General features: G+C 60.2%; 45 protein-coding genes and 2 pseudogenes (1 of these 47 only partly in view). 2 read left to right on the top strand and 45 right to left on the bottom strand.

The genetic code is table 11. The annotated features are described in order from the left end of the window. A pseudogene (locus AC4IHP_RS04750) lies at nt 1-2,119 on the bottom strand (hypothetical protein); the annotation flags it as partial. A gap of 324 nt (nt 2,120-2,443) precedes the next feature. On the opposite strand from AC4IHP_RS04750, the pseudogene AC4IHP_RS04745 reads away from it, so the two are divergent. Continuing rightward, nucleotides 2,444-2,530 (top strand): annotated as a pseudogene (locus AC4IHP_RS04745) (DUF6124 family protein); the annotation flags it as partial. Nucleotides 2,531-2,589: 59 nt separating this feature from the next. Here the strand turns inward: AC4IHP_RS04745 and AC4IHP_RS04740 are convergent. The 43 genes from AC4IHP_RS04740 to rfbF all read right to left on the bottom strand — a co-directional run bounded on the left by AC4IHP_RS04740 (nt 2,590) and on the right by rfbF (nt 44,712). Continuing rightward, nucleotides 2,590-3,258 (bottom strand): hypothetical protein, encoded by a 669-nt coding sequence (locus tag AC4IHP_RS04740; RefSeq protein ID WP_490830987.1) that lies wholly within the window; start codon nt 3,256-3,258, stop codon nt 2,590-2,592. Between the two features lie 114 nt (nt 3,259-3,372). Beyond that, complete coding sequence (flhB, locus tag AC4IHP_RS04735) at nt 3,373-4,512, bottom strand: flagellar biosynthesis protein FlhB (protein ID WP_016771065.1); 1,140 nt, start codon at nt 4,510-4,512, stop codon at nt 3,373-3,375. Nucleotides 4,513-4,515: 3 nt separating this feature from the next. Next, entirely contained in the window at nt 4,516-5,301 is a 786-nt protein-coding gene (fliR, locus tag AC4IHP_RS04730) for a flagellar biosynthetic protein FliR (RefSeq protein ID WP_460117489.1), read from the bottom strand. A gap of 3 nt (nt 5,302-5,304) precedes the next feature. Further along, nucleotides 5,305-5,574, bottom strand: a complete 270-nt coding sequence (gene fliQ / locus AC4IHP_RS04725; RefSeq protein ID WP_016771067.1) for a flagellar biosynthesis protein FliQ — start codon at nt 5,572-5,574, stop codon at nt 5,305-5,307. Continuing rightward, a complete protein-coding gene (fliP, locus tag AC4IHP_RS04720; protein WP_460117487.1) occupies nt 5,571-6,329 on the bottom strand; it encodes a flagellar type III secretion system pore protein FliP in 759 nt (252 codons plus the stop codon). The genes fliQ and fliP overlap by 4 nt, the downstream gene beginning before the upstream one ends. Beyond that, nucleotides 6,329-6,781 (bottom strand): flagellar biosynthetic protein FliO, encoded by a 453-nt coding sequence (gene fliO / locus AC4IHP_RS04715; RefSeq protein WP_024012109.1) that lies wholly within the window; start codon nt 6,779-6,781, stop codon nt 6,329-6,331. Before fliO ends, fliP begins: the two co-directional genes overlap by 1 nt. Further along, nucleotides 6,782-7,240: a flagellar motor switch protein FliN gene (gene fliN, locus AC4IHP_RS04710; protein WP_016771070.1), complete on the bottom strand. Its 459-nt coding sequence runs from the start codon at nt 7,238-7,240 to the stop codon at nt 6,782-6,784. A gap of 55 nt (nt 7,241-7,295) precedes the next feature. Further along, nucleotides 7,296-8,264, bottom strand: a complete 969-nt coding sequence (fliM, locus tag AC4IHP_RS04705) for a flagellar motor switch protein FliM (protein WP_003222890.1) — start codon at nt 8,262-8,264, stop codon at nt 7,296-7,298. A gap of 9 nt (nt 8,265-8,273) precedes the next feature. After that, nucleotides 8,274-8,777, bottom strand: coding sequence for a flagellar basal body-associated protein FliL (fliL, locus tag AC4IHP_RS04700; protein ID WP_016771071.1), 504 nt, complete (start codon nt 8,775-8,777; stop codon nt 8,274-8,276). A gap of 212 nt (nt 8,778-8,989) precedes the next feature. Further along, on the bottom strand, nt 8,990-10,357 hold the full coding sequence (locus AC4IHP_RS04695; RefSeq protein WP_490830986.1) for a flagellar hook-length control protein FliK: 1,368 nt from the start codon (nt 10,355-10,357) through the stop codon (nt 8,990-8,992). A gap of 104 nt (nt 10,358-10,461) precedes the next feature. Next, nucleotides 10,462-10,809 carry an Hpt domain-containing protein gene (locus AC4IHP_RS04690; RefSeq protein WP_460117483.1) on the bottom strand — a complete coding sequence of 116 codons (348 nt, stop codon included), beginning with the start codon at nt 10,807-10,809 and terminating at the stop codon, nt 10,462-10,464. 30 nt (nt 10,810-10,839) lie between these two features. Further along, on the bottom strand, nt 10,840-12,543 hold the full coding sequence (locus AC4IHP_RS04685; protein WP_490830985.1) for an ATP-binding SpoIIE family protein phosphatase: 1,704 nt from the start codon (nt 12,541-12,543) through the stop codon (nt 10,840-10,842). Nucleotides 12,544-12,548: 5 nt separating this feature from the next. Next, nucleotides 12,549-12,854, bottom strand: coding sequence for an STAS domain-containing protein (locus AC4IHP_RS04680; protein WP_039761180.1), 306 nt, complete (start codon nt 12,852-12,854; stop codon nt 12,549-12,551). Between the two features lie 190 nt (nt 12,855-13,044). Then, a complete protein-coding gene (gene fliJ, locus AC4IHP_RS04675) occupies nt 13,045-13,494 on the bottom strand; it encodes a flagellar export protein FliJ (RefSeq protein ID WP_016771076.1) in 450 nt (149 codons plus the stop codon). 6 nt (nt 13,495-13,500) lie between these two features. Next, nucleotides 13,501-14,859 carry a flagellar protein export ATPase FliI gene (gene fliI / locus AC4IHP_RS04670; protein ID WP_016771077.1) on the bottom strand — a complete coding sequence of 453 codons (1,359 nt, stop codon included), beginning with the start codon at nt 14,857-14,859 and terminating at the stop codon, nt 13,501-13,503. Next, a complete protein-coding gene (fliH, locus tag AC4IHP_RS04665; protein ID WP_460117478.1) occupies nt 14,849-15,655 on the bottom strand; it encodes a flagellar assembly protein FliH in 807 nt (268 codons plus the stop codon). Before fliH ends, fliI begins: the two co-directional genes overlap by 11 nt. Nucleotides 15,656-15,659: 4 nt before the next feature. After that, nucleotides 15,660-16,679: a flagellar motor switch protein FliG gene (fliG, locus tag AC4IHP_RS04660; RefSeq protein ID WP_016771079.1), complete on the bottom strand. Its 1,020-nt coding sequence runs from the start codon at nt 16,677-16,679 to the stop codon at nt 15,660-15,662. Then, complete coding sequence (gene fliF, locus AC4IHP_RS04655; RefSeq protein ID WP_400500403.1) at nt 16,672-18,459, bottom strand: flagellar basal-body MS-ring/collar protein FliF; 1,788 nt, start codon at nt 18,457-18,459, stop codon at nt 16,672-16,674. The genes fliG and fliF overlap by 8 nt, the downstream gene beginning before the upstream one ends. A 14-nt stretch (nt 18,460-18,473) precedes the next feature. After that, on the bottom strand, nt 18,474-18,803 hold the full coding sequence (gene fliE, locus AC4IHP_RS04650) for a flagellar hook-basal body complex protein FliE (RefSeq protein ID WP_016771081.1): 330 nt from the start codon (nt 18,801-18,803) through the stop codon (nt 18,474-18,476). A gap of 128 nt (nt 18,804-18,931) precedes the next feature. Beyond that, on the bottom strand, nt 18,932-20,314 hold the full coding sequence (locus AC4IHP_RS04645) for a sigma-54-dependent transcriptional regulator (protein ID WP_460117474.1): 1,383 nt from the start codon (nt 20,312-20,314) through the stop codon (nt 18,932-18,934). 5 nt (nt 20,315-20,319) lie between these two features. Next, the gene (locus AC4IHP_RS04640; RefSeq protein WP_490830984.1) at nt 20,320-21,531 is read right to left on the bottom strand and encodes a sensor histidine kinase; all 1,212 of its coding nucleotides are present in this window, start codon (nt 21,529-21,531) and stop codon (nt 20,320-20,322) included. Nucleotides 21,532-21,641: 110 nt separating this feature from the next. Next, nucleotides 21,642-23,117, bottom strand: a complete 1,476-nt coding sequence (locus tag AC4IHP_RS04635) for a sigma-54 dependent transcriptional regulator (protein WP_041479014.1) — start codon at nt 23,115-23,117, stop codon at nt 21,642-21,644. 172 nt (nt 23,118-23,289) lie between these two features. Next, nucleotides 23,290-23,586, bottom strand: coding sequence for a flagellar protein FliT (gene fliT / locus AC4IHP_RS04630; protein ID WP_016771085.1), 297 nt, complete (start codon nt 23,584-23,586; stop codon nt 23,290-23,292). A gap of 11 nt (nt 23,587-23,597) precedes the next feature. Further along, entirely contained in the window at nt 23,598-23,996 is a 399-nt protein-coding gene (gene fliS, locus AC4IHP_RS04625; RefSeq protein ID WP_460117470.1) for a flagellar export chaperone FliS, read from the bottom strand. 129 nt (nt 23,997-24,125) lie between these two features. After that, complete coding sequence (fliD, locus tag AC4IHP_RS04620; RefSeq protein WP_423522146.1) at nt 24,126-25,574, bottom strand: flagellar filament capping protein FliD; 1,449 nt, start codon at nt 25,572-25,574, stop codon at nt 24,126-24,128. 82 nt (nt 25,575-25,656) lie between these two features. After that, a complete protein-coding gene (locus AC4IHP_RS04615; RefSeq protein WP_150742462.1) occupies nt 25,657-26,013 on the bottom strand; it encodes a flagellar protein FlaG in 357 nt (118 codons plus the stop codon). A 72-nt stretch (nt 26,014-26,085) separates the two neighbouring features. After that, a complete protein-coding gene (locus AC4IHP_RS04610; RefSeq protein ID WP_016771090.1) occupies nt 26,086-26,946 on the bottom strand; it encodes a flagellin domain-containing protein in 861 nt (286 codons plus the stop codon). Nucleotides 26,947-27,188: 242 nt separating this feature from the next. After that, a complete protein-coding gene (locus AC4IHP_RS04605; RefSeq protein WP_490830983.1) occupies nt 27,189-27,455 on the bottom strand; it encodes a hypothetical protein in 267 nt (88 codons plus the stop codon). Then, the gene (locus tag AC4IHP_RS04600) at nt 27,452-28,774 is read right to left on the bottom strand and encodes a motility associated factor glycosyltransferase family protein (protein WP_490830982.1); all 1,323 of its coding nucleotides are present in this window, start codon (nt 28,772-28,774) and stop codon (nt 27,452-27,454) included. Before AC4IHP_RS04600 ends, AC4IHP_RS04605 begins: the two co-directional genes overlap by 4 nt. 87 nt (nt 28,775-28,861) lie before the next feature. Then, nucleotides 28,862-29,788, bottom strand: coding sequence for a ketoacyl-ACP synthase III (locus AC4IHP_RS04595; RefSeq protein ID WP_460117464.1), 927 nt, complete (start codon nt 29,786-29,788; stop codon nt 28,862-28,864). Nucleotides 29,789-30,015: 227 nt separating this feature from the next. Then, a complete protein-coding gene (gene pseI / locus AC4IHP_RS04590; RefSeq protein ID WP_490830981.1) occupies nt 30,016-31,068 on the bottom strand; it encodes a pseudaminic acid synthase in 1,053 nt (350 codons plus the stop codon). Then, a complete protein-coding gene (pseG, locus tag AC4IHP_RS04585) occupies nt 31,061-32,566 on the bottom strand; it encodes a UDP-2,4-diacetamido-2,4,6-trideoxy-beta-L-altropyranose hydrolase (RefSeq protein ID WP_490830980.1) in 1,506 nt (501 codons plus the stop codon). The genes pseI and pseG overlap by 8 nt, the downstream gene beginning before the upstream one ends. Next, nucleotides 32,563-33,258: a pseudaminic acid cytidylyltransferase gene (pseF, locus tag AC4IHP_RS04580; protein WP_490830979.1), complete on the bottom strand. Its 696-nt coding sequence runs from the start codon at nt 33,256-33,258 to the stop codon at nt 32,563-32,565. The genes pseG and pseF overlap by 4 nt, the downstream gene beginning before the upstream one ends. Before the next feature lie 6 nt (nt 33,259-33,264). Beyond that, nucleotides 33,265-34,428 carry a UDP-4-amino-4,6-dideoxy-N-acetyl-beta-L-altrosamine transaminase gene (pseC, locus tag AC4IHP_RS04575; RefSeq protein WP_490830978.1) on the bottom strand — a complete coding sequence of 388 codons (1,164 nt, stop codon included), beginning with the start codon at nt 34,426-34,428 and terminating at the stop codon, nt 33,265-33,267. Continuing rightward, a complete protein-coding gene (gene pseB / locus AC4IHP_RS04570; RefSeq protein ID WP_490830977.1) occupies nt 34,425-35,426 on the bottom strand; it encodes a UDP-N-acetylglucosamine 4,6-dehydratase (inverting) in 1,002 nt (333 codons plus the stop codon). The genes pseC and pseB overlap by 4 nt, the downstream gene beginning before the upstream one ends. A 30-nt stretch (nt 35,427-35,456) precedes the next feature. Further along, nucleotides 35,457-38,369 (bottom strand): TIGR00180 family glycosyltransferase, encoded by a 2,913-nt coding sequence (locus AC4IHP_RS04565; protein ID WP_490830976.1) that lies wholly within the window; start codon nt 38,367-38,369, stop codon nt 35,457-35,459. Between the two features lie 55 nt (nt 38,370-38,424). After that, on the bottom strand, nt 38,425-39,162 hold the full coding sequence (locus tag AC4IHP_RS04560) for a cephalosporin hydroxylase family protein (RefSeq protein WP_490830975.1): 738 nt from the start codon (nt 39,160-39,162) through the stop codon (nt 38,425-38,427). A gap of 17 nt (nt 39,163-39,179) precedes the next feature. Beyond that, on the bottom strand, nt 39,180-40,250 hold the full coding sequence (locus tag AC4IHP_RS04555; RefSeq protein ID WP_460117447.1) for a class I SAM-dependent methyltransferase: 1,071 nt from the start codon (nt 40,248-40,250) through the stop codon (nt 39,180-39,182). Beyond that, a complete protein-coding gene (locus AC4IHP_RS04550; RefSeq protein ID WP_490830974.1) occupies nt 40,247-41,098 on the bottom strand; it encodes an NAD-dependent epimerase/dehydratase family protein in 852 nt (283 codons plus the stop codon). The genes AC4IHP_RS04555 and AC4IHP_RS04550 overlap by 4 nt, the downstream gene beginning before the upstream one ends. Further along, nucleotides 41,095-42,321 (bottom strand): methyltransferase domain-containing protein, encoded by a 1,227-nt coding sequence (locus AC4IHP_RS04545; protein WP_490830973.1) that lies wholly within the window; start codon nt 42,319-42,321, stop codon nt 41,095-41,097. Before AC4IHP_RS04545 ends, AC4IHP_RS04550 begins: the two co-directional genes overlap by 4 nt. After that, nucleotides 42,318-42,878 (bottom strand): dTDP-4-dehydrorhamnose 3,5-epimerase family protein, encoded by a 561-nt coding sequence (locus AC4IHP_RS04540; protein WP_460117441.1) that lies wholly within the window; start codon nt 42,876-42,878, stop codon nt 42,318-42,320. Before AC4IHP_RS04540 ends, AC4IHP_RS04545 begins: the two co-directional genes overlap by 4 nt. Next, the gene (gene rfbG / locus AC4IHP_RS04535) at nt 42,875-43,957 is read right to left on the bottom strand and encodes a CDP-glucose 4,6-dehydratase (protein WP_490830972.1); all 1,083 of its coding nucleotides are present in this window, start codon (nt 43,955-43,957) and stop codon (nt 42,875-42,877) included. The genes AC4IHP_RS04540 and rfbG overlap by 4 nt, the downstream gene beginning before the upstream one ends. Then, nucleotides 43,939-44,712, bottom strand: a complete 774-nt coding sequence (gene rfbF / locus AC4IHP_RS04530; RefSeq protein WP_016771105.1) for a glucose-1-phosphate cytidylyltransferase — start codon at nt 44,710-44,712, stop codon at nt 43,939-43,941. The genes rfbG and rfbF overlap by 19 nt, the downstream gene beginning before the upstream one ends. A gap of 301 nt (nt 44,713-45,013) precedes the next feature. On the opposite strand from rfbF, the gene AC4IHP_RS04525 reads away from it, so the two are divergent. Beyond that, nucleotides 45,014-45,373, top strand: a complete 360-nt coding sequence (locus AC4IHP_RS04525) for a hypothetical protein (protein ID WP_490830971.1) — start codon at nt 45,014-45,016, stop codon at nt 45,371-45,373. A 385-nt stretch (nt 45,374-45,758) separates the two neighbouring features. Here AC4IHP_RS04525 and AC4IHP_RS04520 read toward each other — a convergent pair whose 3' ends face one another. After that, a protein-coding gene (locus AC4IHP_RS04520) for a glycosyltransferase (protein ID WP_490830970.1) crosses the window boundary here: on the bottom strand, nt 45,759-48,416 show its 3' portion. 936 nt of this gene lie beyond the right edge of the window; 2,658 of the gene's 3,594 nt are visible here — the last part of the coding sequence; its start codon lies beyond the right edge, outside the window; it ends in the stop codon at nt 45,759-45,761.

Here is a 48,416-nt window from a genome sequence, read left to right as displayed (position 1 = left end):
CCGCCACGGTAAAGGTCCGCGCCGCCGACACCGGATTACTGCCGTACAACGCCTTGACCGTGATGCTGTGAGCGCTGGCGCTCAGTGCCGACAACGGCAACGTCCAGTTACCGCTGGCGTCGACTGTCACAATCGGTGTGATAGGCGTAATGCCGTCATACAACTGCAGTGTCAGATGGGAGCTGGCCGTGCCCTTGACCGTTACACTGTTGTCGAAGGTAATGCCCTTATCGGGAATTAACTCACCCCTGGTATCAGTAACCGAATTGATCACAGGCACTACTATCTCAACGATCAACAGCGCCAGTGTGGCCGAGTATTCATAGCGTTGCGAGGCCGCACGCCACAGCACGTAGCGCACATCAACATATTGCCCGATGTTCGACGTGACATATTCCTTGTCGACCCTGAAACGCACAGGTTTGCCCGCACTGACGGTGGTAATCGGCAGCCAGTCGCTGGTACTGGAGAACGGATTGGGACTGCGCCAGTAATAGGTCAGCACGTCCTTATCAAGCGTCTTCGCCTCGCCGATCAGTAGATGAACGTTGTCGAACACCTTCGACGGATCAAGCACATCCCCCGGCGGTTCAGCCTCCTCGACCACAGGTTTGGGTAGCGTCGCCCGGATCTTCCCGACCTTGGCCAGCAAGCGCTCGGATTCTCTGACGTCGAGAAGACCCGGTGCATCGTTGGCGACCACGTAGTAAAGATCCAGCGTGCCGTTTTCGAGCACAGTGATGTGCTCGGCGTCGACGTATAGCGTGACCAGGCCTTCCCGGGCCTCGTTCTCGCTGACGATATGCGCAACCTCATGCAGATAGCCGTCGCCGTTGGACTGGATGCCGGACCATCTCATGCAGATCAGGTCGCCATTTTTCATGACATAGCGCACATCGACTGTGGCGAAACGTTCGTCCGGTTCGAGGGTATCGCCCAGCAGTTCGCGAATGTTCGGCTCGGGCAGCATGTTGACGTCGCCCTCTACCGTTGCAAACGCGCGCTTGGAGGAGAGCGGGTCGCCGCCGTCCTTTTTATAGAGAATATAGGAGACGTCGGCGCGGCCCAGAACGATAGCCCTGATCAAGTCATAGGGGACCTTGATTTCCAGCACTGAGGGAACGTTGGTGATCTCACGGGATTCGCAGTAGTAGATGGGTTCAGCGTTACGCGCCGGCCGCCCGATGAAGGTCATGTGCACGTTATCGCCGAGACTGAAGTCCTTGCTACTGACATGAATCTGCACGGTGACCGGCTGCTTGTTCAAATCCCTGATAGTGATGACGCCATTGATGGCTTCCTTGATGAACGGCGGTTCCAGGCGCCAGCCGCCGGCGTCGATATCGACATAAGTGCGTTTGGAGTGACGGTCGGCCCAGTTCCACGTTTCGTCATTGATGTCGTATCTGATTTCCCGCTGTAAACCGTCTCCAGCGCGGAGAATGTCTGCCTGTTCAATGAGGATTTCAATCGGTTGTCGGTTTTCGGCTTGCTCCTGCGTGATGAGGTGAGCAGGAAGCAAATGATCGCCAACAAGCAGGCGGACCTTATCGTTGCGGGTGCAAAAAACGTAGTGGGGGATGGTGGCCAACACGCCTTTTTTTGCCCATTCGGCATCGATCACGCCCTGTTCAACCACCTCGGGCGGCAATTGCACGATGTTCAATTCCGAATGGCCGTCCTCTTTATGCGGTTCCTTGTCGAAGTTCCCCGGCTTGTACAGTTTGATCATTATCCGCAAGGACGCCGACGGGGGCTCGGCTTCGGTTTCACCCACTCGGGTCAGCACGTAGTGGCAATCCTCGGCCCACCCGGACTCTGCAGGCGTCGGCAAGTAGAAGAACACCCGCTGATCGACTTCGTCGGCCGTCACGAATCGTTCGAGTACTTTCGCGCCGTTCCACCAGATATCCAGCCTGTCACCCTCGCTCATCACTGGCAGATAAGGATTGATCACGCACAGCAAACCTTCGGGGTCGTCGGTTGCCACCTGGATGTTGATGCCGCCATCGCCGTCTTGTACTGGTTCCAGCAACCCTGGAATCAGCAGCGGGCGCAGGGCCAGTGTGTCGTTGCCTTCCTTGATGGGCGGGAAGCGGAAGTGCTGGTGAGAAGGCATCAGGCGAATCCTCTGCAAGAGCGTTGAGACGTCGTGTAGCGACGTTCAAGGCCGACGAAATAATGAAATTCCGACGGGCCTGCAGATGCGGGGCATTTGGCGTACATGGCGTGCACTCCGGTCGGGTGATGGAGTGATTGAATCTGTGTTGATGTATTTGCACACCTGTCAAACCTGACAGGTATCGATGGGTTTCAGATGAACGGTAGACTTAAGGAATCGAGGCTGAAAAATGGCTAGTGGGCAAACCGCCTTTGAGTCGATCCGTGCGCCACCTTAACGGGGTTCTCTCGCTGGGAACCCATTCCAGGTATGGGAGGAATACGCACGCTGACGGGGATTGCGCTGTTGATCATGCTCGGCGAACTGGCGGTGAATCGGGTGCTGGATAATCTGGAGTTGCGGCAGTAACGCTGCGTCACGCTTATCGATCCCACGCTTCGCGTGGGATCGATAAGCGCAGTACTTGGCTACTGCGCAGTCAGTATCTGCTTGGTCGTGATTTCGCCGAAAGCCAGCTGATTGCGATCGACATACTTCACGCCACGAAGTACCCATTGCCCTTCAACCTCGACGAGGTCTTCATGCATGTACATAAGAACGACCTTGGTCACAGGGGCAGTGATATCAGGAGCGGTGAGGTCACTTTGCAACAGGTTTAACGCCCAATGAAACTGCAATAGAGGTAAATCTGCGATCTTGATCGTTCGACTTTCGTCCACCAGTCGCAAATCCCTGCTTGCAGTGACGCGCAACTTTTCCCCGACCACCTCAAACCCAGGCTTGCTGTAGCGTACCGCCAACTCAACACCGGTGACCCATTGATCCATGTAATAACGTGGCGATGTGAACAGCTCGAACAAGGCCATTTTGTCGCGAATATTCCCCGCACTATCGAACAGATAGTTGTAGGAGTAGTGGTAAGCCAATCCGTCCAGTTCAGGCCTGATGGCATTGACCGGGTTGTTCAGATAACCGGGGATATAGACGTTGGCCATCTGCACGAAGTGGGTGAAGTCGAGATCAAGATCAAAGCTCACCGTATAACGTATGAACCGCTCTTTGGGGTTTTCCTCCAGTTGCCCTGAAACGTAGTCCAGCGTCATTCCTTCGAGTTTTTTATAGATTCGCTCTGCCATGATCTTTGCCTCTGCGCCCAGGGATTATTCCCACGTGCATAGCAACGCGGCTGCAGAGCGGCGTCTAGTGTCAAACTTGACAGGTTCAGAGGTTTTCCAGACAGACGGTAACCGTCAGGAATCGCGCCGCAGATCCGGCGGAATCGGCAAATCATCCTTGAGCGGATCCGGCCGCTTGCCCTTGCCCGCCTGGTGTTGGCGGATCTGATAGACGTAGGCCAATACCTGCGCCACTGCCAGATACAGCCCACCAGGAATTTCCTGCTCAAGCTCGGTTGAGTAATAGATCGAGCGCGCCAGCGCCGGCGATTCAAGCAGCATGACGTTGTTGGCCACTGCGATTTCGCGGATTTTCAGGGCGATGAAGTCGCTGCCCTTGGCCAGCAGCACCGGCGCGCCGCCCTTCTCTGAGTCGTACTTGAGCGCGACGGCGTAGTGGGTCGGGTTGGTGATGACCACGTCGGCTTCGGGAATCGCTGCCATCATGCGGCGCTGGGACATTTCGCGCTGGGTCTGGCGAATGCGTTGCTTGACCTCGGGGCGGCCCTCCTGATCCTTGTGCTCGTCGCGCACTTCCTGCTTGGTCATCTTGAGTTTCTTCATGCTCTCCCAGATCTGCACCGGCACGTCGACCGCGGCGATGATGATCAGACCGCAGGCCAGCCACAGCGTGCTCCAGCCCACCAGCAAAACGCTGTGAATGATCGCCATGTCCAGTGGTTCGTGGGCGATGCGCAGCAAGTCGTCGACATCGGCGGACAACACCAACAGCGCCACGCCCAAGGTAATCAGAAACTTGGCCAGTGCCTTGAGCAGTTCGACCACAGCCTTGAACGAGAACATCCGTTTGAGGCCGGCGGCGGGGTTCATCCGGCTGAATTTGGGCGCCAGGGAGCTTGCGGCGAACAGCCAGCCGCCGAGGGAGATCGGCCCGATGATGGCGGCGAGCAACAGGGTGATCATCACCGGCTGAATCGCCAGCAAGGCGATCAACCCTGACTCCAACAGAAACCGGCCCATGGCGCCCTGGTCCATGACCACTTCGCGGGACAGGGTGAAGTTCAGGCGCATCACGTCCATCATTTCTTGCGCAAGCATGCCGCCGAAAATCAGCAGCGCAGAGGCACCGGCCATCATCACGGCGAGGGTATTGAGCTCTTTGGAACGGGCAATCTCACCCTTCTCACGGGAGTCCTTTTTGCGTTTCTCCGTGGGGTCTTCTGTTTTGTCCTGACCGCTCTCGCTCTCTGCCATGACTCAGCGCGCCCGTGCCAGTTCGCGTAGCAACTGCAAGGCCTCGCTGGCCAGCGGTTGATACTGGTTGAGAATGTCCGCAAGGCCGACCCAGACGATGAACAGGCCGAGCACCAGGGTCAGCGGAAAACCGATCGAGAAGATGTTCAGTTGCGGCGCGGCGCGGGTCATCACGCCGAATGCGATGTTGACCACCAACAGTGCGGTGACGGCCGGCAACACCAGCAGCAGCGCGGCGCCGAGGACCCAGCCGAGTTTGCCGGCCAGTTCCCAGTAATGCTCGACCATCAAACCGCCGCCGACCGGCAGCGTGGTGAAGCTTTCAGTGAGAACTTCGAACACTACCAGATGGCCGTTCATCGACAGGAACAGCAGCGTCACCAGCATGGTGAAGAACTGCCCGATCACCGCCACCGAAACGCCGTTGGTAGGGTCGATCATCGAGGCGAAGCCCATGCCCATCTGGATCGCAACAATCTGCCCGGCAACGGCAAATGCCTGGAAGAACAATTGCAGGGAAAAACCCAGTACGGCGCCGACCAGAATCTGCTCGCCGATCAGCAGCAAGCCGCTGAGATCCAGCGGGCTGACGGCGGGCATCGGCGGCAGCGCCGGGGTGATGACCACGGTGATCGCCACGGCGAAATACAGGCGCACGCGGCGCGGGATCAGGGTGGTGCCGAACACCGGCATGACCATCAGCATCGAGGCGACGCGAAACAGCGGCAACATGAACGACGCCACCCAGGTGCTGATCTGGGTGTCGGTCAGCTGAAGCAGCGATTGCATGGCTTAGCCGATGACCATCGGAATGTTTTTGTACAGCTGGATGATGTATTCCATGAACGTCTGCACGATCCACGGACCGCCGATGATCAGGGTCACCAGCATCACCAGAAGACGCGGCAGGAAGCTCAGGGTCTGTTCGTTGATCTGCGTGGCGGCCTGGAACATCGACACCAGCAGGCCGACCAAAAGGCTCGGCACCACCAGGATGGCGACCATCATGGTGGTCAGCCACAGGGCTTCACGAAAGATATCGACCGCGACTTCCGGCGTCATGGCGAAACACCTCCAAAACTGCTGGCCAGAGTACCGATGATCAGCGCCCAGCCATCGACCAGCACGAACAGCATGATCTTGAACGGCAGCGAGATGATCAGCGGCGAGAGCATCATCATACCCATGGCCATCAGCACGCTCGCCACCACAAGGTCGATGATCAGGAACGGAATGAAGATCATGAAGCCGATCTGGAACGCAGTTTTAAGCTCGGAGGTTACGAACGCCGGCACCAGAATGGTCAGCGGCGCCTGATCCGGGCTGGCAATGTCGGTGCGCTTGGACAGGCGCATGAACAGCTCCAGATCGCTGCTGCGAGTCTGCGCGAGCATGAAGTCCTTGATCGGCACCTGGGCCTTTTCCACCGCTTGCTGGGCGGTGAGGGTTTCGGCCAGATACGGTTGCAGCGCGTCGTTGTTCACCCGGTCGAACACCGGCGCCATGATGAACAGCGTCAGGAACAGCGCCATGCCGGTGAGGATCTGGTTCGACGGCGTCTGTTGCAGGCCGAGGGCCTGACGCAGGATCGAGAAGACGATGATGATCCGCGTGAAGCTGGTCATCAGAATGACCGCCGCCGGAATGAAACTCAGCGCGGTCATGATCAGCAGGATCTGCAGACTGACCGAATATTCCTGCGCGCCGTCGGCATTGGTGCCCAGCGTGATCGCCGGGATCGACAACGGATCGGCGGCCAACGCCAGCGGCGCGGCCAGCAACAGGAGCAGCGTCAAGACGATGCGGAGCGCACCCATTACTTCGTATCCTTTTGGTCCTTGCCGAGAATTTTCAGCAGATGCTGGGCAAATTCCGGCGTCGCTTTTTCGCTGGCAGTTGGGACTTCGACCGGCTCTTTGAGCACATGCAGCGCGGTGATGGTACCGGGGCTGAGGCCGAGCAGAATCTGCTCGTTGCCGACCTGCACCAGCATCAAGCGGTCACGCGGGCCGAGCGCGCGCGAACCGATCAGCTCGATCACCTGGCCCTTGCCCGCCGGCCCCGCCTGCTGCACGCGGCGCAAGAGCCACGCGAGGAAGAAGATCAAGCCCAGCACCAGCAGCAAACCGAACACCAGTTGCGTCAACTGACCGGCCACGCCGCTGTTGACCATCGGCGCGGTGGCGGCAGGCGCAGCGGTGGTTGCGCTCGGCTCGGCAGCCAGCACGCTCAACGGCCATGCCAGCAGCACCCAGAGAAACCTTTTCACTCAGCGCAGCTTCTTGATGCGTTCGCTTGGGCTGATCACGTCGGTCAGGCGGATGCCGAACTTCTCGTTGACCACCACTACTTCGCCGTGAGCGATCAGCGTGCCGTTGACCAGCACGTCGAGCGGTTCACCGGCCAGACGATCGAGCTCGATCACCGAACCCTGGTTGAGTTGCAGCAGGTTGCGGATGTTGATGTCGGTGCTGCCGACTTCCATCGAGATCGACACCGGGATGTCGAGGATCACGTCCAGGTTCGGACCGTCGAGGGTCACCGGATCGTTGTTCTTCGGCACGCTGCCGAACTCTTCCATCGGCAGACGGTTGGAGCTGGAAGTACCGGCGTCGGCGGCCAGCAGTGCATCGATGTCAGCCTGGCCGGCATCACCGGTTTCTTCCAGGGCCGCAGCCCATTCATCGGCCAGTGCCTGGTCGTCCTGCGCGTTCATATCGTCGTTCATCATGTGTCCTCGGCGGGCAACAATTCGGTTAAATACGGGGGTGAAAAGCGCCGCCTCAGCGACGCTCGATCGGCTCGATCACCTGCAACGCGAGGTTGCCTTTGTGCGAGCCCATCTTGACCTTGAAGGCCGGCACGCCGTTGGCGCGCATGATCATGTCTTCCGGCATCTCGACCGGAATCACATCGCCCGGTTGCATGTGCAGGATGTCGCGCAGCTTCAACTGGCGGCGAGCCACGGTGGCACCGATCGGCACGTCGACATCGAGCACGTCCTGGCGCAGCGCGTTGACCCAGCGCTCGTCCTGATCGTCGAGGTCGGACTGGAAACCGGCATCGAGCATTTCCCGCACCGGCTCGATCATCGAGTACGGCATGGTCACGTGCAGATCGCCGCCACCGCCATCGAGTTCGATGTGGAAGGTGGAGACTACAATCGCTTCGCTCGGGCCGACGATGTTGGCCATGGCCGGGTTCACTTCCGAGTTGATGTACTCGAAATTGACTTCCATGATCGCCTGCCAGGCTTCCTTCAGATCGACGAAAGCCTGCTCGAGCACCATGCGCACCACACGCAGTTCGGTCGGGGTGAATTCACGCCCTTCGATCTTGGCGTGACGGCCGTCACCACCGAAGAAGTTGTCCACCAGCTTGAACACCAGTTTGGCGTCGAGGATGAACAGTGCGGTGCCGCGCAGCGGTTTGATCTTGACCAGGTTGAGGCTGGTCGGCACGTACAGCGAGTGCACGTATTCACCGAACTTCATCACCTGCACGCCACCGACAGCCACGTCCGCCGAGCGGCGCAGCATGTTGAACATGCTGATGCGGGTGTAGCGGGCAAAGCGCTCGTTGATCATTTCCAGAGTCGGCATGCGTCCACGGACGATGCGATCCTGGCTGGTCAGGTCGTAGCTTTTGACACTGCCGGGTTCGGCAGCATTATCGGTCTGTACCAGACCATCATCGACGCCATGCAACAGCGCATCGATTTCATCCTGGGACAGCAGATCCTGCACGGCCATGTCGTGTTCCTACTGCAGTACGAAATTAGTGAAAAGCAACTGTTCGATGACCACTTTGCCCAGTTCTTTCTGCGCCACTTCCTGGACGCTGGCGGTGGCCTTCTGGCGCAACATTTCTTGGCCGACCGGGGTCGCCAGTGTGGCGAAATCCTGACCGGAGAAGAGCATCACCAGATTGTTGCGGATAACCGGCATGTGCACTTTGAGCGCGTCCAGATCAGCCTGATTACGCGCCAGCATGGTGATGCTCACCTGCATGTAGCGCTGACGGCCGTTCTGGTTGTAGTTGGCCACGAAGGCCGGCGCCATTGGCTCGAAAATCGCCGCTTGCTTGCCGACCGGCGCTGCTTCTGCGGCCTCGGCAGGCTTGCTTTGCGCGCCGTGCATGAAGAACCAGGTCGCCCCGACGGATGCACCAATAGCCACCAGCAACGCCAGCACGATCACGATGATCAGCTTGAGTTTGCCTTTGGTTGCGGGGTCTTTTACTGCTGCAGCTTCGCTCTTCGCCATGCCAATAATCCGTCACTAATCGGGGGTTTCACAGTTGCACGGCAAGGCAAGAGCAAGTGTTATGCCAGAAGTGTCAGCGCGTCATCTGAACGGCGCCATAAACAAATGTGGGAGCGAGCCTGCTTGCGAAAGCAATGTGTCAGTCAACATATAGGTTGAATGTCACACCGTATTCGCGAGCAGGCTCGCTCCCACATTGGTATTGCGTTGTATCAGGCGTAATAGTCGACCGCGCTGGTGCCGATCACGCTAGTCGTTTGAGCCGCGACTTCCGCCACGCTGGCCGGAGCCAACTCTTCATCTACCGAATCAAGGCGACCACCCGCAGCGCTGGTCCGGCCACTCTGGCCCTGCTGCGCCTGTTCCTGGCCCTGCTGACCCTGCCAGCCACGGTTCTGGTCGGCGACGTTGACGTCGACCTGGCCCATGCCCTGCTGGTTGAACATGTCGCGCAGGCGGTGCATCTGGCTGTCGAGCGCTTCACGCACGCTCGGGTGCGCGCTCATGAAGGTGACCTGGGTCTGCTGATCGGGAACCATGTTCACGCGGATATCCAGACGCCCAAGCTCTGCCGGCTGCAACTGAATGTCGGCGGCTTTGAGGTTGACGCTGGACAGGTACATGACGCGGTTGACCACTTCTTCGGTCCAGCCGCTCTGGTGCATGGCGATCGGCTGATTCACCGGCAGCGCATTCGCGGTTTTTGGCGTTGCGGCCTGCGTGAGTGCCGCCAGACGGTTGGCGAAGTCATCGACACGGGTGTCGCTGGTGGCGGATTTCAAATCTTTCAAACCATCATCGATCAGCCCGCTGAAAGCTTTTTCGCCGCCCTGACTGGTGCTGTCCTTGTCGGCCTGCACGTCGAGCATGCTGGCCATGCCGGCGGCAAAGTTCTGCGCGGCGGTCAATTCACCGTCGGCCTGAGCTTGAGCAGGCGAGGCTTTCGGCTGCGCCTGACTGGCGGCGGAAATATGTCCGCCCTGCTCCATCGCCATGCGCACCGCCGGCATCGAGTCGAGCGGGTCTGCCGACGGATCGAAATCGCTGTCGGTGGCCGCCGGATCTTTGACCATGCCCGGCAAGGCCGCCAATGCAGGCGTTTCGGTTTCCGCCTGGGCTGGCGTTGCGGCTACCGGTGCCTGCACAGCAGGCGCTGCCACCAACGGCTGGACGACTTGCGCCAGAGCCGGATCAAGGGCCGGGTCTACAGGCGCGGCATCGGCCACAGGGGTTTGTACAGTTTCAGAGGTGTCATCGGCAGTGGCTGTCGCGTCATCGCTCGCCGCCGCTTTGTCGGCTGGCAACGCTTTGCCGCTATCGGCAACTGCTGGCTCGGGCGCGGCAGACTGGTCTTTGCCGATATCCTTTTTGCCGCTGCTGTCAGCGACTTTATCGCGTGCCGGTTTGACTGAATTATCGGCGCTTGCGGCAGGCTTGGCCGGCGCCTGATCGGCAAACACTCTGGCGAAGCTGGAAGCCTTGTCCCCGGCGTCTGCGGCCATTGCCGACGATTTGGCAGAGGCGGCTTGCGCCTTGGCCTGGGCGGCGGTCTGAAGAAGAATGTTGGGGGTCGCAGGCATGACACGGTCTCCGCTGCACTGGATCGTAGGTACAGTTGAGCAAGTAGACTGCAAGTGCCGGGCCAGTTTGGCCAGACACTTGCGAAAAGCGCCGGACGGCAGCTTCAGTGGATGTGGGCGTGGTGCTTTTCGCTTTCGTACACCGGGCGTACTTCGGCGAATTCAGCATGGATATCGGCGACTAGCTGAGCGAGCGCTTCCGGACTTTTGTCCTTGGCATTCGACTCAAGGTCCTGGCACAACCCAGCCAGTCGAACCGCGCCCATGTTGCTGGCGCTGCCCTTGAAGCTATGCGCTACATCGGAAAGCACTTTGGCGCTGGTGCTGTCCTGCAACTCGTGCAGGCGACTTTCCGAGTCTGCCAGAAAAGTCTCGAGCAACTCCGGATAACCGTCCTCCATCACCTCGCGCAAGGTGTCGAGAACGTCACGATCTACATGTGGGTCAGTCACTTGCTCACTCCTTGATCAAGAATGGGCGGATTATGCCTCAATCTCCCAGAAAAACTCCACGCTGGCACTACGACCTTGGTCCGACCAACTGGCGTTGCGCCCCAGTTGCCGGATCAGGCTGATGCCGCGTCCCGACAAGCGGACGTTATCCAGCGGCCGCTCCATGACCCGCGCCACATCAAAACCTTCGCCGCTGTCTTCGACCCGGATGACCAGACGCCCGCCCTCGCCCTGCGGTTGCACCTGCAAATGCACGCGCACATAACCATCCTGCAGCGACTCCAGCCGCGCGGCGCGCATTTCATAGTAACGGGCGAACCCCGTCGCATCGCACTTGAGACGCGAGTCGAGCCCCAGCACGCCATGCTCCAGCGCATTGGAATACAACTCGGCGATCACGCTGTACAGCGCCCCGCTCTGCGGACGCAGGCCATGTACCTCGAGCAGCAATTGCAAGAGAAACGGCAACGGATTGAAGCGCCTGAGCGTGGCACCGCGAAACTCGAAACTGGCCGACCAGTCCAGCGGGCACGACTGGCCGCTGTCGGAATACACCGGCGCCGCGCCGTGCGCCTGCGCCGACTCGACAAGGCTGACCTCGACCATGCTCACGTCATCACGGGCCTGCCCGCGAAAATCGCGCAGCGCCTGTTCGATGTCCTCGAACAACCGATCCGGCTCGCGGTTGGCAGCAAAGACCTGCTGCAAGCGCTCGACGCCGAACAACTGATCATTGGCATCGCAGGTATCAATCACCCCGTCCGACAGCAGAAACACCCGGTCATCAACGGCCATCGGATACACATCCGTTCGGTCATCGAAGGCCTGCGCACTGAGAATTCCCAGGGGCAAATGCCGCGCCGGCAAAGGCACGCGCTCGCCGCTGGCCATGCGGTGCAGGTAACCGTCAGGCATGCCGCCGTTCCACACCTCCACCGAGCGGCTCTGAAAACTCAGGCAGAGCAACGTGGCGCAGCAGAACATGTCCACCGGCAGGATGCGCTTGAGCTTGGCGTTCATCTCGCGCAGGGTCTCCGTCAACCCGTAGCCCTTGGCGGTCATGCCGTAGAACACCTCGGCCAGCGGCATCGCCCCCACCGCTGCCGGCAAACCATGCCCGGTGAAATCGCCGAGCATGACGTGCATGTCACCGGCGGGCGTGTACGCCGCGAGCAACAAGTCGCCATTGAACAGCGCGTAAGGCGATTGCAGGTAGCGGATATTCGGCGCACTCAGGCAGCCGGAATGGGCGACCTTGTCGAACACCGCTTTGGCCACACGCTGTTCGTTGAGCAGATAGTCGTGATGCCTGGCGATCAGGTCGCGCTGTTGCAAAACGGTCGCCTGCAGACGCCGCAAGCGATCCATCGCCTTGATTTTGGCGGCAAGGATCACTTGGTTGTACGGCTTCGCCAGAAAATCGTCACCGCCTGCCTCAAGACAACGGGCCAGCGCTTCGCTCTCGCTCAGCGAGGTGAGGAAGATGATCGGCACCAACGCATCACCCGCCAGCGCCTTGATCTGCCGTGCCGCTTCGAAGCCGTCCATCACCGGCATCAGCGCGTCCATCAACACCAGATCGGGTTGCTGCTCCTTGAACGTATGGACCGCCTCGGCACCATTGCCTGCCGTCAGCACCTGATGGCCCTGACGACGAACGATGGTCGACAGCAGCAGCCGGTCGGCGGCGCTGTCTTCGGCGATGAGAATGGTCAGCGGCTCTTGCGCCTGCATGGGCGTCAACTGATATCGAAGAGTTTGTCGAAGTTGGAAATCGCGAGGATTTTCTTCACATCGGAACTGCTGTTGACGACGCGGATATCCGACTCGTCGCCGCCGGCGTGATCACGCAGCAGGAGCAGCATGCCCAGCGCGGAGCTGTCGAGGTAAGTGGCTTCTTTGAGATCGACCACAATGGATTCGGGCTTTTTGTCGAGCCGCTCATAAGACTCGCGAAATTCCTGATGGCGACCGAAATCGAACCGGCCTTTGACCGCGATCGTGAGCTTTTTCTTGTCTGGAGAAACTTCTGTAACAACTGACATTGACTGGCTTCCTTGTCATTGACGAACCTGTACAAGGTTTAGCAGCTGGATAGGGTTGGGGCAAGGCGCAACAGTGGAACAAGTGTGGGAGCGAGCCTGCTCGCGAAGGCATTCTGTCAGTTGACTACAGGATTGACTGACACGGCGCATTCGCGAGCAGGCTCGCTCCCACAGGGTTTGGCGGTGAGGTTTAGAAGGCATCACGCCGTGGCAAACGCTGTGACAGTTCATCGAGCAGCTTCTGCTCGCGCTTGTCTTCAAGGCGTTGCGCCTCGTCGCGATAGCGCTGCACCAGTTTGCGCAAACCCTCGACGCGGGCGAACGCCTGTTGCCACTCTTCACGCGCCTTGTCGAGCTTGTTCTGATGCCAGACCAGGCTCTGCCGTTGCTGGTCGACGGCGGTATCGAGTTGCGCCAGAAAGCCCTGAAACCCCAGCAGCCATTGCCCGGTCACGCCGGTGCTGCCGCGCACGATCCACTGCTGCGAGTAATCCAGGCGAAAGGCATTGAGGTCGGCCAGCTTGCTTTCAGCAACTTTGACCTGGCCCTGAAAGTAGGCGAGGCGCTGCACGGCGGCTTTCTCGGCCTTCTCGGCCATGTCCACCACCGGTGCCAGGCGCGCGGCGCGGCTGACAGCCATGGCCGGTTACCCGCCCGCCGCAGGGGCGAACAGGGTTTCCAGATAGGCCTGGCTTTCACCCAGATTGATTTTGTCGTTGAGGCCCTGGCGCTGATACCTGACCAACTGCGGTTGCAGGGAAATCGCCAGATCGGTCTCGCGATCACCACCGGCCACGTAGGCACCGACGCTGATCAGATCGCGGCTCTGCTGATAACGTGACCACAGCTGCTTGAAGTACTGCGCGCGCTGCATGTGATCCGGCGAAACCACGGCCGGCATGACCCGGCTGATCGACGCTTCGATGTCGATCGCCGGATAGTGACCTTCCTCAGCCAAACGTCGCGACAGCACGATGTGGCCGTCGAGTACGCCGCGCGCCGAGTCGGCAATCGGGTCCTGCTGGTCATCGCCTTCGGAAAGCACGGTGTAGAACGCCGTGATCGAACCGCCACCCTTCTCCGCGTTACCGGCGCGCTCCACCAGTTTCGGCAGTTTGGCGAACACCGATGGCGGATAGCCCTTGGTTGCTGGCGGTTCGCCGATGGCCAGAGCGATTTCCCGCTGGGCCTGGGCGAAACGGGTCAGCGAGTCCATCAGCAGCAGAACGTTCTTGCCCTTGTCGCGGAAATATTCGGCGATGCGCGTGCAATACATCGCCGCGCGCATACGCATCAGCGGCGCATCGTCCGCCGGCGAGGCGACGACAACCGAACGCTTGAGTCCTTCCTCACCGAGGATGTGCTCGATGAATTCCTTAACTTCGCGACCACGCTCACCGATCAGGCCGACGACGATGATGTCGGCCTCGGTGAAGCGGGTCATCATGCCCAACAGCACCGATTTACCGACACCGGTACCGGCGAACAGACCCAGACGCTGGCCACGGCCGACCGTCAGCAAACCGTTGATGCAACGGATGCCGACGTCCAGCGGTACGCTGATCGGATCACGGTTGAGCGGGTTGATTGTCGGGCCGTCCATCGGCACCCAGTCTTCGGCTTTCATGCCGCCCTTGCCGTCCAGCGCGCGGCCGGCGCCGTCAAGAACACGGCCGAGCATGCTCATGCCCATCGGCAGACGGCCGGTATCGGCCAGCGGCACCACGCGGGCGCCCGGAGCAATGCCGGCGACGCTGCCCACCGGCATCAAAAAGACTTTACTGCCGGAAAAGCCCATGACTTCCGCTTCCACCTGGGACGGGTGGTAGCTGTCGTCATTGATCACCATGCAGCGGGTGCCCATCGCGGCGCGCAAGCCTTCGGCTTCGAGGGTCAGACCGACCATGCGCAGCAGCCGACCTTCAAGGATCGGCGCGCCGGCAATCTCGGTGGCCTCGGCGTAGGTGCTCAGGCGCTTGGCGAAACTGGTGCGTTCAAGGCGCATCGCTGGCGTCCGCGCGCGGCTCGTCGGGGGCGACAGCCGCTGGGGTGTCTTCAGGAATGTCCAGACTCAAGTCAGGCGCTGCCGGATGGAGGGCCTGCTCGTGCAACTGGTCGAACAGTTTGGCCATGACCTGAGTCACCCGCGATTCAACGCTGGCGTCGATGCGACTGTGTTCGGTTTCAACCCGGCAGCCGCCCGGCAACAGCGACTCGTCTTCGACGATGCGCCAGGTTTCTTCGTGGCGTTCGCGCAGGGCTTTGACCTGGGCGAAATCCTGCGGATTGACGTACAGGCGCACGTTTTCCACGCCCAGCGGCAGCAGCTTGAGAGCATCGCGCATGACGTGTTCGATCTGCGTCGAATCGATGGCCAGTTCGCGCTTGATCACCTGCTTGGTGATGTGTTGCACGAGGTCGACCAGCGACTTTTCAATCTGTGTGTCTTGCTCGGCGATCGGTTCGAACAGGTTGGCCATCAACAGCTCAAGGCTGGCGACTTTCGCCGCCAGCGCGGTTTCGGCTTCCTGACGGACCTTCAGCGTGGTGCTGTGAAAACCTTCCTTTTCGCCGATGGCGAAGCCCTCGTTGTAAGCCTCCTGACGGATGCTTTCGAGTTCTTCCAGGGTCAGTGGCTGGACTTCTTCCAGCGGCACTTCTTCCATTTCCGGCGGCTCGGGCTCGGGTTCCGGCTCGGGCTCCGGTTTCGGCGGGTCGAAGCTGGGCAGCGCCCAGGATTCGAAGCCGCGAACATCACGGGCGCGGATCAGATCCGTCACAGACTCGTCAGGCTTATCCATGGGCTTAGATCATTTCCTCGCCGCCCTTGCCACCGAGCACGATCTCGCCGGCTTCGGCCATACGGCGGGCAATGGTGAGGATTTCCTTCTGCGCGGTTTCGACGTCGCTGACGCGCACCGGGCCTTTCGCCTCGAGATCGTCGCGCAACAGTTCGGCGGCACGCTTGGACATGTTCTTGAAGATCTTCTCTTTGACGCCTTCGTCCGACCCCTTGAGGGCGAGCACCAGCACGTCCGAAGACACTTCGCGCAACAGCGCCTGAATGCCACGGTCGTCGACGTCGGCGAGGTTGTTGAACACGAACATGAGGTCTTCGATCTGACCGGACAGGTCTTCGTCGACTTCGCGGATCGAGTCCATGAGCTGGCCTTCGATCGAGCTGTCGAGGAAGTTCATGATGTCGGCCGCACGCTTGATACCACCCAGGGTGGTGCGCGAGGCGTTCGAGTTGCCGGAGAACTGCTTCTCGAGAATCTGGTTGAGTTCTTTCAGGGCTGCCGGTTGCACGGTGTTCAACGACGAGACGCGCAGGATGATGTCCAGACGCACTTTGTGGTCGAAGTTGCCGAGCACCTCACCGGCCTGATCCGGGTCGAGGTACGCGACCACGATCGCCTGGATCTGCGGGTGTTCGTAACGGATCACGTCGGCAACAGCACGCGGCTCCATCCATTTCAGGCTGTCGAGGCCACTGGTGTTGCCACCGAGCAGGATGCGGTCGATCAGGCCGTTGGCCTTGTCTTCGCCCAGGGCCTGGGTGAGCATCTTGCGCACATAGTCGTCGGAACCGACGCCGAGGCTGGTCTGATCGCCGACGATGTCGACGAACTCGCTCATCACCTGCTCGACCTGCTCGCGATGGACGTTGCCCATCTGCGCCATGGCCACGCCGACGCGCTGAACCTCTTTAGGGCCCATGTGGCGCAGCACTTGCGCAGCATCGGTCGAACCCAGGGACAGCAGCAGAATCGCGGCTTTGTCGACCTTGGTCAGTTTGACGGTAGCGGCTCGGTTATCACTCATCTGCGTTAATCCACTCTTTCACGACCTGAGCCACGCGACCCGGGTCTTCAGCTACCAGACTCTTGATTGCATTCAGTTGCGCGTCATAACCCTCGCTCGGGCTCGGCAACAGAATGCTCTGCGGACCACCGAGGCTCACGCGGTCGTTGGCCAGTTCGCCGTCCAGGCCGCCCATGCCACCAAGTTCCACGTCGCTGCCCAGACCGGCCAGCTCCTTGCCTTTGCCACCGCCGGTGATGTTGTTGAGCACCGGACGCAGCACACCAAACACCAGTACGAGGATGAACAGCACACCCAGCACTTGTTTGACGATGTCCCAGAACCATGGCTGGGAGTAGAACGGAATATCGGCAATCACTTCGCCGCGTTCGGCGGAGAACGGCATGTTGATCACGCTGACGCTGTCGCCACGGCTGGCGTCGAAACCGACGGCGTCCTGCACCAGACGCGTGAAGCGCGCCAATTCGTCGGCGCTCCACGGCGCGCGGCTGGTTTCGCCGTTGGCCGGGTTGATCTTGACCTGATCGTCGACTACCACCGACACCGACAGGCGATTGAGACGGCCCTGCTGCTGCTTGGTGTGGCTGATCGAACGGTCGAGTTCGAAGTTCTTCGTCGATTGTTGACGCTTGTCGGCCGGGTATGGCGCGAGCATCGGCTGGCCGGTGGCCGGGTCCATGATCTGCTGACCGTTGGCGTCAACCAGTGGCTGACCCGGCTGGATCATCCCGGCCGGTGCGGCGGTGCCACCGGTGGTCTGCGGCGCCGAGGCTGGCGACGGTGGCTGGTTGCTCAGGGCACCCGGCACACCTTGCGGACCATTGCTGGCGGTGCGTTGTTCGTTGACCGACTGCTCGCTGCGCAACGCCGGTTGGTCCGGGTTGAATTGCTCGGCAGTCGATTCGACGGCACTGAAATCGACGTCGGCCGAAACTTCAGCCTTGTAGCGATCGTTGCCCAGTACCGGTTGCAGAATGTTGTGCACGCGCTGGGTGAGCATGCTTTCCATGCGGCGGCTGTAATCGAACTGCTTGCCGGCCATGGTCATTTCCGAGTTCTCCGCCTGATCGGATAGCAGGTTGCCCTTCTGATCGACGACGGTGATCTGCGATTTGCTCAACTCGGGCACCGAAGTCGCCACCAGGTTGATGATCGCCACCACCTGACCCGGCTCCAGCGAACGCCCGCTGTACAGCTCGACCAGTACCGAAGCGCTCGGCTTGCGCTCGTCACGGACGAACACCGAACTCTTCGGAATCGCCAGGTGCACGCGGGCACCCTTGACGTTGTTCAGGCTGGAGATGGTCCGCGCCAGTTCACCTTCGAGGCCACGACGATAACGGGTCGCTTCCATGAACTGGCTGGTGCCCAGACCCTGTTCCTTGTCGAGGATTTCGAAACCGATGTTGCCGTCGCTGGGAGTGACACCAGCGGCAGCGAGTTTCATCCGCGCACGGGACAGGTCGTCGGCCTTGACCAGCAAGGCGCCGGAATTGGGTTCGACGTTGTAAGGAATGTCAGCGGCGGCCAGGGTTTCCATGACCTGCTTGGCGTCCATGCCGGCAAGGCTGCCGTACAGTGGACGATAATCCGGCTGCTGCGACCACAGCACTACGGCAAAGCCAATCGCCACGCTCGCTGCCAGACCGACCAACAGGCCGACCTGACGCAGCATGGTCATCTGGGAAAGGTTTTCCAGAAAGGACAGGCCGAACAGCGGCGGTTTGCCGTCGATCGGGGTGGCCTTGGCCGGAACGTTATCAGCGACTGCTTCTGCCATGACTTATTTCGCCCTTAAACCGGCATCTGCATGATGTCTTGGTAAGCCTGGACCAGCTTGTTGCGCACCTGGGTCAGAGCCTGGAACGACACGCTGGCTTTTTGCGACGCAATCATGACGTCAGTCAGGTCGACACCGCTCTTGCCGATCTCGAACGCGTTGGCCAGTTGAGTCGACGCCTGCTGGGTATCACTGACTTTATTGATCGCCTGACCGAGCATGTCGGAAAAGCTGCTGCCCGCGATTTCAGGGACAGCGGCGGTCGATTTACGCGCAGACATGGCATCCACTTTCATGGCCTGCATGTCCATCATCAACCGATTAAATTCAATACCTTGGCTCATGGTCTACTCTCTTGGGCGGCCCGCAATTTTTTGACACTCACTCGGCGGGTACACAGGTATTAGCAACAAGGGTGCCAGCTCATGGGCACCCTTCTGAGAAAAGCATCTGGGATGTTTTGCAGCATCGGTCAGGTGGCGAACAGATAACCTTCGACATCCATCCCGGCATCGCGCATTTGCGCCAGTTTGTAACGCAGGGTGCGCGGGCTGATGCCGAGTTTTTCGGCGGCCTCCTTGCGGCGGCCACGCTCGGCGCGCAGGGTGTCGATGATCATCTGAAACTCCCGGCGGCGCAGGTCATCACCCAGAGCGCCGGAGGAATCTGCCTCGATTTCCACCTCGCGAATTACCGGCGCTGCGACCGGCAATGGGGCGAATGTCACCGCGCCGGTCAGGCAGAAATCCTGCGGCTGAATCAAGCCGCCCTGCTGCAGAATCAACGCGCGCTGAATGGCGTTGTCCAGCTCACGCACATTGCCCGGCCACGGATATGCGGTCAGGCAGGCCTGCGCTTCGGGCGACAGCTTCGCTGCGGCGTGCTTCATTTTATTGACGTGTTTGGCCAACAGCTTTTCCGCCAGCGGCAGGATATCGGCAGTACGTTCGCGAAGTGGACGCCAGGCCAGTGGGAAAACCGACAAGCGGTAAAAAAGGTCTTCGCGAAAACGCCCCGCCGCCACTTCACCGGCCAGATCGCGGTTGGTCGTGGCGACCACGCGAATATCCAGGCTGATCGGCTTGCGCGCGCCCACGCGCTCCACTTCCCGCTCTTGCAGGACGCGCAGCAACTTGGCTTGCAGGCCCAGAGGCATTTCGGAAATTTCGTCGAGCAGAATGGTGCCGCCATCCGCCTGCTCGAACTTGCCGGCCTGGGAGGCGATGGCGCCGGTGAACGAACCCTTCTCATGGCCGAACAGTGTGGCTTCGAGCATGTTGTCGGGAATCGCCGCGCAGTTGATCGCAATAAAGGGCTGACTGGCGCGCCGCGATTGTTGGTGAATGTAGCGCGCCAGCACTTCTTTACCGGTGCCGGACTCGCCGGAGATCAAAACAGTCGAGTCACTGCGCGCGACACGTGCGGCCAACTCAAGCAACTGCGCACTGGCCGGCTCAACGGCGACGGGGCCTTCCGCTTCGCCGGCGTCTATGCTGCCCAACGCATGCCGCGCGACCAGATCGAGCAATGCCTTGGGCTCGAACGGCTTGACCAGATAATCCGCCGCGCCTTGGCGCATGGCATCGACCGCACGTTCGACCGCGCCGTGGGCAGTCATCAGCAGCACCGGCAACTGCGGTTGGCGCGCGCGCAACAAGCCGAGCAACTGGTGGCCATCCATGCCTGGCATGTTGACGTCGCTGACCACCAGGCTGAAGGCTTGCTGTGCAACCGCCGTCAATGCTTCTTCGGCGCTGCCGACGGCGTGATAGTCGTGGCCGGCGAGCAGCAGCGTATCGGCCAGCGCCTCGCGCAACGAACGGTCATCCTCGACCAGCAACACCTTGATGCCCATGACGTTTATTCAACTCCCTGTGCAGCGGAAAACAGTGGCAGGCTGACCTGCGCGCAGGTGCCGCGCCCGACTCGCGAGCGCAGGGTCAATTCTCCCTGATGCGCACGGGCCACCGCTTTGACCACGGTCAGGCCGAGGCCAGTGCCGGTGACTTTGGTAGTAAAAAAAGGCTCGCCGAGGCGCGCCAAAACTGTCGGCTCAATGCCGCTGCCGCTGTCGCTGACACACAGACGCAGGGTGTTACCTCTGGTGTAGCAATGCACTTTCAGGCGCGCCTCGCCGGCGCTGGCCTGAATGGCGTTTTCAATCAGATTCAGCAGTGCGCCGACCAGCGTATCGCGGTTGCACAGCAGCTCGCCGGCATGGCTGTCGCACTGCCAGCGGATTGGCAGATCCTGCACATGGGTCAGCGCCGCAGCCTGCAGCGATTGCATCAACGCATCGGGGGTGAGGCGGTCGGTCAGCGGCAATTCACCGCGAGCGAACACCAGCATGTCACGCACTTGATGCTCCAGTTCGTGCAGACGCTCTTTCAGGCGTCCGGCAAAACGCTGCTGGGTTTGCACCGGCAATTGCTGTTCAGTCAAATGACTGGCGTAGAGCAATGCGGCGGACAGCGGTGTACGAATCTGATGAGCCAGAGACGCAACCATGCGCCCCAGCGAGGACAAACGCTCATGCCGCGCCAATTGATCTTGCAGGTGACGGGTTTCAGTCAAGTCGTTGAGCAGCACCAACTGCCCCGGCTCGGCGTCCAGCGAGCGGGTGGAGATCGACAAGCGTCGACCGTTCTTCAAGGAAATTTCGTGACCATCGTCTTCACGCGGAGCGAAGCAGCGTGCGATCACATGGCGCCAGAGTTCGCCTTCGAGTGGCGAGCCGAGCAAGTCGATGGCGGCCGGGTTGGCCTCGCGCACCAGACCGTGGCCGTCGATAACGATGACGCCGCCGGGCAATAAATCGAGGAGGTTTTGCAGGCGATTGGCCAGGCGTTCTTTTTCCGCCAATTCCTGCATGCGCTGGGCACTGACCACGGCCAGCTCACCCTTGAGTTCGGTGACTCGCGCTTCGAGCAGGCTGTAGGAGTCGGTCAGCTGGCTCGACATCTGGTTGAACAGCTGGAAGGCCTGCTCAAGTCCCTGACGACTTGCCTGCTCTACGGACGAGGGTTGCCCCACGATATTGGAGGCAGAAGAGATCTGGGCGGCTTGGGGCATTGGGCTCTCTCGCTTGGCTGACCGTCAGTGAAACGGAACGTTGCGAGGGCTATAGCAATACCCGTGCCTAAAAAAAACCGCTTATAAATGAAGCGCTTGAAAAACAGGCGTCAATCATCCGCCTGTTCATCTCCTCCAGCGCGACTCATACCGTACTTGCGCATCTTCTCGACCAGGGTCGTGCGACGGATGCGCAGACGTTCAGCGGCCCGTGCCACGATGCCATTGGCGTCGTCCAGTGCTTGCTGAATCAGGCCTTGCTCCAGACCACCGAGGTAGTCCTTGAGGTCGAGCCCTTCCGGCGGCAGCAACGCGTTGGCGCTGAAGTCAGGCGTATGGCCGTTGATCGCCACACGCTCTTCGAGATCGCTGCGCAGGCTGTCGACCATTTGCTCATCTTCGTCGTCGACGTAGCGGAATTTCTTCGGCAACTCGACCACGCCGATCACCCCGTACGGATGCATGATCGCCATGCGCTCGACCAGGTTGGCCAGCTCGCGGACGTTGCCCGGCCAGCCGTGACGGCACAGCGACATGATTGCCGCCGAGTTGAAACGGATCGAACCGCGCTTCTCGTGCTCCATGCGCGAGATCAGTTCGTTCATCAGCAGCGGGATGTCCTCCACGCGCTCACGCAGCGGCGCCATCTCGATCGGGAACACGTTCAAGCGATAGTAGAGGTCTTCGCGGAACGAGCCGATCTCGATCATGCTTTCAAGATTCTTGTGGGTCGCGGCAATGATGCGCACGTCGACGCTTTGCGTCTTGTTGCTGCCCACGCGCTCAAAGGTGCGCTCTTGCAACACGCGCAGCAGCTTGACCTGCATCGGCAGCGGCATGTCACCAATTTCATCGAGAAACAGCGTGCCGCCGTTGGCCAGTTCGAAGCGCCCGGCACGGCTGGTGATCGCACCGGTAAAGGCGCCCTTCTCATGGCCGAACAGTTCGCTTTCAAGCAGCTCTGCCGGGATCGCCCCGCAGTTGACCGGGACGAACGGCGCGTCGCGGCGCTTGGAGTGGTAATGCAGGTTGCGCGCGACCACTTCCTTGCCGGTGCCGGACTCGCCGAGGATCAGCACGCTGGCGTCGGTGTCGGCCACTTGCTGCATCATCTGCCGGACGTGCTGAATCGCACGGCTGGTGCCGACGAGGCTGCGGAACAGATTGGGTTCGCGATGACGGCCGCGTTCGCGGGCCTGATCGTACATTTCGCGGTAGACCTGGGCGCGGTGCAGCGAATCGAGCAATTTGCTGTAGCTGGGCGGCATTTCCAGGGTCGACAGCACGCGGCGACGCTGGTCTTCAGGCAGGTCAACGGAAGAATTATCGCCCATTAACAAAACCGGAAGGAACTCATCCCAGGTTGCGAGTGTCTTTAGCAAGCCCAAAAGCGCGCCAGGAGCATTGACCGTCCCGATCAGTACGCAAATGACCTCACGACTAGACGACAAAGAGCCGACAGCCTGCTGCCAGTCATGGCTGCCGCAGGGTAAATTTTCTTCGCCAAGAAAATTCAGAATCACCGCCAGGTCGCGGCGGCGGACGCTATCGTCATCGATCAGCAGAATTTTGGTTTCACGCCACATGCAATAGCAACTTCCCTAGTCAACTCAATGCCCGAAAAATGGGGCAAGCGAGACGCTTGCAGGACACCATGTGCCTGTAGACGCCCTAAACCTGATAATAGCCACTAGTTAAGTCAAAAAACCGTGCACAGTCAAATTTATGGCGCACATCTCTGGTTCAACTGACGGTTAATCAACCAAACAGATGGTAAACCTTTGCAGCCTTTTGCGCTTGGGTGATCTGCGACATCTCGTTGGCTATCGCCTGCCGCTCCCCCATTGCCACCTCAAGAAGCTCTTTGTAGACGAATAGCAGCTCCTCGAGGTTGTCGCGCAGTGCCACTTCGTCCAGCGAAGCTTCCGCCATGACGTCTTCCATGCAGGAACGGCAAGCCAGATCCAGCTCGCCGATGGCTTCCCAGTTCCGTTCGGCCAATGCTCCGACCAACGCCTCACGGGTATCGGCTATTCGCTGCAATACAAGACTCATGGTGATCTCCTTCAGAACTGCGGAGCCGGCACGGGCGCGATGGCGTCCCAACCTTCTTTGACCGTTGTCAGCAGGCCGGCGACTTCGTCGAGTACACGGGGATCGCTGCTGATGTTCGCCTCGGCGAGGCGCTTCATCATGTAGATGTACAGGCCATCCAGATCAGCCAGCGCCTCGGCGTTATTCTCAAGATCGAGGCCTTCGCGCAGGCCACTGACAATGCCGATGGCCTTGCTGATCGCCGTGCACTTGCCGGGAATATCGTTGCGCTCGATGGCGCCCTTGGCCTGCGCAATGCGGGCCAGGCCACCTTCCATCAACATTTGCACCAAACGGTGCGGGCTCGCTTCGGACGTCTGCGCATGGGCGCCGACTTTCTGGTACTGCCGAAGGGCTAACATCGGGTTCATGTTCTACCTCATTGCCACGTTGACTCGTATAACCAGTGTATCGCCAACCGGTTCGAAAACTTTAGATCAAAAGACAAAAACCCGGCGCACGCCGATAAAGCGTAGCCGGGTTTTTGTCGTTATTGACCGTTACTTCGCGGACTGCTGAGCGTTCAGCGAGCTGAAGAACGACGTGATGTTGCTCGCCGTTGCCTTCATCTGCCCTACCAGCAAGTCCATGGCGTTGTACTTGGCCGTCAATGTCGACGTCAGGTTGGCAACCCGCAGATCCAGCGCCGCCTGCTGCTTCTGCAAGCCGCTCGTCAGACTCGCCAGGTTGGAGCTGCGCTGATCCAGCAGCCCACCGGTCTTGACGTACGGATCAACCGCCGCAGTCATACGCGCCAACAGACCATTCTTGGCATCGGTGCCGCTGAAGAGCTGCTGAACCTGGCCAGCCATGCCTGGGATTTCCATACGCTTGTTGAACACTGCAGTATCGAGCGTCAGCAAACCGGTTTTACTGTCAGTCAACACACCCATCTGTGAAAGCACGGACAATTGGCCTGCTCCGCCCGCCCCTGGATCTGTCAACTGAGCGCGCACATCCGCCATCAACGAACGCGGCAGAGCGTCACCAGTGAACGCCGCCGAAACGGTCAGATTGCCATCGGCATCCGGCGTTGCCTTGGACAAGGTATCGATGGTTTTCTTCAGGGTGTTATAGGAATCGATGAACGATTGCAGCGATGTCTGGATGCCGGCGGTATTGGTCGCAACCGATACAGTAGCCGGCGTTGGCACGCCGCCCACGACGGGACTCGCAGTGACCAGATTCAGCGTCATGCCGCTGATCGCACCGGTGACGGTGTTGGTCTTGCTGGTAACGGCCAGTCCGTCGATGGTCAGGCTCGCATCCAGGGCCAGCTCACCAACAGCTCCCGACGCACCTGCCGCCGGGCTGGTGCCCATCTTTTGGGTACCGTCGATTTCCAGCCCGGCGATACCGCTGACCTGCAGGTCCATGCCGGCGCCAGTCTTGTTGGAGCTCAATACCAGACGCGATGAACCAGAACTGTCAGTCACGATGTTCGCGGAAATGCCATTGCTGGCCTGTGCGGTGTTGATCGCATCGCGCGTGGACTGCAAGGTGGCATTGGCCGGAATCGCGACATTGTAATCAATGCCATTCTGACTGATTTTCAGAGTACCACTCGGAATGGCACTGGCGGCCCCGCCGGCAAAGGCGGCACTGGCAACTTTCGAGCCGGTGGCCAGGTTTTTCACGACTACGCTGTAAGTACCCGGCACGGCGGTTTTATCCGAAGTGGCACCGACGACAGTTGGCGTATCCGAGGTTGCAGTAAAACCGGCAAACGCCGGGCTTGTTGCCTTGTTCAGATCACCCATCGCTTTCTGATAGGCCGCCAATGCACTTTTCAGCGAACCAACGCCGGAAATCTTCAGGCTGTTGCTTTTGGTCGCGGTATCGATCTGCGTCTGCTTGGCAGACTTGTCGGCGTTGACCAGCGCGGTCACGATCGCGCCGATGTCCAGGCCGGAACCCAGTCCGGAACCCGGTAGAATTGGACTTGCCATGTGCATCTCCCTTCAGATTGTTGCCATTCTTTTGACCGTTACTGGCGTCTGGAGAACGAACAAACACTATTCATGCCATTTATCAGACTTTGGCGTCGAACAATACATGACTTGCATTGGCCAGGCTGTCTGCGAGCTTAAGGGCTTCGGCGGAGGGAATCTGTCGAACGACCTCACCCGTCTCGCTTGCGATCACCTTGACGATGACCTTGCCGGAATGCTCGTCGATCGAGAACTCCAGATTGCGCTTGATCGATTGGACGAACTTCTCGATCTCCTGCACCGCCAGTTTCAACTTGGCGTCGTCCGTATCCTGTCTCTTGGCAGCGACCGGCGCTTCAGTCTTGGCAACTTCAGGCGTTGCTGACGGCTTGTCAGCGACCGGCGTTACTGGCTTGGGAGCCGGATAAGACACGTTAAGCTTTACGCTCATGTCCATGCCCATCACCTCTTAACGTAAAAAAGCGAGAGAGCACGACAAGCGCACTCCCCCGCTCAAACTTGTTCCGGATTACTGAAGCAGCTTCAGTACAGCGGAAGGCAGTTGGTTGGCTTGAGCCAGTACGGAGGTCGAAGCTTGCTGCAGAGTCTGCTGCTTGGTCAGGTTAGCAGTTTCTGCGGCGAAGTCGGTGTCCTGTACACGACCCTGAGCAGCGGTGGTGTTTTCAGTGATGTTCTGCAGGTTGGAGATGGTGCTGGTCAGACGGTTTTGCGAAGCACCCAGGCTGGCACGGGTTGCACCGATGGCAGCGATAGCGGCGTCGATTGCAGTGATCGCGTTGTCGATGTTCTGCGAAGCAGAACCAGCACCAGTACCCGAAGTACCGGTCAGAACTACAGTACCGCTACCTACCGACAGGCTGACGGCGTCGAACTTGGAGCTCAGTACCAGATCGATGTGGTTAGCCGAACCGGTGTTTGCGCCAACTTGCAGAGTCACAGTACCAGCCGAACCGTCCAGCAGGTTTTTGCCGTTCAGGTTGGTAGCAGCCGAGATACGGGTGATTTCGTCAGACATCTGAGCGAATTCAGCGTTGGTAGCGGTCTGGTCAGCAGTGCCGTTGGTACCGTTACGAGCTTTAACAGCCAGTTCACGCATACGCTGCAGGATGTCGGTCGAAGCTTGCAGAGCGCCTTCAGCGGTCTGGGCAACGGAGATACCGTCGTTGGCGTTCTGGATGGCCTGGGTGTTACCGCGGATCTGCGAGGACATACGGTTGGAGATCTGCAGGCCAGCGGCGTCGTCTTTGGCGCTGTTGATTTTCAGGCCGGAAGACAGGCGCTGCATCGAGGTGGACAGAGCGTCGGAAGCGCGGTTCAGGTTTTTCTGAACGTTCAACGATGTGGTGTTGGTGTTTACTGTTAAAGCCATGACGAATTCCTCGTTGGTTGGGTACTGCGGCTTCCGGCCCTGGCAACCGCCGGGTATGGCCTAGAGAACCTTCGTAATAGTTATCGTCGGGATTGCAGGTTGCTTGAGGGCTTTTTGAAAAAATTTTGCCATCACCACGCCACCCCCGATAAAACAAAGACTTAGCAGTACATCCAGTGCGAAAAAATGACGTCATAAAACCGCCTGTAACGCAAAGCCGCGGGCCAGTGCTGCGCAGCGGTTCAGCGCGTGGCACTTTCCAGCAATTCGACCAGTTCGTATTCCATATAGTCAGCCAGGCCCAACCAGTCCTGGCGCTCCTGACAGTCGAGCATTCGCGTGAGCACCTGTGCCCAGTCCTGCTGCACCTTCTCCGAGGCAGACGCCAGGCATAGTTGAGCCTGTTCGAACACATCGACCATCGTCAGCGCCGCTTCAACATCGCGCCCAAGGCGAAACAACGCGGCACACCGGCGACACTGATCCTGACTCTGGTTCAGCGCACTCATTGCACGAACTCCGGATTGAAAGCGGTGCCGGCGATCAACGCGCCGGCGCGGCTGGTGTTGAGAAATTCGACCTGTGGATGCGCGGCGATGTAGCGCTCCAGCACACACAGATAGCCGCGAAAATTAAGCTGAGTGCTGACGCGCTGACCGTGGCCATCGCGCACCCAGTGCCGCGCCTGGGCCAGCGGCGGGCCCAGATCGCCGTCGTCCCAACCCGCGTGGGTCTTGTTCATCGGGAAGGCGAAGTCAGCGCCAAACAGAGTGATTCGACTCGCGCCCATTTTTACCGCGAGATCCACCGCCGGATGGATCACGCTGCCGCCGACGTGCAGCTCACCGCGTGGATACTGCTCTCGCAGGTCGCTGTAGATCGGGCTGGCCGAATAGCCGCCATAACGCTTGCCCTTCCATGCCTTCAATACCTGCGGATCGCTCATCGGCAAGTACACCAGCGCAATGTTCTCGGACGCCTCGCACGGCAGATGCCGAAAACCGATGCGCTGATCGATGCTCACCACCAGATCAGGCTCGATGCCATGTTCGCGCAACGGCCGATAAGCGGTATCAACACAGATGAACAACGGCCGATAAGCGGTATCAACACAGATGAACAACGGCCGCTCAGCAAGCTGACGGATCGCCGCCAGACGTTCGAAATGCTGCTCCAGTGTCGGCCCGGTGGCGATCACGTAGACTTCGCGCCCGGCGCAGCTACCGAACAACTGCGCCACATCGGCATCGCCAAGCAATACCGGCAGAGACTCCTGCAAGCGCTGCCTGATTTCCGGTGACTGCGGATCGAAATCGCGGTTATTGAACGTCAGGTGCACTTCATTGATCAGCCGGTCGCGGACCTTTGCATTGAAGTCATCGGCCAGCAGCATCTCGGCCGGTAAGGCAAAGAATGGCGTGAAGAAGTCCGGGTGATCACCAGCGTAAAACAGCTCCACCCGAGGATCCTGCAGCCACTGGCGCTGATCGAGCAGTTGCAGCACCAGCGCGAACAGCGCGCCGTTGAGAATGTGTACGTACAGTTTTTCCAGGTCTGCGCGCTCAAGCAGCACGCCGGGCAAGTCGCCCAGGCCAGTGCCATATACGTGAAGATGCGGTTTTTCCGGCAGGCTCGCCGCCTGAACCTGCGCCTCATGCAGGCGATCATGGCGGCTGGTGAGCTGAATGCCGTCGACGCTCAGCGTCGAGCCCAGCCCTTGCACGAGTTCGGCCTGCACGGACGCGCTGTCCTCAGCCATCAATCGTTCGAACAGCGCCGGCCAGCGCCGTTGCAACACCTCGGCATTGGCTTGGAAAAACTCGCTCATGGCGCCTCGCACTCCTTCTCGGGCAAAAAAATAGCGTTCAAGGTTAAGCTTGAACGCTATTTTTGTATCAGTGTTTTTTGCTTGGGCTTACGGGCGATAGATGATCGCCGAGCCCCACGACAAACCGACGCCAAAACCGCTCAGCGCGACGCGCTGCCAGTCGGAATCGAGCACGTGTTTTTCCAGCAGCAGCGGAATGCTCGACGACACGGTGTTGCCGGTCTCGACCATGTCCTTGATGAACTTCTCCGGTTCGCCTTCAAAGCGCCGCGCCACGGCGTCGACAATCGCCGCACTGCCCTGGTGAATGCAGAATGCGTCGATGTCATCGGCTTTCAAACCCGAATCATCGAGCAATTCGTGCAAGTGCGCAGGCACTTTCAGCAATGCGAAATTGAACACCTGACGACCGTTCATGAAGAACACGCCGTTGCTGACTTTCAGGTGCGGAGCACCGGAACCGTCGGTGCCGAACTTGGCCTTGCCCAGCGCCCAGGTCGGGTTTTCGCCGATCCACGTTGCCGTGGCGGCATCGCCGAACAGCATGGTGGTGTTGCGGTCTTCCGGATCGACGATTTTCGAGTACGGGTCAGCGGTGATCAGCAGGCCATTCTTCAGGCCGGCGGCTTCCATGAAGCCCTTGATCGCGTAGATGCCGTAGACGTAACCGGAGCAGCCCAACGAGATATCGAACGCTGCGACATTGGTCGGCAGGCCGAGCTTGTCCTGAACGATGGCAGCGGTATGCGGCAGGCCTTCTTCGTCACCGTTTTGAGTGACGACAATCAAGGCATCGATCGATTCACGCTTCAGTTCAGGATTGCTGGCAAACAGCGCATTGGCCGCTTCCACGCACAGATCGGAAGTTTCCTGCTCAGCGTCTTTGCGCGGCAGGAACGCCGAACCGATCTTGCCAAGGATGAATTCTTCATCCTTCTCGAATTTTGCACCTTGTGCGTAATTGTCCACGCCGGCTACAGGAACGTAGCTCGCAATGCTTTTTATGCCAATCATTACGGCTTCCCAATAAAAAACAGCCCAAAACCACCGCTCGCAAGGATTCGAGGGGCGCCGACAAACAGAAAACGGCCGCCACGACGGGCAGCCACGGGAAGCGCAAAGGGCTATCACTGGAACCGCAAAACGGGCCAGGCGCCATCTCCCCGGTCAATACAATACAGTGAAGATGCGCGTTATGACTCGCAGGTCACGCTATTTTGCCGAATCGATGGCAGATTGGCCTATTCGACCAGCGACCAGTCCAGCGGGGTACCGCGCTTGATCGCGGTGCGCGCACGGCGTCCGAGGACGGCTTCGGTGTGCCTGGGCGGCAGACCGAGACCGGGGCGAATGGCGCGCAGATTGTCGCCGGTAAAGGCTTCACCGGCGGCCATGTCAGCGGTGACATACAGCGAGCGGCGATAGACCAGCGACTTGCGCTCGGCCTCGGTGACGCCGTATTGCACCTGCCCCATGGCCTGCCAGGCACGCTCTGTTTCGACGACCAGACTGGCCAGCTCCGCAGGCTCAAGGGAAAAACTCGCGTCGACGCCTCCGGCCGAACGGTCGAGGGTGAAATGCTTCTCCACGACAGTCGCCCCGAGCGCCACCGCCGCCACCGATACGCCGACGCCCATCGAGTGGTCCGACAGCCCGACCTCGCATCCAAACAACTCACGCAGATGCGGGATCGTACGCACATTGCTGTTGAGTGGCGTCGCTGGATAAGTGCTGGTGCACTTGAGCAAGACCAGATCCTTGCACCCGGCCTCGCGTGCGGCACGCACGGTTTCATCCAGTTCGGCGATGCTGGCCATGCCGGTGGAGATGATCAGCGGTTTACCGGTCGCTGCCACTCGACGGATCAACGGCAGATCAGTGTTTTCGAAACTGGCGATTTTGTACGCCGGCACCTCGAGGCTTTCGAGAAAATCCACCGCGCTGTCATCGAACGGTGTCGAGAACGCGAGCATGCCCAGCTCCTTGGCCCGAGCAAAAATCGGCGCGTGCCACTCCCACGGTGTGTGAGCTTTTTCGTAGAGATCGTAGAGCGAGGTGCCGGCCCACAGACTGCCCGGATCCTTGATGAAGAATTCGCCTTCGGCCAAATCCAGGGTCATGGTTTCGGCGGTGTAGGTTTGCAGCTTCAAGGCATGCGCTCCAGCCTTGGCCGCCGCCTCGACGATTTGCAGAGCGACGTCGAGGGACTGGTTATGGTTGCCGCTCATCTCGGCAATGATGAATGGTGGCGCATCGGCACCGATGGTGTGCTGGCCAATCTTGAAACTAGACATGCGAGTGATCCTTCAAAATACGGCTGAACTCACAGGTTTCCTGGATGAATCCGGCGTCGCGAAAAACTTTCAATGAAGACTGATTGGCGGGCATGACCCGCGCAGTGATGCGCGTCAATTGCGGCCAGTGCGCAGCGACAAACGCTTCGCCACGGCTGAGCACTGCCCTGCCCCAGCCCAGGCCAAAACGCCCCTCCAGCAGATAGATCGACACTTCGGCTTCGAACCCGCGCAAATCGTAGCGCAGCACCCCCACCGGGCCGTCGTCCGCCTCGGCAATCAGCAGCAACCGTTGCGGACTACGCAGGGTCGCCGTCAGCCAGTGCAGATGCTGTGCCCAATCGATGACGCCGGTTTCCAGCGACCAGCGCCGTACCGCTTCGGCATTGCGCCCATCGAACAGCAACTGCACATCGTCCTGGGTCGCCGGGCGCAATTTCAGTACCGCACCGGCCAACGCCGCCGCCACGCGTTCGGCACCGCGCCCATCGACCAATTGCCGCGAGCGCTCGGCAAGGCTCTGGCGTAGAAAATGATTGTTCACGACGAAGCCGACCGCATCACGCAATTGCTCGACGCTGACCTGCTCGCGAGCACCCATGAACACATGCGCGCCGGCCGCCGCCATGACTTCGCCGTTGGCCTGCTGATTGTTCGCCACGGCGATGCAGATCGTCGGCAAACCCAGCGCCGCACGCTCCCAACTGGTGCCGCCGCCGGCGCCGATAAACAGGTCCGCTTCAGTCATGCGCTGATGGAAATCGCTGACGAAACTGTGCAGGCGCCAGTTCGGCCGCGTCTCGGCCAACGCCTGCATCTGCGTCCACGCCGGGTTGTCGGCGCCAGCGACGAAATCAACCTGCAATCCAGTGAAATCAGCCAGTGCCAACATCGCGTGGTGAGTTTGCCTCGCCGCGTCAAAACCACCGAAATTCACCAGCACCCGGCGCGCCTGCGGCTTGATCTCGATCGCCTCGCAGTTGAATTCTTCGCGCAGCATGGCGTAGCGCGGGCCAAGCAAAGTACGACAACCTGGCGGCAGCAGCGGCGCGTAGTTTTCACTCAAGCCAGAGAGGTTCTGATTGAGCAGCAGATCGACGCTGTAGCGCCGCGTGGCCAGATCATCCACGGCGGCGATTCGGTGCGCCCAGCGCCGGGCAGCGGTTTGCCAGTGATGATCGAGTCCGTAATGATCGACGATGATCCAGTCGAACGGTGCCTGCCCGTCCAGCAGCAGGCCCAGTGCATCGATGTCGAACTGCCACGGCAACATCGATTCGATGGCCTGCAGCGGGTCTTCATCACGATAGCGCTCGGGCAGCGCGAAGGTCTCGAAGCCTTCGGCATTCAAGGCATCCAGTCGATGCCCTGGCAAACGCCGACAGGCAAACGCGACGTGACCGCCCTGCTGTTTCAGCACCCGCGCCAGGGTCAGGCAACGGGCGATGTGGCCGCTGCCAATGGTTGGCGAGGCGTCGGCGCGGATCAGCACTCTCATTGCAGTTCTCCGCCGGCCTTGAGCGCGGCGTAGAGGTATTCGGCGCGTTGCCAGTCTTCGGGAGTGTCGATGTCCTGGACCAGATGACGCGGCAGAATCACCGGCAGGCTGGCTGGCGAGAACAGCGTCTCGCCACGCAACCACGCTTCGCTGCGGCCCCAGTAGAACTGCCCGGCATCCTGAAACGCTTCGGGCAGATCCTGCGAACGGGTGGTGCGAAATTCGGGGTACAAAGACGTCAACGCGCCCTCTTCGTCGAGGGTCAGTGCGCGCTGTACGGGGAAACCGAAGCCGCACACCGAAAAAGCGAACGACTTGTGCGGATGCTGCATGAGCAAATCCAGCCCCAGGCGCAGATATCGTTTTTGCAATAGCGGCGCGGTGGCATAGACGCAGCAGGCGTAATCGAATGTCGGCAATTGCTGCAAGGCATGCACGATCACCGCAGCGGTGCCGGTGAAATCATCCGCCAGATCGGCCGGTCGCATGAACGGCACCTCGGCGCCATTTGCCCGCGCGACGTCGGCAATTTCATCATCGTCGGTGCTGACGACAACGGCCTCGAAAAGCCCTGACTCCAGCGCCGTGCGAATCGAGCGAACGATCATCGGCACGCCGTCGAACGGTTTGAGATTCTTGCGCGGGACGCGCTTGCTGCCACCACGGGCGGGGATGATCGCGACGCAGCTCACGGTGCCTTACTCCTCAAGCAGCAGCCGACGCAGTTGCTCGACCACCTGATCCTGTTGTGCCTCACTGAGCAAAGGGAACAGCGGCAAGCTGAGCGCCTCGGCGTAATAGCGCTCGGCCTCGGGAAAATCGCCCTCGGCAAAGCCCAGCTCGCGATAGTACGGCTGCAGATGCACCGGAATATAGTGCAGATTCACGCCGATACCGGCGGCGCGCAAACCTTCGAATACCTGGCGATGACTGAGATTGCAACGTTCGGTCTGCAAGCGCACCACGTACAGGTGCCACGCCGATTCCGCTTCCGGCTGCGCACTCGGCAAGGTCAGCGGCAGGTAGGCGAGGAGTTGATCGTAACGGGCGGCCAGTTCCCGGCGACGTGCGACAAACTCGTCGAGCTTACGCAGTTGCGACAGCCCCAGGGCCGCCTGCAGATCGGTGATCCGATAATTGAAACCCAGCTCAACTTGCTGGTAATACCATGGCCCGTGGCTCGGCTCGGTCATGTGTTGCGGATCGCGGGTCATGCCATGGCTGCGCAGGCGTTGCAGACGCTCGGCCAGCGCCGGACGATTGGTCAGGACCATGCCGCCTTCGGCGCTGGTGATGATTTTCACCGGGTGAAAACTGAACACCGTCATCGCCGCAAATTCGCCACAACCGACCGGGCGCCCGGCGTAGCTCGCGCCCACCGCGTGCGAGGCATCTTCGATCACAGTGAAGTGGTAGCGCACCGCCAGATCGGCGATCTTGCGCAGGTCACAGCTCTGCCCGGAAAACGCCACCGCGACGAGAACTTTCGGCAAAGTGCCGTCGCGTTCGGCTTGCTCAAGCTTGGCTTCAAGGGCAAAGGCATCGAGGTTCCAGGTCAATGGGTCGATGTCGACGAAATCAACCTCGGCGCCGCAATAGCGCCCGCAATTGGCCGAGGCCAGAAACGTATTCGGCGAAGTCCACAAGCGATCGCCCGGCCCCAGGTCAGCGGCCAGACAAGCAATGTGCAGCGCCGCCGTGGCATTGCACACCGCCACGGCGAAATCGGCCTGGCAACGCGCGGCCATGGCTTGTTCGAAGCGCTCGATGGTCGGCCCTTGGGTCAGCCAGTCCGATTGCAGGACGTCGACCACTGCGTCGATGTCCGCCTGATCAAGGCTCTGCCGACCGTAAGGGATCATACCGACAGCTTCGCGTGCAGATCGGCGATCTGCCCGACCGAAAGGAAATGCGGGTTGGTGTCCGAGCGATACTCGAAATCTTCGCTCACAGCACGGCCACGCTCGCCGATTTTGTCGACGGCAAAATCGACGTCGACGCTGGTAAAACGAATCGACGGCTGAATCGTGTAGTGATCCTCGAACTCCAGAGTCATGCGCGCATCGTCCAGCGGCACCATCAACTCATGCAGCTTTTCGCCGGGACGGATGCCGACGTTTTTGTGCGGCAAATGCTCGGCCATGCCGCGCGCCAGATCGACGATGCGGATCGACGGAATCTTCGGCACGAACACTTCGCCGCCGTGCATCCGCGCAAAGCTGTCGAGCACGAACTGCACGCCATGATCGAGGGTGATCCAGAACCGCGTCATGCGCTCGTCGGTGATCGGTAACTCTTGCGCGCCGTCAGCGATCAGCTTGCTGAAGAACGGCACCACCGAGCCGCGCGAGCCAGCGACGTTGCCGTAGCGCACCACGGCGAATCGGGTCTGCTGCTCGCCGGCGATGTTGTTGGCGGCGACGAACAATTTGTCCGAGAGCAATTTGGTCGCGCCGTACAGATTGATCGGGCTGGCCGCCTTGTCGGTGGACAGTGCGACGACTTTCTGCACGCCGTTATCGATCGCCGCAGCGATGATGTTTTCCGCGCCGTTGACGTTGGTGCGAATGCATTCGGTCGGGTTGTATTCCGCCGCCGGCACCTGCTTCAACGCCGCAGCATGCACCACGTAATCGATGCCGCGCATGGCCTGACGCAAGCGGTCAGCGTCACGCACATCACCGATGAAATAACGCATGCACGGCGCGTTGAACGTCTGCTGCATCTCGTACTGTTTCAGCTCGTCGCGGGAGAACACCACCACACGCTTGGGCTGGTATTGCTCGAGCAAGCGACGGATGAAGTTGCGCCCGAACGAGCCGGTGCCGCCGGAGATGAAGATCGATTTACCGTTGAACATATTTTGATTATTCCGTCCCTGTCGCCAGGCTTAAGCGAGCAACTGTGCCCAGTCCAGTGAAGCGTTGTCATTGAGCACGAAACCTTTACCGCTCAGGCTCAGGTTCGCGTTGTAAGCCTGATCCTGAGCGAATGCCGCCGGCCATTTTTCGCGCAGGGCCAGCAGCGCGTGCGGGGCGTCAGGCATACCGCCCTGATGGATGACTTGCACCGCCGGAGTCCACACCGTCAGATAACCGGCTTGCCCGGCGCTCAGGCACAGATCGACATCGCTGAAGCCTTCGGCAAATGTGCTTTCGTCCAGACCACCGAGCGCCTCGTACAGTTCTTTGCGGACCATCAGGCACACGCTCGATACCGCCGAGTAGTTTTGTTCCACCGCCAAGCGATGCAAGTAACCGTCTGCATCGTGATTGTCACCAACGAAGGGCGAATCGACACCGCCATTCATGCCCAGGATCAGTCCCGCCTGGCTGATCTTGCGATCACGGTCGATCAGTTTCGGCCCGACCACACCAACCTCTGGGCGCAGAGCATGGTTGAGCAAAGAGTCGAGCCAGTTCGGATTGACCACTTCAGCGTCGGCAGCAAGCAGCACCAGGTACTCGCCCTGCGCCTGACGACTGGCCGCGTTGAACAATCCTGCTTCGCTCAACGTCCGGTCAGTGCGCAGCACCTGCACTCTGGAGTGCTTGTAAGTACCGAGCCAGTCATTGACCTCAGCCGTCTGATCCGCAGCGGTGGCGATCAGCACTTCATAGTGTTGGTAACGGGTACGCAGCAACACACCTTCAAGGCAACGTTGCAGCACCGCCAGATCGCTGCCCGCCGGAATAATGATCGACACCAGCGGACGATCACTATGGTGGTAGTCGATCTGGTAAACCCCGGGAACCGCTGACGTCACTTTGGCCTTGTAGCCGCGATTGCCCAAGTGGCGCAGCAGCGCCAGGCGCTCGTCAGCATTCTCGACCAGCTCTGGCGCCTGGCTGATCAATAGCGGCTCGTCGAGGTGAGCCAAGCTGTTGAGGCCGTGCTCTTCGATAAGAAGCAACAGCACATCGAGCTCCAGTGCCTGACTGAAATCGGCGCGATAGCCGCCGATTTCGACCAGCGCATCGCGCCGCACCAGCCAGTGCCGCGCCATCAGCGTTGGCAGGCTCAGCAACAGATCAAGGTTGAAGCCCGGCCGGAACACGTCGGCCAGGGCACCGTTTTCCTGGCGCTGGATTTCATCGGTGGATACCGCGCGGCACTCGCCGGCGTTCATCAGTTCCAGGCTGGCGCGCAACAGTCCGCTGGCAGTGAACTCATCGCCGGCTTCAGCCAACAGCAGCCAGTCACACGGTGATTGACGAGCGCTTTGATTGAGCTTGTCGATCAGATTGCCCGCGGTCACTCGGACAAAATGCAGGGTGTTCTGTGCCGTGGTCGCGGCGGGGGCTTCGCCGGTGGTGAACACTACAATGCGGAAAGCCTTGCACTGTCCTTCCAGCAAGCTGTCGAGAGACACCTGGAGTTTGTCGATATCGTCGTCCAGATCCAGCAGAAAAATGCCGAACTGCGGCCCGCCGCCATTCACCGCCAGATGTTGGCCGATTGCCTCGAGGTGAGCGCCGGGCGCACGTGCGGCCAGCCAGTTGAGCAGGCGACCGGACTGCATCTTGTCCATGACCGCATGATGGTCATCGACGGTCAGCGCTTCGAGGCGCTCGATCCAGGCCTGCATCGCCTGCGCTTCTTCGGCCTGGCCCATCGAAGTCAGCTGAGCCGCCAGCCGTTTGATCACGGTGCGATTGAACGCATTGAGATCGTGAGCCTGCCACAAACGGTCGAGCACGCTTTCCGGCGTGTCGTTGTTGCGTGCTTGCAGCAAGTGCGCCTGACGGGTCCAGACGCCCTCCAGCCCTTCAAGTTGAATGCGCCCCGCCGGCATGGCGTGCAGCATGAATTCGAACTGTGCCAGGAGGTCGAAGAACGCCTCGTTGTAGAACGGCATTTCGACATACTGCAAAGGCCCGAAGCGGCGATCCGGATACTTGAGCTCCTGATTCCAGGTGGACTGGATGATCAGTTCCGCGGTCAGCGCTCGATTCGATTGCAGGCTGTCGACCATTGCCTCGAAGCTTTGCAGGGCAAGCGCTTTGCCCTGTTCGGCGTCCAGCCCTTTGATCTGGGTTGGCAGCGCGGCAAGGAACTCGGCAAAAGCTTCACGCTCGGCCACCGATTTGGCATCGACGTAGGTCAGCGAGTGATACACCTCGGTGCTGTGCTCGGAGGCACCGTAGTTGATCTCCCGAACCACGTAAGGGATCGGCAGAATCCGTGCTTTGGCACTGGCGAGCAGGAAATAGACATGGCCGATTTCCTGCCACTGGAAGCTGGTGCCGGGTGGCAATGCCGAGTGCCAGGTCTTCATCAGATCAGTACGGGTCACCGCGTAGAACGGCGGGATGTACTGGCTCATGTAATCGATGACCCGCTCCTGAGCCTGTTCGGAGCAATAGTCTTCCTGGACCTTTTTGTCGCGGCGGTAGTAGCTGACGCCACCGGCCAGCGCCAGGTACATCAGGCAATAGCCATGGCACATGCCGTAATCCGGATTGGCCTGCAGGAAACCCACGGATTGGGCCAATGAATCATGCAGGATGAAGTCGTCATCCGCCGCCAGCACCATGTACGGCGTGGTCAGTTGCTCGACACCATAGGCCAGTTTGGCCTGCATGCCCCAATAGGCGAACTGCGGGACATGATGGTAATCGACGGCAGAAAAATCACCTTCCGCCCGTTCCGGCGTGGAGTCCAGCACCATGATCTTGCAGGGCAAGTCGCTGTAATACTTCACAGCCCGACGCAGGAACGCCGGTCGGTTGTGGGTAATCAGCACCACCGTCAACAGCTCATCAAGCGGTAGCGTCAGTTCAGAACTGTACTTGCCTTGCATAACTTCTCTCCACAACCGGCGACTCGCCGAAACAACGCTGGGTAAATATTGCGAATTAACGGACGCGACGCAGGTAGCCGTCCGGCGCCACGGTGATCAGCAGTTTGTTCTGCAATTGCCGGTCGATTTCGAAGTCCTGGTTCTCTTCCAGATACTTCCACACGGCGGTTTTCGGGTTGTCGCCCGGGCCCCATGGACGATCCGGGAAGAAATCGGCCGGCATGTCTTCAACCACGGTGTCCATGACCACGCAATAGCTGTCGACCGACACCAGCGGCGCGTAGAGACGCAGCTCTTCGAGCACGTGATCGTGAGTGTGATTGGAGTCGAGGACCAGAATGACTTTCTTGCCTTTGGCTGCGGTCTGCACCTGAGCGGCAATGGCCGGGTCGATGCTCGAACCTTCGATCATCTTGATGCGCTTGGCCATCGGGTGGCTTTCGATGGCTTCGCGGTTGTGCGGACGAATGTCGAGGTCGATGCCGAGCACTTCGCCGTGGCCTTGCAGCTCGAGCAGCGAAGCGTAGTAGATGATCGAACCGCCGTGGGCGATGCCGCACTCGATGACCAGGTCCGGCTTGACCTGCCAGATGATCTCCTGCATGGCCATCATGTCTTGCGGCAGCTGGATGATCGGGCGGCCCATCCACGAAAAGTGGTAGCTGTATTTGTGCTTGGCCGATTCGTTGAAGAAATCCCGGGCCAGGCCGGTCAGTTTCGGGTCGTCACCCTGCTGGGCGATCTGCTCGCGGCACTCGGCTTCGAAGGCTTGGTTGATGCTGTTGTCGGTCATGTTGGTCATCTCAAGGGTCACTGGAACGAAGCGCTGTCGACGGCGTGATAGACGTAGCGTCCACCGGTCATCCGCTTGATCTCTTCGAGGTAATTGGAATTCATCACAAACAGGTGCGCGCCTTCGGGCAGCGCATCCATGGCCTCTTGCGGCGAGGACACTCGCACGCCGCTCAGCGGCAGATAACGCCCCTGCTTGGCCGGGTTGATATCGATCACGCGATCGACCGCGACGCCAGCGCGTTGCAGGAACAGCGAATAGATCACGCCTTTGGACGAGGCGCCCCAGATCGCCGAACCCTGCGCAGGCGCCGAGCGGATGAGCTGCACAGCGCGGTCGAGGCTGGCGCTGAAATCTTCCGGCAGGGTCAGGCGCGGCACCGGTTGTTCGGGTATCAGGCGCAATGTCGACAGATCAGCGACGATGTACAGATACTGGCCGCCGAACAGATGCCCGGCCTCGTGCACCGTGCCGAACATCCGGCGCAGGTCATCGAGGCGGAAATAATTGACGTGTTCGTAGAACAGGTCGAACCAGGCCTTGTGCTCGAGGATCCAGTCCAGGCACGGCACTTCGATATAGATCTGCCCGCCCTGATTGGCCTCGGCGATCACGGCAAGAAAGCTCACCGGGTCTTCGATGTGCTCCAGCACATGACGCAGCACAATGGCATCTGCCGCCAGGCCGAGGCCGCGCGTGAACGGCGCCTTGATCACCTCGGGGTTTTCGCCTTCATAAGCCGGGTCGATGCCGGTGATCGAATAGCCGAGGCCTTTGAGCAACTCGAGAAAGTAGCCCTTGCCGCAGCCGACTTCGATCAGTTCCTGGCCCTTGAAGTGCCTGGCGATGATGCCTTCGACGTCACTCAAATGCTTCTGGAACTGAGCAGAGTGCGCCTGCTCGTTCTGATAGTCGGCGTCATAACTGAGCTTGTCGGCATCGAACGCGGCGTTGAAAACCAGACCGCTGCGTTCGTCCTGCACCAGCACCATGTCGGCGCTGGCCGAGGCCCGCGCCGATTCGGCATCGGCGAAAGTGCGGTTCTGCAACACCGGCAGGCCGGTGGCCCGGTACAACTCGTGCCTCATGACGACTCTCCCAATAACTGTTGCAAGCGCTCCGTGACGGCCCAGAACGCCATCGGTTCATGGGTCGGATACGGGTAGTGGCCGAGGTTCAGATTCAGCGTTGCGCCGCGTTCGCGCAGCCGTTGCTCGACCAATGAACGCACCGAGACCGGCTGGCCGCTGGCACAATTGACCACGCCATCGAACTCACGCTGGTCAAGGATCGCAGCGAGATGACCTGCGGCGGTTTCGATGGCCAGAAAGTCGCGCAGTTGCTCACCGGCCGACATGTTGAACGACGCCTCGCCGGCATCAATCGCCCGGTCCAGCGCGGCCAACAGGCTGTTGGGATTCTGCCCTTCGCCGTGCAGGTAGAACAAACGCGCCCACTGCAAAGTGAACGGCCGCTCCTGCTGCAGGTTCTGCAGAAACAGGTGCAGCGTGTGCTTGGCCAGACCGTAGGGATTGCTCGGCCTTGGCTCGGTTGCTTCGCTGAGCGGGCCACTCTGCATGCCGTATTCGAAGCAGGTGCCGGTCACCAGCACCTGCTGCACACCCGCCGCGACCGCGCATTTGATAAAGCGGTAATCGGCCATCAGGTTGTGCTCGAAATGAAACAGCGCCCGATAGTTCGGCAGCCCGGGCCAGGCCAGATGCGCGAGTGCGTCGACGCCTTCGGTCAGCGCGACAGCATCCAGATCAGCGGCGTGAATATCCGCCGCGACGAATTCGACGTGGTTGATCCATGGCATGCCCTGCGCCGTTTCTGCGTTGCGCGCCACCGCGCGGACTTCGCAGCCGCGTTCAAGCAATGCAGCAACCAGATGCCGACCGACAAAGCCCGTGGCGCCAGTGACCAGAACTTTCACAGCACTTTCAACTCAGGCACGGCGATGACGAAGCGCCCGCCCCACTGACGCACCTGCGCCAGTTGCTGACTGACTTCGTGCAGCAGGTTCCATGGCAACACCAGCACGTAGTCCGGTCTGTCGATTTCGATCTGCGCCGGCGCCACGATCGGAATGCGGCTGCCCGGCAAGTATTTGCCCTGCTTGTGCGGATTGGCATCGGCCACCCAAGCCAGCAGATCCGCTTTGACCCCGGCGTAATTGAGCAAGGTATTGCCCTTGGCCGCCGCGCCGTAACCGACTACACGCTTGCCGTCGGCCTTGGCCTGCAACAGGAAGCGCAGCAGGTCATGTTTGATGCGTTCGGCAGCCGGTGCGAGGGTCGCGTAATACTCGGCGGTTGTCACCCCGGCAGCGAGTTCGGCCTGCAGTTGTTGCTGCACTGCCGGGAGAACAGCACGACGCTCACCGTCCTTGCGCTGTACGAATACCCGCAGCGAGCCGCCGTGAGTACTCAATTGGCTGACGTCGAACACTTCCAGGCCATTGCGCTCGCACAAGGTCTGCACGGCGGTCAGTGACAGGTAGGAATAGTGTTCGTGATACAGCGTGTCGAACTGCGCGCCGGCCATCAGCGTCAGCAGTTGCGGAAACTCGAAAGTGGCGACACCGGTCGGCTTGAGCAGTGTCGCGAAGCCGGCTAGGAAATCGTTGATGTCCGGCACATGGGCGAGCACGTTGTTGGCCGCCATCAGGTCGGCGCTCCAGCCTTCGCTGCGCAATTGCGTGGCGGTGTCGCGGCCGAAGAACAGTTCACGAATTTCCAGGCCTTTGTCCCGTGCCGCTTGCGCGGTGCTGCGCGTCGGCTCGACACCCAGGCACGGGATCCCGCGCGCGGCGACGTATTGCAGCAGGTAACCATCGTTGGCGGCGACTTCGACTACGCGGCTGTCGGCGGTCAGACCGAAGCGCTCGCTCATCTCGGCGACATAGCGCTCGGCGTGATTCAGCCATGTGCTGGAGAACGAACTGAAATAGGCGTACTCGGCATCGAACAGACTGTCGGCACTGGTGTAATCCTCGGTCTGCACCAGCCAGCATTGCTGGCACACGGCGACTTTCAACGGTACCCATTGCTCGGCCTGTTCCAGTCGATCAGCGTGCACATAAGCGTTGGACGGCGGCGAAGTACCGAGGTCGATCAGCGGCAGGCTCAGCGGTGCGGCGCACCCACGGCAGTTCATAAACGCACTCCAGCAAAGTGTTGATCAAGCGCGGGATGGCTGGAATCACGCGCTGACAAATTATTGACAGGCAACGGCCAGGCAATCGCCAGCCGCGGATCATTCACCGACAAGCCGCCCTCGTGCTCCGGCGCGTAATCGGCGCTGTGCAGATAGAGCAATTCGGCGTCGTCGGTGAGCGTCTGAAAGCCATGAGCGAAACCGGCCGGAATCAACAGGCTACGGCCATCACCCGCCTTCAAGTGCTCGGCGTGCCAGTGCAGAAATGTTTCCGAGTCAGGACGCAGATCCACCGCGACATCCCAGACTTCACCGCGCAGGCAAGTGATCAGTTTGGCTTCCGGTGCGCTGGCATTCTGATAATGCAGGCCACGTACGCTGCCCTTCTCGCGGGTGCAGGAATGGTTGATCTGGCGAATATGAAACGCGCTGCCGAACGCACTCAGGCTGCCCTCGCAGAACAACCGGGCGAAGTGCCCACGCTGATCTTCGAAGCGTTTGTGCTGAACGCAGAACAGTCCGGCCAATGGCAACGCCTTCAGGGAAAACTCGCTCACAGCGCGCCTCGGTACAGATTCAATTGGCCCAGAGTTACGGCGCGCATGTCATCGCCGTTCTGCCACGCCAAGTGCCAATCGAGGGTCTGCGCCAGGCACGCCTGCAACGACCAGCGCGGCTGCCAGCCAAGCACCTGCCGCGCGCGACTGCTGTCCAGACGCAGCAGACCGGCTTCGTGCAATTCACTCGGCTCGATGCGCAAACCACGGGCCTGCGGCCATCGGTTGGCGAGCAGCTCGACCACTTCGCCGACGCTGCACATGTCCGCCTCGCCCGGGCCGAAGTTCCACGCACCGGCGTATTCCGGGCCGTACTCGTAGAGAGCAGCAGCCAATTGCAGATAACCGGCCAGCGGCTCCAGCGCGTGCTGCCACGGGCGCACCGCTTGCGGGTAACGCAGGGTCACCGGCTCGTCGGCAGTCCATGCTTTCAATACGTCGGGAATCAGTCGCTCCGGCGCAAAATCACCACCGCCCAGCACATTGCCGGCGCGTGCGGTCGCCAGGGCCAGACCATGTTCGGCATGTTTGTCCGCCGGGAAGAACGACGCGGCATACGACTGCGCGAGCAATTCGCAGCAGGCCTTGCTGCTGCTGTAAGGATCGTGGCCACCGAGGGCCTCGTCTTCGCGGTACGGCCACAGCCATTCCTTGTTGGCGTAGACCTTGTCGGTGGTGACCAGCACGCAGGCCCGCACGCCGCCGACCTGACGAATCGCCTCGAGCAGGTTCAGCGTACCCATGACATTGCTTGAATAGGTGCCGAGCGGATCGCGATAGCCCTCGCGCACCAATGGCTGCGCCGCCAGATGCAGGACGATTTCAGGCTCGGTCTCCGCGATGATTTCCAGCAAGGCGCCGAGGTCACGGAGATCGCCGCGTTGATCATTGATGCCTTCGTGCACGCGCGCCAGTTCGAACAGGCTCGGCTCGGTGCCCGGATCCAGAGAAAAACCGCTGACTTGCGCACCGAGGCTTTGCAGCCACAGGGTCAGCCAACTGCCTTTGAAACCGGTATGCCCGGTGACGAGAACCCGTTTGCCACGCCAGAAATCCGCACTCAGGCCCATTGCTTCCATGGGGCCTCCCCGCTCTGCCACAGCGCTTCGAGATGGTTCTTGTCGCGCAGGGTGTCCATCGGATGCCAGAAACCTTCATGCTCGAAGGCCTTCAGTTGCTCGTCCTGAGCCAGACGAGCCAACGGCTCGGCTTCCCAAGTGGTGGCGTCATCGCTGATGTACGGCAGCACTTTTGGCGACAGCACGAAGAAACCGCCATTGATCCAGCCACCGTCACCACGGGGTTTTTCAGTGAAACCCAGCACCTGATCACCTTGCCGTTCAAGCGCGCCGTAACGACCTGGCGGCTGCACCGCAGTGACGGTCGCCAGGCGGCCGTGGGCTTTATGATAGTCGACCAGCTCAGCAATATTGATGTCGGAAACGCCGTCGCCATAGGTGAAGCAGAACGCCTCTTCATCCTTGAGATAACGCGCGGCACGCAACAGGCGGCCACCGGTCATGGTTTCCTCGCCGGTGTCGATGAGGGTCACACTCCACGGCTCGCTGTAGTTCTGATGAACGTCCATGCGGTTGTTGCGCATGTCGAAAGTGACGTCGGATGTATGCAGAAAGTAGTTGGCGAAGAAGTCCTTGATCGCGTAGCCCTTGTAGCCCAGGCAGATGACGAAGTCGTGGATCCCGTGGGCGGAATACTGCTTCATGATGTGCCAGAGAATTGGCTTGCCGCCAATCTCGATCATCGGCTTGGGCTTGAGGTGCGACTCTTCACTGATGCGCGTGCCGAGGCCACCCGCCAAAATTACTGCCTTCATCGTCTCCCCTCTCGTTCTTCACCGGGCTGCGCACTGCTTTTTTGCGCGTTGCAGGCCTTCTGGCTAAACCTTCTGCCGGACCGGGCGCCGGTGGAAAGACCGCGAGCGCTCGTTTTATGGCGATTTGCGGGGCACTTGCAGGAAACGCGCCAGCTCGTAGCCGGGTTTTGGGAGATAGCTGATAGAGGCTTCGGGAGAAGTGGCAACAGGCTGATGGACAGGCTGAGGGCGTGAAGGGGCAAGAGATCAAAAGCCAGAGCAAAGATCGTCCGATCGCGGCCCGAGCCTTCGGCAGCTCCAGTTGGATCGCGTGCATCCAGCAAGAAATGGGTCGGCGGTCAGGCCGCCTTCGCGAGCAGGCTCGCTCCCACAGAACAGCAAGAGCAAGAGCAAGAGCAAGAGCAAGAGCAAGAGCAAGAGCAAGAGCAAGAGCAAGAGCAAAGAGCAAGAGCAAGAGCAAGAGCAAGAGCAAGAGCAAGAGCAAAAGATCGCAGCCTTCGGCAGCTCCTACAGTTGGATCGTGGGCATTTGGGAGAAATGGGTTGCTCGGCAGGCCGCCTTCGCGAGCAGGCTCGCTCCCACAAAAGCAAAAGCAAAAGCAAAGCAAAGCAAAGCAAAGCAGCGCAGCTGCCCGCGGCAAAGCCGCCCCACTCAACAATGAGCGCAAGCTCGAGTGCTTTTGATCTTGCTTTTGATCCACCGGCGACGTCGGAAGGCTGAGTGGAGGGATTGATCCGGGCGTGGGAGCGCAGCGACCGTCTGGCGCAGCCAGACACAGCGGAAGGAGGTGCAGCGAAGCAAACCGTAGCCGCTGCGCCCGGATCAGTCCCGGAGCGAAGGAACCCGAGCCTGCGAGGGCCGAACGTAGGAGCAAGCGTTTTGGGTTACCTTTTTGGCGTTTGAAAAAGGTGACTCGCCGTAAGGGCGAAACCGCCAGCAGCCGCTACCCAAGCAACGGATATACACCCAAAACCCCAACAGCCTGGTCGGCCCAAAGGCCGCCAAGGCCCAAAAAAAAGGCAATCCCAAAAGGCCTATATAACCGATCAATCCGCCAGCCAGCCATTCTCCCAATACCGCAGATTGTCCCCACGCAACACATAATCGCGCATGACCACCTCATGCAGCTCGTCACCCATGCGATAGCTGGCATCAGGGTCGGCCAGATGCATGCGAATCGCCTGCAGCCATTCATCAGTGCTGTTGGTCTTCACCCGCGTGCACGGCAGGTAGCCCTGATAGGCTTCAGTGTCAGTGCAGATGACCGGGTAACCACAGGCGCCGTATTCCAGCAAACGCAGGTTGCTCTTGCAGTCGTTGAAGATATGGAACTCCAACGGTGCCAGGGCCAGGTCGAGGTTCAGACTGGCCAGCTTGGCCGGATAGACGTCCAGAGGAATCACCCCGTGGAATTCGTGCATGTACGGACGCAGGTCATCCGGGCACATGCCGAAGAATACCCAGTCAACTTCGTTGGCCAGCTCACGCACGACATCGGCAATCACCGCCAGATCGCCATGATGGCTGGTGCCTCCGCCCCAACCGACGCGAGGTTTTTTCGAGGTGCGGCGCTGCCCCCGCAGACCGGTCCAGAGGTTCTGCGCAAGCATGTTGGGGACTACGCGAATGTCGTGGTGCATGTCCGACAGCGCATTGGCCAGTGGTTGAGTCGACACCACCACGCGGTCGCACAGGCTGATCGCCCGGCGCACCATCCGTTCCATTTCCTGCTTGTCGGGCATGTTGCGGATATGCGCGTTGCGATGCGGAACATCGATCACATAGTCATCCAGCTCGAAGATGCGCCGGGCACGGCAGAACTTTTTCAGCGGCGGGATTTCATCGATCGCGCCCTGGGAGTAGCGCCCTTGCAGGACGATGACATCCGGCGACTGACGCTCGATTTCAATGATCGACGGCAAGCCGTAGCGAATGCACCCTTCGGCCCGGTTCGCCGCTTCCAGCTCTATCAGTGGCTGACTCATGCGGTAATGGCCAATCGCTGAGGCGTTGATCGGTACGGCGAGTACGTTGGGCAATTGCGGCCGGGAAAAAGCAGTCCACCCCGTACGCAGGCCCGGCTCAAGGCTGAAACTGGTCGCTCCGACACCCTGCAGGGACAGGTTGACGTTGAACGCCGGATCGCGGGCAATGCGCGGCAGCCAGCGCTTGTAGAAGGTCTCCTGCTCGTGCAAATGTTGCTGGCTTTCTTCAGCGGTTGACTCGACAGTCGGTCGCACGCCCTGAGCCAGCAAGGCATAAGGCGTCCACACTACCAGGTAGCCTTCCTGGCCGATGCGCAGGCACAGATCCACCACGTTCAGCGCCTGCTTCAAATCCTCTTCATCAAGCCCTGACACCGACTCGAAAACCGCCTTGCGCACCATCAGGCAATCACCGCCGACTGCACTCAGATCGTGGGCGGCCTGCAGGCGGAACATATAACCGTCAGACTGCAGCGACTGCCCATAAAATGGCAGCCCGACCGCGCCCTGCATCCCCAGAATCATGCCGGCGTGCAGCACATACCCATCCGGGTTGAACAACTTGGCGCCGACCACACCGACTTCCGGGCGCTGCGCATGATTGAGCAGTTCGTCCAGCCAGTCGGCGTGGGTGATCACCGCAAAGGTATTGAGCAGCAGCACATAGTCGCCACGAGCCTTGGTCACGGCAAAATTATGCAGGGCAGCCATGTTGTCCGGCTGCGGGTACGTCAGCACGCGGATTCGGTCGCCACCCAACTGCGCGATGCCGTCCAGCCATGCTCTGGCCTCAGCGGTTTCACTACCGTTGTCGACCAGCAGCAGCTCGTATTCGGCGTAGGCGGTTTTTTCCAGCACGGTCTCGACACACCGTTGCAAGGCAGCAGTCTGATCCCGGGTGACGATGATGATCGACACAAGCGGACGGCGCGCGTGCCGATAGTCGACACGATTGAGCAACTGGCAGCTGCCACTGCGGATTTCGTGGGCAACGCCGATGCGTCGCAGATGCGCTTCGAGCACACGAGGATTCTGTTCGATGACGCCGGGCTCGGCCAACCATCGCGACAGATCGAATGGCGACTCCAGCAGCACTTCGGCGACATGCCCGATCACCTGGGTGCCGTCGCTTTCGACCATGCGCCAGAGCATGTCGTGAGGAGCCAGTTCGGTGAACGTCGTGTCAAAACCACCCAGTGCCAGAAAGCGTTCGCGCTTGAACGCCAAGGCACGCCCGACATACGGGTAGCTGCGCATCAGATCAAGGTTGAAATCGGGTTTGAAAGCCGGTTCCACGGATTCACCATCGCGCAGACCGCCTTCATCGCTATACACGCAACCGAGCGACGGCGAGTGCGCAATCCGGTCAGCCATGACCAGCAAGGCCGGCACCATCAGCCGGTCACCGGCCTGCAACAGGTAGAACCAGTCAGCGCCCTCCAGTTGGGGCAACAGAGCGTTGATCTGACCCAGCCCGTCACCTTCCAGTGGCATGTGGAACACGCGCCCGTCCAGCGTCGCCTCGTTACAGGAAGCGGACAGCACCAGAATCAGTTCAGGCGCATAGTCCTGCCGAGCAAGCGCCTCAAGCGTGCGCTCGACTCCATCGCGACTGCCTTGGGCGTCAATCACGATCGGCACTATTCGCGGCTGTTGTGGCCAGGCGGCCAGAGTTTCCGGCAGTAACCTGCGCTGCCCTTCAGTGAGACTGCGGCATTG

Source organism: Pseudomonas sp. UF-293 (genome assembly GCF_058245595.1).
The sequence above is the reverse complement of the archived record's forward strand: the minus strand, read 5'-3'. Positions and strand labels throughout refer to the sequence as shown.

Bases quoted from the DNA above. Each gene is read 5' to 3' on its own strand.
- AC4IHP_RS04740 (WP_490830987.1), bottom strand. From the start codon at position 3,258: ATGGCAGAGCGAATCTATAAAAAACTCGAAGGAATGACGCTGGACTAC.
- flhB (WP_016771065.1), bottom strand. From the start codon at position 4,512: ATGGCAGAGAGCGAGAGCGGTCAGGACAAAACAGAAGACCCCACGGAG.
- fliR (WP_460117489.1), bottom strand. From the start codon at position 5,301: ATGCAATCGCTGCTTCAGCTGACCGACACCCAGATCAGCACCTGGGTG.
- fliQ (WP_016771067.1), bottom strand. From the start codon at position 5,574: ATGACGCCGGAAGTCGCGGTCGATATCTTTCGTGAAGCCCTGTGGCTG.
- fliP (WP_460117487.1), bottom strand. From the start codon at position 6,329: ATGGGTGCGCTCCGCATCGTCTTGACGCTGCTCCTGTTGCTGGCCGCG.
- fliN (WP_016771070.1), bottom strand. From the start codon at position 7,240: ATGAACGACGATATGAACGCGCAGGACGACCAGGCACTGGCCGATGAA.
- fliM (WP_003222890.1), bottom strand. From the start codon at position 8,264: ATGGCCGTGCAGGATCTGCTGTCCCAGGATGAAATCGATGCGCTGTTG.
- fliL (WP_016771071.1), bottom strand. From the start codon at position 8,777: ATGGCGAAGAGCGAAGCTGCAGCAGTAAAAGACCCCGCAACCAAAGGC.
- AC4IHP_RS04695 (WP_490830986.1), bottom strand. From the start codon at position 10,357: ATGCCTGCGACCCCCAACATTCTTCTTCAGACCGCCGCCCAGGCCAAG.
- AC4IHP_RS04685 (WP_490830985.1), bottom strand. From the start codon at position 12,543: ATGCAGGCGCAAGAGCCGCTGACCATTCTCATCGCCGAAGACAGCGCC.
- AC4IHP_RS04680 (WP_039761180.1), bottom strand. From the start codon at position 12,854: ATGTCAGTTGTTACAGAAGTTTCTCCAGACAAGAAAAAGCTCACGATC.
- fliJ (WP_016771076.1), bottom strand. From the start codon at position 13,494: ATGGCTGTCAGCCGCGCCGCGCGCCTGGCACCGGTGGTGGACATGGCC.
- fliI (WP_016771077.1), bottom strand. From the start codon at position 14,859: ATGCGCCTTGAACGCACCAGTTTCGCCAAGCGCCTGAGCACCTACGCC.
- fliH (WP_460117478.1), bottom strand. From the start codon at position 15,655: ATGGATAAGCCTGACGAGTCTGTGACGGATCTGATCCGCGCCCGTGAT.
- fliG (WP_016771079.1), bottom strand. From the start codon at position 16,679: ATGAGTGATAACCGAGCCGCTACCGTCAAACTGACCAAGGTCGACAAA.
- fliF (WP_400500403.1), bottom strand. From the start codon at position 18,459: ATGGCAGAAGCAGTCGCTGATAACGTTCCGGCCAAGGCCACCCCGATC.
- fliE (WP_016771081.1), bottom strand. From the start codon at position 18,803: ATGAGCCAAGGTATTGAATTTAATCGGTTGATGATGGACATGCAGGCC.
- AC4IHP_RS04645 (WP_460117474.1), bottom strand. From the start codon at position 20,314: ATGGGCATCAAGGTGTTGCTGGTCGAGGATGACCGTTCGTTGCGCGAG.
- AC4IHP_RS04640 (WP_490830984.1), bottom strand. From the start codon at position 21,531: ATGCCCCAAGCCGCCCAGATCTCTTCTGCCTCCAATATCGTGGGGCAA.
- AC4IHP_RS04635 (WP_041479014.1), bottom strand. From the start codon at position 23,117: ATGTGGCGTGAAACCAAAATTCTGCTGATCGATGACGATAGCGTCCGC.
- fliT (WP_016771085.1), bottom strand. From the start codon at position 23,586: ATGAGTCTTGTATTGCAGCGAATAGCCGATACCCGTGAGGCGTTGGTC.
- fliS (WP_460117470.1), bottom strand. From the start codon at position 23,996: ATGAACCCGATGTTAGCCCTTCGGCAGTACCAGAAAGTCGGCGCCCAT.
- fliD (WP_423522146.1), bottom strand. From the start codon at position 25,574: ATGGCAAGTCCAATTCTACCGGGTTCCGGACTGGGTTCCGGCCTGGAC.
- AC4IHP_RS04615 (WP_150742462.1), bottom strand. From the start codon at position 26,013: ATGGACATGAGCGTAAAGCTTAACGTGTCTTATCCGGCTCCCAAGCCA.
- AC4IHP_RS04610 (WP_016771090.1), bottom strand. From the start codon at position 26,946: ATGGCTTTAACAGTAAACACCAACACCACATCGTTGAACGTTCAGAAA.
- AC4IHP_RS04605 (WP_490830983.1), bottom strand. From the start codon at position 27,455: ATGAGTGCGCTGAACCAGAGTCAGGATCAGTGTCGCCGGTGTGCCGCG.
- AC4IHP_RS04600 (WP_490830982.1), bottom strand. From the start codon at position 28,774: ATGAGCGAGTTTTTCCAAGCCAATGCCGAGGTGTTGCAACGGCGCTGG.
- AC4IHP_RS04595 (WP_460117464.1), bottom strand. From the start codon at position 29,788: ATGATTGGCATAAAAAGCATTGCGAGCTACGTTCCTGTAGCCGGCGTG.
- pseI (WP_490830981.1), bottom strand. From the start codon at position 31,068: ATGTCTAGTTTCAAGATTGGCCAGCACACCATCGGTGCCGATGCGCCA.
- pseG (WP_490830980.1), bottom strand. From the start codon at position 32,566: ATGAGAGTGCTGATCCGCGCCGACGCCTCGCCAACCATTGGCAGCGGC.
- pseC (WP_490830978.1), bottom strand. From the start codon at position 34,428: ATGATCCCTTACGGTCGGCAGAGCCTTGATCAGGCGGACATCGACGCA.
- pseB (WP_490830977.1), bottom strand. From the start codon at position 35,426: ATGTTCAACGGTAAATCGATCTTCATCTCCGGCGGCACCGGCTCGTTC.
- AC4IHP_RS04565 (WP_490830976.1), bottom strand. From the start codon at position 38,369: ATGCAAGGCAAGTACAGTTCTGAACTGACGCTACCGCTTGATGAGCTG.
- AC4IHP_RS04560 (WP_490830975.1), bottom strand. From the start codon at position 39,162: ATGACCGACAACAGCATCAACCAAGCCTTCGAAGCCGAGTGCCGCGAG.
- AC4IHP_RS04555 (WP_460117447.1), bottom strand. From the start codon at position 40,250: ATGAGGCACGAGTTGTACCGGGCCACCGGCCTGCCGGTGTTGCAGAAC.
- AC4IHP_RS04545 (WP_490830973.1), bottom strand. From the start codon at position 42,321: ATGAACTGCCGTGGGTGCGCCGCACCGCTGAGCCTGCCGCTGATCGAC.
- rfbG (WP_490830972.1), bottom strand. From the start codon at position 43,957: ATGGAAGCAATGGGCCTGAGTGCGGATTTCTGGCGTGGCAAACGGGTT.
- rfbF (WP_016771105.1), bottom strand. From the start codon at position 44,712: ATGAAGGCAGTAATTTTGGCGGGTGGCCTCGGCACGCGCATCAGTGAA.